Below are 57671 nucleotides of genomic sequence, written 5' to 3'. Positions count from 1 at the left end.
TTAAAACCGAGCCATTCATTGTTGTCGCCCGCTTTTTTGAGAAGCTCCGTCATTGTCTCCAGTTTTGCGTCCGTATTATCTGCAAATGCCAGAGCCAAAGCTTCCATTAATGCCGGTTTTTTCGGAGAACCGTATTCCAGCTCACCGTGGTGGGACAGAATGCAGTGTTTTAATTCCGATGCCGTCTTTTCCGGGAATCCGGCGATGGTGCGGATTCTCTCACCCACCATCTCGGTACCGATTATGATGTGGCCCAGGAGCTGGCCGTCATCCGTGTAATCATTCTCAGGAAATGCAGACAGTTCTTTTGTCTTGCCGATATCGTGGAACAGCGCCGCCGTCAGAAGCAGATCTCGGTTGATCATCGGATAGGTTCCCGAATAGTAATCACACAGCTTCATCACGCTCAGCGTATGCTCCAGCAGTCCGCCTACAAAACCGTGGTGAACGCTCTTGGCCGCCGAGTGGAAGCAGAATTGTTTCACAAAATCCTTGTCATCGATAAAATAGCTGCCTGCCAGCTGTTTCAGCCACGGATTCTTCATGGACAGGATGAGTGCGGTAAGATCCCGGTACATCTCTTTAATATCTTTGGAGCTGACCGGCAGATAATTGCTCTCTATGTACTCTCCCTCATCGGCCTTCCGGATTCTCTTCACATTCAACTGGTTGGAACCCTGGAATACGGTTACATCCCCGTCGATAAACACGTACTGCATCACTTCAAAGTTGCCGATTCCCGGGGAACTCAGATCCCAGATCTTGGAGTCAATAGTCCCTGTCTTATCCTGAAGCGTCATGGACACATACTCTTTTCCATTCTTCGTCAGAAGGATCTGTTTTGTCTTACACAGATACACATCCGAGATGCGCATCCCCTCGCGGAACTGCTCGATATATTTCATACTTTTCCTCTCTCTCCTCGTTAACAGAGAGCCTGACAAGTCAGGCTCCCACATAGTACTCTTGTATTACCTTCTTCATTTACGCCAGCCTTCTATCGTCTATCTGGCTCTTATTTCCACTTCAAACGGATCCAGCTCCTTGTAGCCGTCCGGGCCTTTTCTCATGATTTTTACCTTGACCCTGGTGCCGCAATGGGCGTTTTCTATCTGCATCTGGAGTTCCTTGAATGTGGTTATCTCTTTCTCACCGAACAGCGTTATGATATCGCCGTTCTGAATTCCTGCATCATAGGCAGGTCCTCCGGCCACCGCTTCTACCACGTAGACACCCTGCGGAAAACCGTTCTCCACCATGGTTTCGTTGACCTCCTGGCCTCTGACACCGAAATAAGGCACCTGGAACCCGTTGGTCATCTTCTCAATTACCGGCTTATAGTCGGATATCCCGACGGCCGCCGTCATCTTCTGGCTCTCCTCCGTCTTATAATCCTCGGAAGTCCATCCGATGATCTCTCCCGCCGTATTGAGCAGAAATGTACCCATGTTGGAATTACTGCTGATATCGGCATATAAAATTCTGGTAATGCCGTCCGTCATCTGAACATTTCTTGCTATATAGGAAACAGTTCCATATGTCATGGAGTGTACCTGTCCCGACGGACCGCCTGCTCCAATCACCATATCGCCCGCTTTCACCGAGTAGGAATTACCCAGAACCAGCACCTTTACATCTTTTCTGAGCTCTTCTCCCAGTTCCCCGCTCTTCACGCTGATAACCGCCATGTCCAGAACTTCGTCAATCTGTTTTGCCTGTCCCGAAACCCTGGTTCCGTCAAAAAACGTCACGGAAATCGAATCTGCCTGTCTGACCGCATCCGCGCTGGTAAATATCATATACTCACCGCTTGTCCTGGCAATTACCGCACCGGCATATTCACCGGTACTCTCAACCGGATTGCCGAAGAGATCGGTCTGCTGTTTCCCCGAGCTGATTTTTACAATTCCTTTATCCGCCTGAACCGCCACATCGCGAAGGGAACTGTAAAAGGAATTCAGGTTCTCCGGTGTAAAGCTGTAGCGGGTAAGCGCTTCTTCAATCGCCATCCGAAGCTCTTCCTCTTCGACCTTCAGGGGAACCGTCTCCTCCTCGGCCGTACTGACGGCTGTTGCCTCCGGATCATCCTTGGTAAATACAATTGATGTGCTTTCTTCCGTCTCTTCTTTGCCCAGATAACGGTCCGCCAAAGGTTTGGCCAGCACAAAACTGACAGCCGAGATCACGCCAAACAGCACCGCAAGGCACATAAGTATGAGGATGCGCTTTGCAATCTGTTTTTTAGACAACGGCTGTTTCACAATCTTTTCCCTCATAAATTCCCGGTTAACGGGATTTTTTTTCTCAGGTCCTTCCGTATCCGGCATATTTTTTCTCCTTTGAACAACATAACACTATTATACTTTTCTTCGTGGCGTTATGCAAGAAAATTTTCCCGGCTCAAAATATTACCATTTCAGAAAGCGTCTTTCCAAACACAAAGCGGCGCCGGACTCTCGTCCATACGCCGCTTTTATCTGATTCACTATGGTAATACTTTTTGCTGTCATTTCACTGAATATAGTATTAAATATCGTTTTGATAATAAGTAATGCAGTATTGGCTATTAATTTTCTGCCGCTCCTCCGGCTGCGCATAAGCCCTCGGCTTCCGCCGGCGCACCCTTCGCCTTATTCGGCTTTTCCGGGGCGACTCTCTTGATGCTGATACCCGTAATTGCATAGAAGATGGCAAACAGGAATCCCGTATAGTTCATGATGGCCCATGGCAGATAGTCAAGCGTTGCAACGCCCAGAGTGGCCGCCATGTATACAGCGCCGCCCGTCCATGGAACGAGCGCGGTGATTACGGTACCGGAATCTTCCAGCGTACGCGACAGGTTGCAGGAGGCAAGTCCCCGCTCCTTGTACACATCACCGAATAACTCGGCGGATACGATAATTGTCAGGTAGGAAACTCCTCCGATCAAGCTTGTAAGCAGGCTGGCCGCTACGGTACTGCAGATAATGCCTGAATCCGTTTTGACTTTGGTCTGGAGCTTCTGAAGCAGTACGTCGAGGCAGCCAGCACAGGAGATAATTCCTCCGAAAATATAGGCGCAGTATGTAATTAATACCATCTCCATCATACTGCTGATGCCGCCCCTGTTGACCAGCTTCAATACTCCCGGTATAATCGCCTCGGCATCAAAACCTGCCTTGTTAACCATAGTAACCTTAAAACCTGTAGCACAGGAATTGAAGACATCTACAAAGGAGAATCCCTGGATTCCCATTGCCAGGATACAGGCCACAACACTGGATATGAACATAACGGGCGCAGTCGGGTACTTCATGGCGCTGCCTATCAGGACGATGGCTAACGGCAGAAGCAGCAGGATGTGCCAGTTATAAATCTGGCTGAACTGAGACATCATCGTGGTGACGAGTTCGGAGTTTACGGCTCCGCCGGGGCTGTTAAAGCCCGCAATCAGGTACACAACAAGGCCCAGAAGGCTGGCTGGAAGCGTCGTCCACAGCATGTGTCTGATATGGTCGTAAATATTTGTATTTGTTACGGTGGATGCAAGAACCGTCGTATCCGACAGAGGGCTCAGCTTATCGCCGAAATAGGCTCCGGCAACAGCGGCTCCGGCCGTAATCGGCAGCGACATGTTAAGCGTTGCGGCAATACTCATAACAACGACACCCATGGTGCCCGCCGCTCCGTAAGACGTTCCCGACATTACGGCTACAATCGCCGTAGCTAAAAAGGCCGTGACATATAAGAACTTGGTGTTGATAATCTGGATTCCGTAATAAATCATCATCGGCAGGGTACCGGAAATCATCCAGGAGCCGATCAGCATTCCAACCGCCATCAGAATCATGATGGCTCCGGTGGAACGTCCTACTTTTTCAGAAATCGCTTCCTGCATATCCTCCCAGGTACAGCCGAGATAGAGAGCCACAAGGCCTGCGGCAGCGCCCGACATCAAAAGCACCATGGTCAGAGGCAGCTTAAGGACCGAGAAACCGACGCCGATAATAAACAGCATCAGAACAATGGGTAAAAGAGCAACAAACAGACTTGGCTGACGTTTTTCACGTGGTTTCGGTTTATCTTTTTTCATAGACGTTTCCCCTCTTTCAGATTTTAAACCCATTTTTTCCAGTCAAATTTATCGGGTTTATTGACGGCAGGCGTAAATGTCATAATATCATCACAGCAGGCCAGCGGTATGGTGTGGCTGATGGCCCCGAATTTACATTCCAGCGCGCACACGCCGCAGTGGCTGCACTCGTCGGGATATGCTATAAAAGGGGCATTCTTTTTATCATCCCAGCCAATCACATCGTTTGGACATTGATTATAGCATGCCTTACATTTTTTGCAATTGTCGTGAATAATTCTAACGCTCATAAATTATGCCTCCTTTAATTCCGGAATTTCGCTTGTGCTGAGCTCCATCTCATTGTTCTCACCTTTTTCCACAACCACCCACTTCTCCCACTTCGGATCGGTGTCCGGATAGTCGGCGCGGTAGTGCACATAATTGGCCAGATGGCGGAACCTCGTTTCCTTTCGGTAAAGAGAGGCCCTGATATGCATTTCCGCATAATCGATAATGCTTTTGACTTCACAGCAGCGCATCAGCTCATGAGGATTTGACGCCGTCATTTTGTCCGTAAAATTATTCTTGAGATCCAGGAGTTTTTCCAGTGCATACTCCATCATTTTTTCGTCCTTAAAGTATCCCACGTATTCCGTGATCAGCCCTCTTGCGGCCAGTTCCAGCTCCTTCGGATCAATGCCTTCCTCCCTGCCGAGCGGAGCCAGGATGGTATTTTCAAGTTCTTTCAGATACTCGGTGGAAACCTCCGGTTCTCCGGCCGTTTCCGCAAAAATGGATGCCTGTTCACCGGCGATATCACCGGTTACGCTGGCTCCTACAATCGCTCTCGCAAATGCCGTCGTCGCACCGGCTGCATACAGGCCAGGAACCGAGGTTTTCAGTGTTTCATCTACTAACGGGCCTCCCATGATACAGCAGGGATCCAGTTTCATCGGTATCAGATCTTTTCTCAAATCCAGTTTTCTCTGTTTAAACCATTGTTTTGTGATTGGGTATTCGTTGGACATCTCCCTCTCGTGCATCTTTATGACGTCCTCGGGAAGGTCCCGCAGATCCCAGTACAGCGGGCCGCGGCCCTCAATCAGTTCTTTCTGCATCAAGAAGCAGCGCATGACGCTCTCTTCCGGTGTATTCAGAATGACGTCGCCGTTGCGGTTTACGAGCTTTGCCATCTTGTCAAAGGGCTTCACCCCCACGATTCCGCCTCCGGCCCTCACCAGCACATAGTCCCAGTAAAGGAATTCCATGTTGACCATCTTGGCTCCCGCCCTGTAAGCCATTGCCTCGGCGTCGCCGGTGTTGGTCGGTGAAAAGTATGTATTATAGGGGCCGTCCGGGGCAATGTACTGCCTTGTCGTCTCCCCGGTTGAAAGTATCGTCGCTTTTGCAAGGAATGCCGTGAGTTCTCCGGTCCTTGTGTTCATTCCGATTGCTCCGACCACCCGGCCGTCTTTTTTCAGGAGTTCCACTCCCATTGTTCTCTCAAAAACCTGGGCATTTGTCTTTTCGACCGCCTGCCCCAGTTTTACCTTTGTATCCACGCCTCTGTATGAAACGCAGCAGTAATGGCGCTCCGGTATTCTCCAGATAAAATAGCTTCCGTCATCTTCCCTGACGGGAATGCCGAATTCTTCCATATCCTGTACGCGCTCATAAGCATGAACATCTACCGCCAGCGTAACGTTTGGATCCACCAGTTCTTTTTTGGATGTGGAAGCGTATTTTCTGGCTTCTTCATAGCTGATAGAATCCGGATGTACGCCGATGGACACATGATCCATGCCCGGTCCCACACTGCCTCCCCGCCGGAGTGTGGCTTTGTCAAGAATTGCTACGCTTTTTCCCATTTTCGCCGCTCTGATTGCAGCGAAACAGCCTGCGATTCCCCCGCCGATGACAAGTATGTCAGTTTTAACTACCTGCATAACCTTACCTCCCTGATTTACTTGTGTTATCAATTCACTTTCATTCATATCAAGCATGCTTTCGTCAGTAATCTGACTCTTTTCCGGACATTCAAACCAGCATTTTCAGGCGCCAATCTATTTACTAATGCTGACTTATTCTGTGCTTTAATTATCTAACACTGCGCCTTAGAAATCCAACAGTTATAAAGAGTCGGAGCCACAAATAAAATTTGTATCACTTCCGCCCTTTTCCCTCCTCCGGCGCCGCTTTTCCCAGAGTCCGGTAAGATAGGGAGTCAAAAGACATGACAGCGTCATTGCCAGGGCAAGCTGGGCCACTGCCGCCTCTGCATAGGGGGCATGGACCGGCAGCGCTTCCCCGACAATGGCCGGAATCGCCACGGCAGTCCCTCCTATGGTACAAGACGACAGCGCCGCGTATCCCGGCCGCCCCGCAAGCAGCCTGTCGGCAGCGAGCTGGGGAACCATTGTCACGACAGTGTAAATAAGCAGAATCAGAAGTCCGGCTCCCACCGACTCAAACGCTCTGAAGAGGTTTACAGAAGCTCCGAAACAAAAGCCGATAAAGGGCAGCATAATAGCAGTCCCTCCGGCCGTCAGTTCCGCTATTTTATTATCCAGATTTGCCAGCACAATTCCAAGTAGAAAGGGCACCAGAAGCGTAATGATTTCCCTGATGTCAAAGCCCCCACCGCTCAGCCCCAGCACCGCAATGGGCAGGACCGGCATGGAAATCAGACACAGAAGGCCAAATACGGAGGCGTCGATATCATCACCGTATTTCTTCACAAGGGCAAGGTAAACGGCCGGATTATTGTTGGATACGGCCGTGACCAGGGCCAGTGTGGAGATTCCGAGGAAACCTTCCGGACCAAAGTATTTCATCATAAAAAGACCTGCTGCAAAGGCCACCAGGATTTTGACTCCGACTAAAATGCCGCCTCTTCTAAGCGCCGTTCCCAGACTGGAAAGCTTGAGCTGGCTTCCTGAAAAAAACAAGAGAATGCCAATAATTGCCAGCGTCCCGTCCTTAAAAAGCGCCGTAGTCACTCCCCCTATTTCAAGCGCCCGCGGGAACAGCGTATTCACAAGCGCCGTGGCAAACATTGGTATCACCACCATCCCTCCCGGGAATCTTTCCATACGATCCAGTATTCTCATTTTTTTCTGCCTTTCCGCCCCCTCCTTTGAACCGGGAGTGCCGATTTTTTTACCGTGCTGCATCTGGTTCCATCATAATCTGTGGATTCTTATATGTAAAATCCATAGATTGAGTGCCTATCACAAGTAAAATTTGTTACTCCCGGCTTCAAAGTCCCTTTTCAGAGGTAATCAATATACGGCAATTCGGGAAAAAGGAGGTGCCGTATCTGAGAAAGGAAAGGGAGAGTGCAGCCGGATTCTACCGCCTGCACTCTCCCCTCATGGATTGGCAAACAAATTCTGCGCAGCATGCATTTAATGTTTGGAACTCTTACCATTCCCGGACTCTTACCATTCAACCTGCTCAGGAAACGCATCGTGCCGCATAATCCCCCACATCTTGTCTTTATAAGCAGGCGTGTAAAAATTTCCATAGTAATGAGAAATCCCATTTGCTTTGCCTCAATCACCAGATCCCGCAGTGTTTTTCCGTGATCCTGCCACAAAAGGTGATGTTGTTCACGGAACAGTGCCTGCATGACAAGTTACACTTGTCCGTCACAATTACCGTACCGAGAATCGGTAACTTTTTGCGGAAAACTACCGTCTTTACCGCAAAACCTGCTAAATAAAAAAAGAGCCCGGTTTCATTTGGCCCTCCATAAACCTGCCCGGCGGCCTTCTCCCGGCTGTCGGGCAGGTACCGGCATCCGCCTACAGACGCCGGTGTGAATTATTGTTGACAAAATCGATAAATACCTTGGCGCTGTGATCCAGTTTTTTCCCCTTCTTATAGACAATTCCGTACTGCCATACAAAATTGTCATCGGCAATGGGTACTCTGACACAACTGTTTTTATCCATGTCCTCGGCAATGTGGTCCATACATATAAATACATACGTATCCATCTTTACCATGCTCAGCAGAATGCTGATTTCCCCCGATTCCACTGCAAAGTCGGGAACCAGCCCGTGCAGGCGGTACCAGTCCAGGATTTTATAATAAATCTGATAGTATTTATTTAGTGAAACCAGCTTCTCCTCCTTCAGATCTTCCACCCCCAGCGCCTTCAGTGAGGCAAGCGGGCTGTTCCTGTTGATTACCGCACAGAGCTTTTCTTCCCTCAGGGGAAGATACTCTACCTCCGATTCATCATGGGGCCGCGGACAGAAGGCCAGATCAACCGAGCCGTTTAAGACGTTATCGACGCAGGTCGTATCCGGACTTTCAACAGCCCTGAAATCAAAATTGGGATAAGCATAACGGAACCGCAGCAGCATGTCCGGGGAACTCGCCTGCAAAACTCCCGGGGCCAGGCCGATCACCAGATGCCCCCTCTCATTGTTAAAACGCCGGTTGAGTTCCAGTGTCATCTCGTCGAAACTCTGAACCAGAGGGGTGCAAAGTTCCTTCAGCACCTTTCCCTCTTTTGTCAAAATGACGCCCTTGGAGGTGCGTTTAAACAGCATCTTGCCCAACTCTTCCTCCAGGATATTCATGGAGGTGCTGAGCGCCTGCTGTGAAAGAAACATGTTTTCCGCCGTTCTGGTAAAACTGCCTGTCTCGCACAAATCTAAGAAACGTTTCAGTTGCTTGATATCCATATACTCCCCCACCCCTTGCCGCCCCATATGCAGCCTGTCGTATTATCTTGTATTTTACTACTCCTGCGACATCTGAGTCAAGGCGAATACGGCGATACTACCATTATGGTATCAATGCCAAACGGCCGTGTTTTCTCCTCTTTCATAAAAATCGGCATAAATTTTCATCAAACGACACGTTTTTCCCCTATCTTAAGAAAAAGGACGGAATTAAGGGGTGGCACAACAGAAACTGGATATGATATAATGTGTGCGTAGCAGACATTATATCCCGGACCGAATGGCAGCCAACCTGTGACGGCTGTCATTATTTCAGCTCAGCAAATATTGAACCCCTAACTTAATTTTTTTATACAAGGTGAATTAAAATGAATCAAAAAGCACTTAAAACTTTAGAATACAATAAAATTATCAGCCAGCTTGAGGAATATGCATCGACCGAGATGGGTAAGACCTTCTGCCGTGAGCTGATTCCGTCATGCAGCCTGGAAGAGATACGTCAGAACCAGACTGAGACTACGGATGCGGTATCCCGCGTCCGCATGAAGGGCGGCCTTTCCTTCGGAGGCGTAAGGGACGTGCGCGGCTCTTTAAAACGTCTGGAGATCGGAAGCTCCTTAAACATCATCGAGCTGCTCGCCATAAGCTCCCTTCTGACCGTGACCGCCAGGGCCAAGGCCTACGGGCGTCACGAGGAATCGGATCTTACGGATGATTCCCTGGATGAGATGTTCCGGACTCTGGAACCGTTAACCCCGGTCAATGCGGAGATCAAACGCTGTATCGTCTCTGAGGATGAAGTCAGTGACGAGGCCAGCCCGGGACTTTCCAAAGTCCGTAAATCCATGAAGATTATTGCAGGCCGCGTCCACACACAGTTAAACTCTATCCTGAATTCCAGCAGAGCTTACCTTCAGGAGGCCGTAATCACAATGCGTGACGGCCGTTACTGCCTTCCGGTTAAATCCGAATATAAGAATCAGGTTGCCGGCATGGTGCACGACCAGTCCTCCACCGGTTCCACAATCTTCATTGAGCCGATGGCCATAGTGAAACTGAACAACGAACTGCGCGAACTGGAAATACAGGAAAAACGCGAGATTGAATTTGTACTGGCCGCCCTCTCAAGCGAACTGGTTCCCTATACCGAAACAATCGCCGTTAACCTGGAAATCCTGGCAAAACTGGACTTTATTTTTGCCAAAGCCGCCCTGTCCAGGCATTTTAACTGTACAGAACCTAAGTTTAATAACAGGAGGTACCTCAATATCAAGGACGGACGCCATCCGCTGCTGGATCCGAAGCAGGTTGTGCCCATCAATATTTATTTGGGAGACCAGTTCGATCTTCTGATCGTAACCGGTCCCAACACCGGCGGTAAAACCGTTTCCTTAAAGACAGTTGGCCTTTTCACCCTGATGGGACAGGCAGGCCTCCACATACCGGCGTTCGACGGTTCGGAACTGGCCGTTTTCGACGAAGTGTTTGCCGACATCGGCGACGAGCAGAGCATTGAGCAGAGTCTCAGTACCTTCTCCGCCCATATGACCAATATCGTCTCGATCCTGGAGCAGGCGGATTCCAATTCCCTCTGTCTCTTCGATGAGCTGGGAGCCGGAACCGATCCGACGGAGGGAGCCGCACTGGCCATTGCCGTGTTAAATTTCCTTCACAATATGACATGCCGGACTATGGCAACCACCCATTACAGTGAGCTCAAAGTCTTTGCACTGACCACCCCCGGCGTTGAAAACGCCTGCTGTGAGTTCAGCCTTGAAACGCTCCGCCCAACCTACAGACTTCTGATCGGTATCCCCGGCAAGAGCAACGCATTTGCGATCTCCAAAAAGCTGGGACTTCCCGATTACATTATAGAAGATGCAAAAAAGCATATTGAGAAGGAGGATGAGTCCTTCGAAGACCTGCTGGCCGATTTGGAGGACAACCGTGTCACGATCGAAAAAGAGCGTGCGGAAATCGCCTCTTATAAAGAACAGGTGGCAACTTTGAAGAAACGCCTGGAACAGAAAGAAGAACGTTTTTCAGAGCAGAAGGAAAAGATGCTTGCAAAGGCCCGTGAGGAGGCTCAGGCTATTCTCCAGGATGCCAAAGATACGGCGGATCAGACAATCCGCAGCATCAATAAGCTGTCCAGGGAATCCGGCGTAAGCAAGGAACTGGAGGCGGAACGCACCAAGCTGAGAAGTAAACTGAACGACGTGGATAAGAAACTTGCAATAAAACCCGCAGCTCCGAAAAAAGCGGTTTCCCCGAAGTCACTCAGGCTCGGAGACACTGTGAGGGTTCTCTCAATGAACCTCAAGGGTACGGTAAGCTCCCTTCCAAACGCAAAGGGTGATCTCTATGTCCAGATGGGAATCCTCCGATCCATGGTCAACATCAGGGATCTGGAGATGGTGGACGACAATTCCATCAGCGGCCCCGGAATCCCACAGGGCGGCCCGCGCAGCTCCGGAAGCAAAAATGGTGGCAGCGGCAGCAGCAAAATCAAGATGTCTAAATCCTATTCCGTTTCTCCTGAGATTAATCTGATCGGGATGACCGTCGACGAGGCGGTGCCGGCGCTTGACAAATACCTGGATGACGCCTATCTGGCCCATCTTCCGCAGGTCAGGGTCGTACACGGACGCGGCACCGGCGCACTGAAAGCAGGCGTCCACAGACATCTGAAGAATTTAAAATATGTTAAAGATTACCGCCTTGGTGAATTCGGTGAAGGCGATACCGGTGTTACTATCGTTACATTTAAGTAGGGGGTACAGAAATGGCAGAAAAACAGCGGATCCTCATCGTAGATGATGATTACAACATCGCAGAATTAATTTCACTTTATCTGACAAAAGAATGTTTTGAGACAAGAATTGTCGGAGACGGGGAGGAAGCGCTGAAGCTTTTCCCGGTCTTTGAACCTAACCTGGTACTTTTAGACCTGATGCTTCCCGGAATCGACGGGTATCAGGTCTGCCGGGAGCTTCGGGCCTCCTCGCAGGTCCCTATCATCATGCTGTCCGCTAAAGGCGAGATTTTTGACAAGGTGCTCGGTTTAGAACTGGGTGCGGATGATTACATGATTAAACCCTTTGACTCCAAAGAACTGGTTGCAAGAGTAAAGGCCGTCCTCCGCCGTTACCAGGCTGCTCCGCCTGCGGCGGCTCCACAGCCCACGGACCAACATGGCGATTTCGTCGAATACCCGGATTTAATTGTAAACCTGACCAATTACTCCGTCATTTACAACGGGCATTCCATCGAGATGCCTCCGAAAGAACTGGAGCTTTTATACTTCCTGGCCTCTTCCCCCAATCAGGTTTTCACGAGGGAACAGCTTCTGGATCACATATGGGGGTATGAATATATCGGAGATACCAGAACGGTTGACGTACATATTAAACGTCTGCGCGAGAAGATCAAGGATCATGACAAATGGGCTTTGACGACGGTATGGGGCATTGGGTATAAGTTTGAAGTGAAGCGGTGAGGGATTTAGTTGAGATGCGGGGACGCCTCTGTGAGATGGCGGACGGGGGAGTGGGTTGGATGGATGAGTCTTCAGTCCCGGTTTGTAGGTTGTGGTGAGGGGGAATCCGGAGAAAGACTTTCCTGCGGGGACTCGCTTTCGCTTGTGAAGCGCGCAGCGGATGCTAAGCTCGAAAGGACCTCGCTAAGCACCGGCGGGCTTCAAGGTCTCCCTCCGGAAAGTTTTTCTCCTCCTTCCCCCGGCAGGTTGTCGATGGGACTGAAGACTCAGCGAAGGGTGTTGCCCCGTCCGCCGGCTTCAGGGGCTGATTGTCTCTTTCGTCAAGTAAGGGGGAGGTATTGTCGCGGCCACTATGTAGTCGTGAATCTTTTACCTTATGAAGGTATTTCGGGCTGGATTCAGAGAAAAATCCAAAGCTAAATTTAATGATGAATCAAATAATTCAATGGTTATTCAGGGATAGGTCAGGCGCCAAAGCTCAGATTCATCAATTGAATACCATACAGAAAATCACTTGACAATATAGGGTGGCATTCTCCTGAAATTCGAGGAAATGTAGTGGCAGCGACAATACCTCCCCCCTTTGAAGGAATAAGAACAAATCAGCGGCCGCAGGCCGGGATTCGGGATGGCGATAACCTTCGCGTCTTCAGTCCCGGCCATAACTTTCCTGTGGGGAATCCGGGAGAAAAAGATTCCGGAGGGAACCTGGGAGTACGTCGGCACTTACCGAGGTTTTTTCGAGGTTAGTGTCCGCTACGTACTCCAAAGAGCGAAAGCGTTTCCCGCAGGAACTTTTTCTGCCCGGATTCCCCACCCGCGACAACCTGCAGCCCGGGACTGAAGACTCATCCCCTCCCTCTCACCATCCCGCCCCCCGACCGTCCCGGCGGCGTTCTCATTCCTCAATTAACCCCTTATTTCTTCCGTTTAAAAAATCTCTTATTTTCCTTCATTCCTTCTTCCCCTTGGTCCTTCTCTTTTCTGCCTGCATATTTTTTCACCGCCATCCAGATGACAAAGAACACGGCCAGGCAAAGTACGATAGCGGGGCTGGTGGAAATCAGCCATACGAGAAGGTCGGTAAGGGCCTTTCCTACGCTCTCCAGATTTTCCAGGAAACCTCTCCTGATCCGCTGGCCTACCGTCTCCTCCTTGGTCGGTGTAAATAAGCTGACTTCATCGACATACAGATTTACGGTACTGTAGGAAACCTGGTTTGCCATAAGGCGGAGCTGGGACTCATAGGACTCCAACTGGTAGCGTATCTCGGAAAGTCTGGATTCCAGCGTGATGATGGCCTCCGTGGTATCGGCTTTCTCAAGAAGTTCCCACAGGCGTTCCTGCTCCACTTCCAACGTTTTTTTCCTGCTCTCGACGTCGGCATAGCTCAGGGTGACGTCTTCCACAGATTCCTGTTTCCCGGTCACATTTCCGTTCTCCTCCACCTCGGTGATAAAGGCCGGGAGATTGTCGGCCGGAATGCGCGCCGTAATCTGTGCGCTTCTCTGGTTCCGATCGCTGCCATAGCGGATGCTGCTGCCCGAGATATTAGAATTTTCTATGTATCCGCCCAGTTCCGTTACTTTTTTAGTGATACTTTCCATCAGTGAGTCAAATTGTGTAGATTCCAGGCTCATGGACACGGTGCGTATCAATTTCCTCTGTGTGTCCACCGGCTGAATCCCGCCGGATGAGGTGACCGTGTCCGTCTCTTCCGATGAATCCGGTCTGTATTCATCCTTCATCGCCTGGGCCGCCTCGGTTGCCTGTGGAATCTCGTGATACAGCATGGCCTCCTGTGCATTACCGGCAGCGCTTGTTTTCGCACTCGAACTGCCGCACGCCGTGAGCAGAAAACCAATACCGAGAAGCAGAAGTATGCTCCGTATTGTGTTCCTGTTTTTCATAATATCTCCTCCCTCTTCTGCAACACTTATCCTTCGTTCAGGTAATTCTGAAGCAAATCAATCAGTTTTCCAATATGGATGCCGTCCACAAACCGGTATCTGAATTCTTCGATTTCATTGGCGCACCTGGAAACCGCATATACAAGCGCCAGCGTGAGTGAATCGCGATTTTCCCTCACCTTCTGCAAAAAATCCGTGATATCCAGCTCAAGTGTCACGCAAAATGCCGGTTCCACGTTGTTTCTGAATACCTGACAGTGCATTGCCCGCTTCCAGTTCTTCTCATCTATGAGCTGATAACCACCATTTGGCATACTCATTTTCTCCATTCGGGCTGTTATATTCCGTTAGCGTCCGGCTAAGCGGATACGCAGCCATAAAATCATCCACCATCTTTTCATTTCTGCTGATTATCATCGTGCAGGCGCTGTCCCAGGCCGTCACTTCCACCTCTGCCAGGGGATGCTGCATGGTAACCGGGTTCTTCCAGAAACCGGGATATCCGTCGGCATACGGCAGGGGAAATTTTAGAATCTCATCAAGGTGAACCGTTCTTTTAAACCCCGACAGCACGGCCCATACCCACTGCATCTGTCTGTTTTGCATGACAAACTCCGTCAGCTCTTCTCCCGTCATCCAGCAGTAATTACTTCCGGCCATTCCTCCGCACTTTTCCTTGGGCAGCGGAAGTGTCTCATAGTCCGTAATCAGCCAGTTGTACAGGACCGGCGCGCCGTCCAGCGCCCGAAAAACATCCGCCATGTTGGTGTACCAGCTTTCGCCCTTTTCAAGAATTGCATCCTTCATGAGTTACCTCTCAATACAATCTTATCCTATCAAAATTATCCTGTCTAAATGTACATCGTGCCGTTTCCCACCTCTGATTTACAGTTCCATACCGTTCAGAAGTTCTTTCAGCGCTTTGAGTTCCCCGGCCGTCAGGGTGACTCCCTTTCCCATCTTCTCGTGGTTTTCCGACCATGCCCTGATATCGTAGACCGGCTCCCTGCTGTTCCAGCTTATCAGGTTCAGCTCCTTGGTCCAGCCGTTATTGGGCTTGCAAAGGCTGCCGCATTCCTTATATATTTCGTACTTGAGTTCCATATTTCCTTCCTCCGGATACCAGAGCGTGTTTGAAAATTGCTTTCCGTCAGCTGTGCGTCACATTTTCAAACACGCTCTGGTCTGATATTTACTAAAATTTTAACATGCGGGATATTCTTTTACAACGGACTTAATAGAAACGTCAGAAAAATACAGGCTTTGGAAAGAATTGACAGGATCGTGCCGCTTTTGGTTTCGAAGCTGCTGCTTTACCGGAACGGTTTGACTTTTCCCTCCCTTTATAGCACAATAAAGCAATATAAAATGTCAATTTCCATGAGAGGAGGAATATTTTGAAAATCGACCGATTATCGGGCCTGCTTTCCATTCTGGCAAATACGGAGCAGATTACGGTCCAGGAACTTGCCGACCGTTTCGAGGTTTCCAGACGGACCATTTTCCGCGATCTGGATGCCTTAAGCCGCGCCGGAATCCCCATCACCTCCTGCCCCGGATTTGGAGGGGGCGTATCGGTTATAGAGGGCTACAAGTTAAATAACCAGATGCTCTCAGACGGTGATAAGGAAAAGATATTTACCGCCCTGAGCGGCCTGAAAAGCCTGGGCGGTGATGACTCAGTCACAAGCCTGATCGCAAAACTGGTGCCTGAAAATGAGACGGACTTCTTCTCCCGGAGCAATTACGTAATCGACTTTTCCTCCTGGTTCAGTGACAGCATCACGCACGAAAAAGCGCTGAAATTACACCGGGCGATCTGCGATAAACGCTGCGTGAGTTTAGAATACATCTCCAGGAGAGCACGTTCTGTGAGAATGGTGGAACCCTGTAAGCTGGTTTTTAAGCAGTCCCACTGGTATCTCTATGCATTCTGTCAGGAAAAAGAAGAATTCCGCCTCTTCAGGCTGAGCCGGATTGTCTGCTTTGATATACTGGAACAGCAGTTCCGCCCCCGGCCTGTAAAGAACATTGAATTCATCTCATATTATGGGGAAGAACTCTTTTCGCCGCATGAACAGGAGGACTTTGAGGAAGTCGTCCTGGAATATGAGCCGGAGGACGCATTCGAACTGACGGACAAGATGGATGCCTCCTTTTTTAAGAGGAATAAGGATGACGGCGAAAGTCCCTGTGAAATTCGTTTTTACACTTCCGACCTTCACCGGACGGCAGTCTTTATCCTTGGATTTATACACAAGGTCAGGGTCGTCTCGCCTCCCGAACTGATTGGTGAAATAAGGCAGTTACAGAAATAAATCGGCTCCGGTGGCTAAAATACGGAAAACTTTCCTGTATAACAACGAAAAGCACGCTTCGCGAACTTTTCATTGCCACTCAACAAAAAAGGTGACACACTGATGTCACCTTTTTTGTTATACAATCATACCACCTTGCAAAAGCAGGGAACTACACACAGAAAAATGAAAAACGAGGTGGCTTGGAATGAAAAAAGAAGTGTTGGTATTTATATTTGACAGTTACGCCGATTGGGAACCCGCTTATATCTGCCCGGAGTTAAATAACCCCGAAACAGACTATGTGGTAAAAACGCTCGGTCTTGACAGTGAGCCGAAGCGTTCCATGGGCGGGTTCCGTACTCTTCCCGATTATACGGTAGATAATTTCCCGAAGGATTTCAGTTTCCTGCTTTTGACCGGCGGCCTTGCCTGGATGGAACGAAAGAATGATGCCGTCCTGCCCGTTGTAGACTATGCGGTCCGAAACCATATTCCGGTCGGGGCTATCTGCAACGCTACAAATTTCATGGCACAAAACGGATTTTTAGATCACGTCCGCCATACGGGAAATACTGTGGAATTTATGAAATCTCAGGCCCCGAATTACTCCGGTGAAAAGCTCTATCTTGAAAAACAGGCTGTCTCCGATTCCGGCATCATCACGGCCAACGGCTCCGCGGCCCTGGAATTTTCCAGGGAGATACTTCTGACATTAAAAGCAAAGACGGAAGACGGCGCCCGGGAATGGTACGGAATGCATAAATATGGTTTTTACCAGGATTAACACTGTCCGTCCTGCCGCGAATCCTTCCGTATCTGCCTGATGACGAATCCCAGCGTATAGACGGCCATAAAACCGGAAACCGCAGGCGCTATGGAACCGATCAGCAGCAAATTATCGGGATAATGTGTATATACAATCCAGATGAGGGGCATTCTTAAAAGCAGCGCGCCGAAGCAGCAGCTAATCATTGTAAATACGGTCTTCCCCCTGCCGTTCATATACCCGTTCAGGCAGAACACAAAGGAAACAGCCAGGTAGTCATAACTGCAGGCCCTGAAAAACGGGATTCCGGCCCGGACAATCTCGGGATCCGTATTAAATACGCCGATCATCGTCTGCGGTGAAACCTGGGCCCAGACAAAAAACAGGCAGGATGCAAAAAAAGCAAAGCCGATTCCCGCTGCCAGTGATTTTTTAGCCCTGTAAAGTTTCCCCGCGCCGTAATTCTGAGCGGTGATAACGGCCAGGGCGCTGGCAATGGAGGTTGCCGGAAGCATGGCGAACACATCGTATTTTCCCGCAATTCCCACCGCGGCGGCCGTATTGACTCCCAGCCGGTTGGTCACCGAGGTCAGGTAGAGAAATGAGAGTCTGACCATACTCTCCTGGAACGAAATCGGAATCCCGACACAGGCCAGTTCTTTGACCCTGTCTTTATAAATCCGCATATTGCTGAACGTAAACGTAAACAGGAATTTCTTTTTATTCAGGTAAATAATTGAGACAATCATGCTGACGGACTGCGACAGGACCGTTGCCAGCGCCGTTCCCGACACCCCCATATCCAGGTATTTTACAAATGTAAAATCGCCGATGATATTGAGTACGCAGGAGAGGGCCACAAAATACATCGGCCGCCTGGAATCGCCGTATCCACGGAGGATTGCGCTGATTGCATTGTATCCGCAGATAAAAAAAATTCCACAAAAACAGATCGTGACATACTGCTTTGCCAGGTAAAGCGATTCGGCCGGTGTCTTTAAGAGGGCCAGGATCGGGTCGGTAAAATACAGCATAACGCCCGTGAGGACAATGGCGACGATTGCAAAAACAGACAGTGTTGTTCCGATCGTCCTCCTCGTCTGCTCCTCATCCTGCATCCCCGTATATTTTCCCACCAGAATAGTGCCTCCCATTGTAAGGCCCGAAACCAGGTTGGTGATAATCTGAGTCACCTGGGTTCCGGTGGAAACGGCCGCAACGCTCTCCGGAGAACAGTACCATCCCACCACCATCAAATCCACAGCGCCATACAGCGCCTGTATCAGGCTCGCTATCAAAAACGGGATTGAAAATGTCAAAAGCGCCCGGAAAATATTGCCTTCCGTTAAAAGGTTTTCCTGTTTCATAATTTCTAACTCCTTTATCGTTACTGTTCACTTCATGCCCGGCAGCGCGCTTCCTGATGTGCAAAAACGGCAGGAAGACGCCTTTCTGTACTGTATAACTCGGGATTTTCAATAAAAGCATGTGAAAAATGCTTTGTAGAAGGGATTCCACTGAATTTTCCTATGATATAAAATAAACCCTCCAGCAAGTGGAGGGTCAACCCATTTCTTTTATGATTTTTCTTTCATAGACAAGCTATTGGACAGCGGCAGTTACCTCCGCGAGGGAATTCACTGACCGTGAGGGCGCAGCGTCATGGCCGCCCCTCTTTTTCCACCGGGATCTGAAGTTCCGTCACATACTGCTCCGTATCATCAGTAAATCCGGCGTCTATCAGTGTCACTTCCACGGAATCCCCGAGCAGAGAATATCCTCTTTCTTCCATGCAGGCGAGTAATTTCTCATAATATCCGGCCGCTCCCTTATGCGTGCCCGTAAAACGTACCGTCAGATAAGTTCCCTCCGGCAGATACTGCTCTGCACCGCTGCAGGTATCCCCATCCTCCAGAACCACAAAGATGCCGGAAAAATGTTCAAAGCTCCGTTTCAGTAGATTTTCCCTTGAAATGGCAACCCCCACCTTCCCCAGGAAAATCGCCGGTTCCGGCAGCCTTGCCCGCTCCAGTTCCCTGATCGGGTACTCCAAATCATCCCCCAGGGCAATCTCCTTCCGCAGGAATGCAATCCGCCGCTTTTTGCAGTAAATTTCCCTGATTTTCCCTGTTGGTGCACTGAGGGCATCCTCCAGGGAATTCAGTCTCCGCTCCAGCTTCTGTTCAATCCGCATCAGGGCTTCGATCTTTCGCCTTGTATCCTGTTTCTGTTCCTCCATCATCATCTGGAGGCTCTTCACCTCTCTCTTTTCAAAAAACAGGGCTATTTTTTTAAGCGGCATGTCCAGGGCACGCAGATATTTGATCGCATTCATGCGCTCAAACTGCCGGCTCGAATAATAGCGGTAGCCCGAATCCGGATCCGTCGTCTCCGGCCGCAGAATGCCGATATCATCGTAATACCGGAGCGTACGGATATTCACATCAAACAGCCTCGCCATCTCCCCGATTGTAAAAAGCTCCTTCATCTGCGCCTCCTTCTTCCCGCCCTGAACCGGGACTTCCGTCTGTTCCGTATTATATTTTGTGCATGGCAGAGCGGTAACCATAATGCTCCTGTTTCAATACAAATCATTACTCATTATTTTACTATACAGGAACCTCCCCTTCAAGTATATTCTGCTGTCGAAAGGAGCCGTCGAAAACCTTTTTCTTACTGGTTTATTTCATTTTTATTAATCTTTTATTTTATATTGACTTTAATAATATTAAAGTATATACTAAATTTAATTAAACATTCCAGCATCTCAGTGGTAAAATTTAATGCGTAAATTTAATAAGCAGTATACGTAAGGAGTGAATGCCTATGTCAATTGAAATCATACCCGACTGGATGGCAAACCTGGATGACGAGGACGTCACTTTTATCAAAAAGTTTATCCTGGCCTCCGGTTCCCTGAAAGAAATTGCCGGCCAGTACCATGTCACCTATCCCACAGTCCGGCTGAGGCTGGACAAAATAATTCAGAAGATCCTGATCAGCGAAGACACTGCGAATGAGCCGTATATCGCCCTGATTAAGCGGCTTGCGCTGAATGAAAAGCTGGATTTTGACACCGCCAAACTTCTGATATCCGAATATAAGAAAATCAAAAAGGAGGAACCTTAGATGGCAATGGCAAACTCTTTCATCCTTGTTATTCTAATCTTTTTTGGAGGCTCCCTGTGGCTTCAGTTTTATCTGTCGGGCAAACCCAGCAGGTGGCCGGGACTCATCCTGCCCCTGATCTGCTTCCTGTTCTCCCTGCAGGCGCTGCTTGGCATCGCAGCTTACAGCTCCGTGCGCACCTCCGTCACGACCATCACGGAGAACGGCACCTCCGTCACCCAGGAAGATGTCGTCGTACCGCCCGAGAAGAAGGATTCGCGCCAGATAGCTGCAACCGCAATCTCCGTATTTATCGGCAACAATATCCCCACCGTGGTTCTCCTCGGCATCTATATCACCCGGCGCAGCCGGAAAAAGAAGAACCTGGAACTGGAAAAAATGAATATTCAGGATTTGGAATAAAAGGCAGGAAAAAAGGACCTCCCCCCGGACAAGACACAATCCGAAAGGAAGTCCTTTTTTGCTGCCGTATGCATTCAACCCTGTAAGAAATAACGCAACCGGCATAAATCTATAAAAAGATGAAGGACCTGCTTTTAAATAGTTTCCCGGCTTTTCTTCTGTGTTGCCAGGCTGACCGCCACATAGGCTGCTGCCGACGGAAGTATCGGGAAAATCGATGCAAACGGCATCTGGACTCCCATTTTATTTATAATGACACAGGCGATTCCGATTAGGAAACTTGCAACCGCTCCCTGTGTCGTTCCCTTCTTCCAGAGTATCCCGCCCAGAATCATGACAAGACCTCCGGCCGTCATAAATGTATACGCCATGGACAGCAGGGAAATAATGCTGGAGAACTGCAGGGACAGTACAAGGGCCAAGAGTCCGACAATCACGGTGGACCAGGTTGTCATTCTCGCCAGCGTCTTCTCACTGGCCTGCGGATTGATATGTTTATAGTAAATATCGCTGACAATATTGGCCGTGATTGTGACAAGACCGCCGTCACAGGTGGACATGACCGCCGCGCAGATCGATGCAATTAAGAGCCCGGCAAGCACGGGCGGCATTGCCTCAAACAGCACCTGGAAAATAATCGTGCCGTTTGCTGCGTCCGGCCACATTGCTTTTCCGTACATTCCAATCAGGACGGGAAGGATAACAAAAGGAATAATCATAAGGGCCGCGATGATTGGCGCCCTCACCGCAGTTTTCTCGCTTTTACACGATACGGTACGCTGGAAGGCCGCGGATGAAACAAGGCCGTATAGAGCCGTCGGCCCCAGCATCATAATGAACGTGTCCATGCTGAACGGAATCAACTTAAAACTTTCCGCAGGCAGGTTCTGGGCCATTAACTGAAATCCGCCTTTGCTGCCGATGAAAATAACGGTGACAATGACTGTAATGAAGATAACCGTACTCTGGATCACATCCGTCATCATAACGCCCCAAAGTCCCGACATCGAAGAATAGATAATGACAATCAGAGTTGTGATGACCGCTCCCGCCACCGGATTGATGCCGATATATTCAAAAAGGCGCTTTCCTGCCATAATCTGTCCCGCCATGACCGCCGTATTGGCCGCTCCGTTTAAGATGGCCATCATAATGGCCGTTACCTTGTCCCCGTATCTCTGCTCCAGCATATCCGAAAGTGTGACACAGTTCCCTCTGTACACACGTCTCGACATAACGGCCGCAAACAGGATGTAGGATAATGCGGCACCTACTCCAAACCACATTCCTCCGATTCCGTATACGGCGCCATATTCCGCTCCGCCGACCACGATACCGTTGCCAATATGGGAACCAATATAGGATCCCGTTACCAAAAGAAGCGTCCCCTGTTTTCCGGCCGTCATAAAATCGTTCATGTTTCCGCCGTATTTTCTGCCTGCAAGTCCGATCGCGATCATCACCGCCATGTAAATCCCCAGAATTACTAACACTATGCCTAAACTGCTCATACGTTTCCCCCTTCTCCCCTTGCATTTCCAGGCATCCTCTGCCCGCCCTCTATGTTATAAAATTCCAATTGCCGCTGCCTGGTGCTTAAGCTCTTCCCTGAATGCCGGATGGGCAATGTGAATTAACTCCCCGGCCCGTTCTTTTACCGATTTGCCGCTTAAAACCGCAACGCCATATTCCGATACCACATACTCTACCATTGTCCGGCTCAGGGATACGGGCGTTCCCGGCTCGAAATACGGCACTATCTTGGAGTACTTTCCATTTTTCGTGACGGATTCTATGACCACAATGGATTTTCCGTCGGGACAGCTTACTGCTCCCGCGGCAAAATCGCCGATTCCTCCCATTCCGGAGTGCTGACGTCCTTTTAAATATTCCGCATTGGCCTGTCCTAGAAGATCGACCTGAACCGCATTGTTAATGGCCGTCATCTTATTATTTTTTGCAATAATGCCTGGAGTCAGGACATGGTTGCAGCAGTCCAGGCGGATTTCCAGATTGTCCTGCACATAGTCGAACAGCTCCCTGGAGCCAACCACCTGGGTACAGATGGAAACGCCCGGGTTCAGGGTCTTTTTCCGGTTGGTCACAAGGCCTTTTTTAGTCAGGTTCATCAGAAGATCCCCATATATTTCCGTATGGATTCCCAGATCTCTTACACCGTCCAGATACATCATGGCGGAGGAATTGAGGCGTCCGATTCCCACCTCCAGAGTGGCTTCATTTTCCACCAGTTCCGACAGGCTGGCGCCGATGGCCTTATATTTTTCCCTGTTTTCATCGGAATCGTCTATCTGTCCGATGTTGAGCGGATAGCCCTCCCCTTCCACAAGATAATCAAATTCTGAAATATGCATCACATTATCACCGTGGACAAACGGAAGTTTCTCATTCAGCTCCGCAATGGAAAGCGGCACCGCCCGGCATACATCGGCCATCATATCGGCCGAATTACCGAAAGAGACGTAACCGTCCTTATTCGGGGCCGACACGCAGGTGATAGCCACACGGCACTCAAAATCTTTCAGCGCCACCTTGGAAAATCCCGAAAAACCGCAGGGTATAAACTGCATTTTTCCTTCGTTGATATAGTCCCGGTTCACCGAATCCATAAAGCTGGTATAGACGTTCAGCCCGTTTCCCATATTCTCCAGAAGGTGGGGGAAGTCCTCCTCCGGGGCATAATAATTTGCCCCGGTCAGATCGCTTCTTTTACCCAGCTCGGTGAGAATTCCCACCGGTTCCCTGGCTCCGCAGCAGAAGCTGTCCCCATCCTGTATCATGGCTGCCGCCTCGTGGGCGGAAATCACTTTATCAGCATATTGTTCTCTCCATAATCGTTCCATTCTGCCGGCCTCCATCATTATTTGTTGTACTGTTTCTTGAGAGCCGAGGCAAGTCCGCCCTCCGCAATATCGTTCCTGAAATCGTCTACCTGCGTCGTCTGCATATGGACTCTGCCCAGATTGAACAGTTCGGAAACAAAATCGATCGTGTTCCGGAAACCCTGGAGCTCATAACATTTATTCAGGGAGTATTTAATAATCTTTGTGCTCTCCGGCGGTATCTGTGCAATTCTCTCCGCAACCGCCATGACCGTCTCTTCCAGTTTTTCACCCGGAACAACCTGGTTCACCACGTTCATGTCCCGCATCTCGCCAGCTGTAAAGAATTTGCTCAGGTAGAAGAATTCCCTTACTTTGTTAAACGGCATTTTCCAGACTTCCATCGGGAATTCGGGCACATATCCCAGAAGGATCTCCGGGTTGCCGAATGTGGCGTCCTCGGTGGCAATCACCATGTCACTGAGCATGGCAAGGGTAATTCCTCCGCCGATGCAGTATCCCCTGATCGCGGCCACAATTGGTTTTGGGAAATGCCACATTCTCATGAAAAACTCAATCTCTTCCGATGTGTCTTTCCTTCTCTCCACAACCCCGGTGATGTTGTGCTCCATTGCCTCCTTTAAATCAAATCCTGCCGTAAAGGCTTTTTCTCCTGCTCCCGTCAGGATGACAACACGGATCTCATCGTCCTCCGCCGCCATTTTAAGTGACTCGTCGATTCCGTGGATGACGGCGCTGTTTAACGCATTTCTCTTCTCCGGTCTGTTGATGATAATTTTGGCGATTGCTCCCTGTTTTTCATATAATAATTCGTTCATATTGAACCATCCTTTCCTTTAACTTTCTTCTTTGAGTTTTCAATCAGTTTGCTTTTATCTTATTAATCTCACGGATCAGTTCCGGAATTACCTCCAGCAGATCTCCCACGATTCCATAATCGGCCACTCCGAATATGGGAGCGTCCGGGTCCTTATTGATTGCCACGATCGTCTCCGCTCCCGACATTCCGGCCAGGTGCTGGATGGCACCTGAAATACCGCAGGCGATGTAGAGCTTCGGCGCCACCGTTTTACCGGTCTGCCCCACCTGGTGTGCATGTGGAATCCAGTCCGCATCCACGCAGGCTCTCGATGAACCGACCGCTCCTCCGAGCGCCTCGGCCAGCTCCCTGATGTAGGAGAAATTTTCCGCTTTTCCGATTCCGCGGCCGCCGGACACGATGATGTCCGCTTCCTCCAGATTGACGGACTGGACCACCTCCTTTATGCGCTCCACGATCTCGGTGCGGATGTGTTCCGGACTTATGTCAACTTTTTCCCTGATGATTCTTTGTTCTGCATGACTGCCAACCTGTACATCTTTTGCATTACCTGTTTCCTTTACCGGCTTCTTAAATACCCCCGGCCTCACGGTTCCCATCTGGGGCCTGTGGTCCGGACAGAGAATCGTAGCCATCAGGTTTCCGCCGAATGCCGGTCTTGTCCACTCCACATTTCCCGTCTCCGCATCGATATCCAGCGCCGTACAGTCGGCCGTAAGCCCTGTTTTCAGCCGGCATGCCAGCCTCGGCCCCAGATCCCTTCCGTTGTTTGTCGCTCCCATCAGAATGACCAGGGGCCTGTACTTTTCCACAAGCTGTGTCATACAATCTGCAAACACGTCGGTTCTGTAGTTCCGGTATATCTCACCCTCTACCAGGAGCACTTCGTCCGCGCCGTAGGCTGCGGCCTGCGCGGCCGTCTCTTCCGCCTCATATGCCGGTATCACCGCCACCAGCTTCTGTCCCGTCTTATCGGCCAGCATCCGGCCCGGCGTCAGCAATTCATAGCCCACCGGCTTTGCCTTTCCTTCCTCGGTCTCAATAAATACCCAGATATTCTTATAATCCTGTCTCTGTTCCACTTAAATCCCCTCCCGCATGTCACACCAATTTTTTCCCGTCCAGAAATCCTGCCAGGCCGGCTGCAAACTCCTGGGCGGTCTTTCCTTCCTCTTTAATTCCCTGTTTTGTCCTGACCGGTGTAAATGTTTTCTTTACTTTTGTCGGGGAGCCCTTCAGGCCGCATCGTCCGGTGTCGATCCCCAGCATTTCGGCCGTGAGTACCGGAATCTCCGCCCTCGACGCCCTCATTTTACCTTTAATCGACGGGAGCCTTGTATCACCGGAAATCTTGGTTACCGTCACAACCGCCGGCAGTTTCGCCCTTATCACATCGTATCCGTCATCATTCTCCCTCTTCACCAGCACCGCGTCCTCCGCAAGTTCCACGTCGGAGGCATATGTAATCTGCGGGATATCGAGGTGTTCCGCCATCTCCGGCCCGACCTGGGCAGTGTCGCCGTCAATCGCCTGTTTTCCGCAGAGCACCAGGTCAATTCCCCCAACCTCCTTATCCAGCCATGAGACAGCCTCCGACAGCACAAAGCTGGTTGCCAGGGTGTCCGAACCTCCGAATGCCCTGTCGCTGATGAGCCATGCCCGATCCGCCCCTATGGACAGGCATTCCCTGAGCGCCGCCCTGGCCTGATCCGGTCCCATGGAAATGACGAGGACCTCCGCCCCGTACCGCTCCTTCAGACGGATTGCCGTCTCCAGGGCATATGCGTCATACGGATTTACGATGCTGGGAACCCCGGCGCGTATCAGTGTGTTTGTCACAGGATCAATCTTAATTTCCGTTGTGTCGGGAACCTGTTTTACACATACAATAATCTTCATATTCTTTTTTCACCGTCCTTTAATTTTCTATGTATTCATTGTATCAGAGCGAATTTTCTAAAAATAGCAGTTTAAATTTTTACTATCTTGCAACTGAAAGTTGCATCTGAAATTAAAGTGATCTATAATTGAGATACTATCGGAAACCGTTATCCGGCGGGATTTCCGGCCGTTTTTGAACAGGTGAGTTTATACAGACAGGCAGGTGATTAGATGGAAATACGACAGCTGCGTTATTTTGTGCAGGTATGTGAAAGCGGCAGTCTGCTGAGGGCATCCGAGATACTTTTTATCTCCCATCAGGCCCTCAGTAAATCGCTGTCTTTGCTGGAGAAAGAACTGGGCGCAGCCCTGTTTTACCGTACTCCAAAAGGCATGATTCCCACCCAGTTCGGACAGGAGTTGCTGGAGAGCAGCCGCCCGATACTCGAAGAATGGGAACGTCTGAATCTGAAACTGGAGGAATCAGCGAACCATTATAAAGGCAAGATACGCCTCGGTCTGTCCGGAGGCCTCATTTACTTTGGTTCGGACAAGATCTGGGAATATTTCAAAGAGCTGCATCCCCACACGGAAATCGAGTCATTTGAGCACGGTTACATCGAGGGTCTGAGGCTCCTGAAAGCCGGGACACTGGATGCCGTCATTATTTCAGACTATGAAAACTCGGACGGCTATATCACCTACAGTCTGCCGTCCACCAGACGCCTTGTGATTGTGGAAAAAAACAATCCGCTGGCCTCAAAAGAAGAACTGGAATTTAAAGATTTGAAGAATCAGAAATTTATCCTGTGCATCAACGATTTTGCCTATAATAAATTCCTGCGCCTCTGCCAGGCGGAGGGCTTTACCCCCGATGTACGCCGCACCAGTGATACGGTTTACATGTACAAGCTGTGCAGCGAGGACGGACTCTGCGGGCTCTGCATTGACTCCAATGCGTCGAATCTCGTTCCGAAATATCCGGAACTGAGAACCATCCCGTTTAAAGACAACGCATTTCCCTATCCGCTCACACTGGTGGTAAGAAATAATTATCCCAAGCCAACACTGATCAAAGAACTGGTGGACTTCCTCACCTATTCCCTGAACAGCGTCTTATATTAACTTTACAGGACGGAGGAAATCAATGACTCACACACTTTATTACAAGTTTATACTGGGATATCTGCTGTTCGGTTTTCTGGGCTTTGTCACAATTGCGACGGTCTCATCCGACATGACATATGATCATCTGATTGGCCAGAATGCGGAAGCCCTCTATGACGAGGCGACTATGATTGCGGACAACTGCAGCAAAGTCTATGAGGGGAAACACCTGGATCTGGACGCTACCTACCCCCAGCTGGATGCGGTAGCCACTTATCTGAAGGCACGGGTATGGATCCTGGATCACAGCGGCGTCATCACCGCCGACAGCAGCCGCAAAGCGATCGGAACCACGATAGAGGGCTTTGATCCCACCGCACAGGGAAACCGGCTCTATTCCATCGGCCAATATTACGGGATGTTCGACAGCGACGTCCTGTCTGTCCTGGCTCCCGTTACGGGAAATATGAATACTTACGGATATGTGGCGGTCCACCTCCCCATCAGCGTGGTAAAGGCGGAGCAGAACGGTTTTCTGAACATTGTATACATTACATCCGCCATCATCTTCTGCCTCTCGCTGATCATTTTGCTTGTATTTACGAAAATTGTGTATTTTCCTTTGAAAAAGATCACCTATGCGGCCAACCAGTATGCCGACGGAAACCTGTCGCACAATATCAGGGTCACCAGCCAGGACGAGATCGGCTATCTGGCCAGTACGTTGAACTATATGTCGAATGAGTTAAACGACATGGAGGAATACCAGAGAAAATTCATCGCCAACGTCTCACATGACTTCCGCTCTCCCCTCACCTCCATCAAGGGATACCTGGAAGCTATCCTGGACGGGACCATTCCTCCGGAGCTCTACAAAAAATACCTGGGTATCATCATCTCGGAGACGGAGCGCCTGAACAAACTGACCCAGGGAATGCTGACACTCAACTCCCTGGACAGCAAAGGATATTTAAGCCGCACCAACTTTGACATCAACAGGACCGTCAAAGACACGGCTGCCACCTTCGAGGGCACATGCAGCGCAAAAGGTATCACCTTTGACCTGACCTTCTCGGATTCCATCCAGATGGTCTACGCAGACCTGGGCAAAATCCAGCAGGTTCTCTATAACCTGATCGACAATGCCATCAAATTCAGCCATGAAGACTCTGTCATCTATATCCAGACCTCCGTGCGCTATGAAAAAGTATTCGTATCCGTCAAGGACACTGGCGTAGGCATCCCGAAAGACAATGTCAAAAAAATCTGGGAGCGCTTCTACAAAAGCGACGCCTCCCGCGGTAAAGACAAAAAAGGAACCGGCCTGGGCCTCGCCATAGTTAAGGAAATCATCCAGTCCCACGGGGAAAATATTGACGTAGTCAGCACCGAAGGCGTAGGCACTGAATTTATTTTCAGCCTTCCTAAAGCCACTACTCTGTAATCAGATGAGAAATTGTACGCTCCACGGGCGGGCTTCTTCAACTACGAAAAGCACGCTTCGCGAACTTTTCGTTGCCACTCAACAGAAAAAGCGGCCGGAAATTATGCATTAATACTCATAATTTCCGGCCGCTTTTTGATTTTGGGTTGCCGCCTGGACTTATTTCTGCCCTGTTTATTTCTGCCGGGCTTATTTCTGCTCCACCTATCACTGCCTGGCCGTCCTGCGGCCGGGTATTCTCCTCCCTATAAAGCCAGTTTATAGATGTTCACCACATCCTCCGCCGAAATTGCAAATGCAAAACCGGTTTTATGGCCTTCCAGCGGATAATCAATCCTGGCCGCCATCCTGCGGAGTGTGGCCTCGGACGTATCGCCGTCCACAAATTCCCGGATCGTCCGCGGCATGCCGATAGACTGGAACCATTCCGAAAGGGCGTCGATTCCGGCCAGAGCGGTGCGCTCCGGGCAGTCAAAATCATACTCTATGCCAAACAGCTCCACCGCCAGCTTGGCGAAAAGACTCACATTCCGTTTATACACATAGCGCATCCACACCGGCGTAATAATCGCCAGGCCCAGGCCGTGGGGGACGTTCCACTCCGTGCTCATCTCATGTTCCATCAGATGGCAGGCCCAGTCTCCCACCAGACCAATCCTGAGCAGTCCGCTGATGGCAAAAGGCGCTGTCGCGGCCAGTGCGCTGCGTGCCGCATAATTGTCCGGTTCCCGAACGGCGATCGGCGCATTTTTAAGCACCGTCTTCATCCCTGCAATCAGGAACTGGTGGTTCATGTACACATCGGGCGTCGCCGTGCAGAAATTTTCCACCAGATGGGACATGATGTCCGAGGCGCCGGACGCGGTCTGCATCGGCGGAACGCTGTAGGTCAATTCCGGGTTCAGGATACAGAATGCCGGGCGCACTAACGGGTTATCGTCAATGGAGAGTTTTAACTGTGTCTTCTCATTCGTTACCACCGAGGCACAGCTGCACTCGCTTCCCGTTCCCGAGAAGGTGGAAATAACGCCCAGGGTCAACACCTTTTCCGGTGTTACCACCATCCGGTACATATCCCACACATCCCCGTCATAAGGCACGCCGCAGGCGATCCCTTTGGCGCTGTCGATGACGGAGCCGCCGCCTACGGCCAGAACGCAGTCACACTTTTCCTTCCGGCACAGTTCAATTCCCTCATATACCTTGGAAAGTCTGGGGTTGGGAACAACGCCGCCCAGCTCTGCAAATTCCATACCGGCTTCCGTCAGATACTGTTTTACTTTTTCAATCAGCGGCTGTACAAACGGCTCGCCCGAATGGTGAATCAGAGCCTTAGTCCCTCCGAAACTTTTAAGCAGTTCGCCGCATCTTGCCTCCGTGCCGCGGCCAAAAATCATATCTGGAATATTCTTAAGTTCAAAATTGATCATCGCAGTGTCCTCCTTTCAGCCGGACTAAACAGACTGCTTGAGGATAGTAAAGAAATCTTCCTCACGCATCGGGTGCAGATCTCCCGCCACATCAGTTCCATAGTAAAAAATTCGTTTGCACACCTTGTGCAGAATCTCATCCGTCATCTGTTCTTCCTTCACTCCCAGCTCGCGCAGATTTTTGGGAAGTCCCAGTTTATTATGGAAGAAATCGGCCAGCGCCTCAATTCCCGCCAGCGCCGTCTGCTCCGGTTCGTCCGCATTATAAGGAATGTTAAATACATTCGTCGCGAATTTTAAGAACAGCTCCATGTGTTCTTTATAGATATATCTCATCCAGTGCGGTGTGATGATTGCCAGCCCTGCGCCGTGTGGAATATCCCACTCGCCGCTCATCTCATGTTCCAGGGCATGGCAGTTCCAGTCACCGTGACGGCCGAATTTCATATAGCCGTTTATCGCATAGCCGCTCAGGAGCATCAGCGCCCCTCTGGCCTCATAATTCCTCGGATCCTCAAGGCAGACAGGACCGAACTTGATTGCCGTCTTCAGTCCGCTGATACAGAAATAATCGGAAAAATCGTTGTCCGGATCCGCTGAGAAGAAGTTTTCGCAGATGTGGGACACGATATCCGCCGTCCCCGAAGCCGTCTGGAACCGGGGCGCCGTAAAGGTAAGAGTCGGATCCAGGATGGCAAATTTCGGCCGGATCATGATGTTGTCGTTGTTATCCTCTACACCGCGTTTTAACTGTTCATCTTCCTTGGTGATTACCGTTCCTGTAGTGCATTCGCTTCCGGTGGCCGCAAAGGTGGAAATCACGCCGACCGGCAGACATGCTTTATGGACTGCTTTCATCGTAAAAAAGTCCCAGACATCTCCATCATACGGCACGCCGAGGGCGATAGCCTTGGAGCTGTCAATCACCGAACCGCCGCCTATAGCCAGGACAAAATCCACTTTTTCCCTCCGACACAGCTCGATTCCTTCATAAACCTTATCCAGCCTGGGATTTGGCACACCCCCGCCCAAATCCACATATTCCAGCCCGGCTGCATCCAGATAGCCTTTTACCGCCTCGATTAACGGCTGTACAAAAGGTTCACTTACATGGTGGATCAGCACGCGGGATCCGCCGTTTTCCTTAATTAGAGCGCCCGCCTTGGCTATCTCACCTTTTCCGTAGATAAGATCCGTATTACCACGCAATACCAGATTAATCATATTCTTCTCTCCTTTTTAATCTATTAACTGTTTCTGTGTCATCATGCTGACTACGGCAAAGGCAATCAGAGACGGGATAAATACTGTAATGGTGGAATAAGGCAGTGCAAATATGCCCAAAAGTTCCAGCAGCTCAAACCCTACTCCAACCACAGAACTGGCAACCGCGCCCGACGGCGTACCTTTTTTCCAGAGGATGCCTCCAAGAAACGGAATCAGGCAGGCCGCACAGAGGAACATATAGGTATTGGAAAGCACGCTTACAATCGAGCCAAAGCTGAGCGCAATCACAATTCCGATCACCGTTACCCCGATATTTAATCCCAGCGTCATCTTCGACAGCTTTTCAGGGGTGGCGTCACGGTCGATATATCCCTTGTAAATGTCATTTAGGAGCACGGCTGAAAATGCAATCAGAGCGCTGTCGATTGTGGACATTACCGCCGCGACAACCGCCGTCACAATCAGAGCGGCCGCAACAGGCGGCAGGATATTCATAACCACGGAAAAGAACGCGTCGTTGCCTGTGGCTCCAAACTTGACCGCCCCGTACATACCCACGAATGTGGGAGCAATGCTCAGAGGAATGATTACGACGGCAGCCAGCAAATGGGCAATTTTAGAGGTCGCGGCGCTCTTTGCGGAGTTGACCCTCTGGAACGTGCACTGATCCGTAAAAATACTGAGCGCAACCGGGATAATGAGCAGCATCATCGTTGCGGCGTCATATCCTCCGGTAAACCTGGTAAACGTCTCCGGCACCGCGCCGGAGGCCACGGCCTCCCTGATCAGATCCATCGCACCAATTGACATCAGTACGGCCACGCTGACAATCAGACCGGCGGCAATGACCAGTGTCTGGACAACCGATGTGGCAAATGCTCCCCACAGGCCTGAAATCTGTGAATAGAGCAGAACAACGACTGCGATTACGATGACACCGGCGGTTCCGTTCAGTCCCAGGGCGATGAACAGAGCCTTGCCCGCCATGAGCTGAGCCCCAAGGATTCCCAGGTAGGAAAGAACGGTGGCCACGTTGTAAACTTGTGCCGGAATCTCACTCTTATAACGTTTGCGAAGATAATCAGCCAGCGTCAGATACCCTCCACGGTACATAAAGTTGCTGATGCAGAACGCCAAAACCACATAGGAAAGCGCACAGCCGAAACCGTAGGCAGCCCCGCTGAACCCGACGGCGGCTCCCTCCCCGGCGCCTCCGACGACCAGGCCGTTTCCGATATGCGCCCCGATGGCTCCGCCCATGATGAGCAGAATTCCGCCCGAACGCCCCATGTTAAGATAGGAATCAAAATTGCTCGCATGTTTTTTCCCCATCCAGCTGATGACAATCATGCTGATAAAATAAATAGCCATAACAATTATAATCGTAGTAATCAAAGTACTCCTCCTCTCCCGGAAACCGATTTCTGCCCGGCGGTTTTCAACCGCTTTTTCGGCAGCAATCAGCATTCCCAACCCTCATTTAACCTATTTTTGCGTACAAAAATCCCACCGCCCACCGCCTGTTACGGCGGCAGCGGCTTTCCGGTTCCCCAACCGGTGGATGGTTTATATTTTTACTGTTATGAATTGTGCAGGATCCATGCTGTGATTGATGTGGAAACTATGAATGGTGTGGATGGTGTACCTACAGATACCGTAAATACTGGATACTATAAATACGCATACTGTAAATACAAATGCTATATGTAAAGGATACTGTAATTACGGAATCAGTGAAATACGTTTCAAATCAAAGTACTCTTCCATGCTCCAGCGCGACTGGTCACATCCGAGTCCCGACTGTTTGATTCCAATGTGAGGTGTGTGCGGGCCTCCGCCTGCCCCGTTAATATAAACGTCGCCCGATTCCAGGACTTCGAACGCTTTGGCAATATCCCGGGCGTCATGGCCGTAGAAATAAGATGCCAGTCCATATTCGGTGTCAACCGCCTTTGCCAGGGCGTCATCCAGCTCTTTGAACGGCTGTACGCTGATAATCGGACCGAAAATTTCCTCTTTGCAAACTCTCATCTCCTCGCGGACATCGCGTAAAAGAGCCGGTGTAATATAGTTGCCGTCCTGCTTCTCCTCCGGAACCGTGCCTCCGCATACCAGTGTGGCGCCTCCGGCTACCGCCTCGTCGATCAGCTCCAGCATGCGGTCTCTTGCACTGCGGCTGATCATCGGCCCCATCACATAACCTTCGTCGTGCTTGCAGCCCAGTTTTACCTCTTTCAGGCCCTCTTCCACTTTTTTGAGGAACTCTTCGTAAATATCCTCATGTACATAAATGCGGTTATAGTTGGTACAGATTTGCCCCGCATTTGAAACCTTCATACCGATTGTATTCGCCACAACGTAGTCCACGTCGCTGTCCGGCATAACAATGACAGGGGCGTTTCCTCCCAGTTCCAGTGAAAAACGTTTGATGGAAGTAGACGATGCCTCGGCCATGGCGCGGCGGCCTGTTTCACAGGAGCCAATCAGAGTAATCATTCTCGGGATTCTGCTCGTATTTAATACCCTGGCAACCGTGCTCGGCGGGCCGCTTACAAAGTTGATTACACCGGCCGGAAGGCCTATTTTCTCACAGATGCTTCCGATATAGAGTGTAGACAGCGGTGTGTCGCTGGCCGGTTTGACAATCAGGGGATCTCCCGCCACCATGGCCGGACCAATCTTTAACGCCATCATCGCAACAGGGTAATTCCAGGCAATGTGAGCCACGACAACCCCCATGGGACGGCGCTCTATGGCATGATACAGTTCACCGTAGGATTTATTCGGGGAATAAACGGTGGTTCCGTCCATCCTCTTTCCTTCCTCGGCATAATACTGGATAAATTCATCAAACATAACGAGATCATCCATGGCCGTCGCATACGGTTTACCCGATTCCACCGACAGAATCTCGGCAATTGCTTCCTTCTCGTCCATGATTGCGCTGTTCAGTTTCAAAAGCCACTCAACCCTGGTCCCCACCGGAGTTTTCGCCCACGGTTTAAATGCCGCCTGGGCCGCCTCAAGCGCTTCTTCACACTGCTTTTCAGATGCGGTTGCCAGTTCTGTGATAACCGTGTTGTCGGACGGATCGAGTATCCTGACAATTTCGCCCTGACCGTCGACCAGTTTTCCATTAATATACTGTTTGTACATCCTTGTCCATCTCCTTTATATTCATTTTATTTGTGTTCTTTTGGTTGTTCACATTATTATATCATAAACTTCTGTCTGCAAATATACGTGGTTTCATGCCTTTACTTTGCATCTTTTATATAATGCCCTGTTTTTTCAACCGTTCCATCTCGCCTTCCGTCATCTGAAGCACATTCCGGTAAATTTCCTCCGTGTGCTCCCCGACCTCCGGCGCGGGCCTGTACTCCAGCTCGGGATGGCCGCTCAATTTGAATGGAAATCCCATATAGGCAACTTCCCCAACACCGTGCACTTCCTGCCTGATAATATAGCCGTTCTCATTCAGATGCGGGTCCCGCAGAAGCCGCCCTGGTGTTGCGCAGATTCCGCAGGGAATATCGGCGCTTATAAATTCTTTTTCCAGCTCCCCGCATGTTTTTCCATCCGCCCACGCCTGGATTTCTTCCATCAGCAGATCCATATCCGTCACCCGGAGTTCAATATTATCAAGATACTTCGGATTCCCGAGAATGCGGTTATCGGGAATCAGTTTGAGAAGCCGCCTGAAAAGCGGATCCGTTCCCGCGTGAAAATTAATCCATCCGTCCTCTGCCTTCAGATATCCGTAAGGCGAACTGTCGTCGCCGCTTATGGCCGCCTCATCTCCGTTGACGCTGGCATCCGCTATGGCGGTTGTCCGGATCATGGAGGAACCGGCCACCATGGACACATCCAGGAACTGGCCTTCTCCTGTTTTGCCCCGCTCGTACAAAGCCAAAACGGTTCCAAAAGCAGCATATATAGCCGCCATGTAATCATGAATAGGACCTTTACTGCGCTCCACACGTCCCTTTTCTATCCTTGTCACTCCTGATACGGAGGAAATAATTCCGTCAAATGCCGTCCTGCGGCTCATCGGCCCGCTCTGGCCGAAGCCCGTCACGGAAACCATAATAATACGCGGATTGATTTTCTTTATCTCTTCATAGCCCAGGCCCATCTTTTCCATGACCCCGACGCGGAAATTTTCTATTACAACGTCCGATTTCTCAATGAGTTTCTTGGCCACCTCAATCCCCTGCGGGGTGCGCAGATCCGCGGTGACGCTTTTCTTGTTTCTGTTGTATGCCGGAAAGAACAGGCTGACTCCATCCTTCCACGGCCCGACCGTCCTGGTGGCCTCGCCGGAACCCGGTTTCTCAACCTTAATTACCTCCGCCCCCATATCCGCCAGCAGTGCGCCGCAGTACGGCCCTGCAATATAACGTGTTAAATCCACAATGCGGATTCCCTCTAAAATGCCTGTCACAAGTTTTCCCCCTCTCCGGTTACATTCCGTCCCTCCGTGGTTTACTTAAGCAGATGGCCTGAGATAACGGCTCTCTGTATCTGGTTCGTACCCTCAAAAATCATAAATATCTTGGCGTCTCGCATCAGTTTTTCCACCTCGTACTCCCTGGAATAACCGTATCCCGAGAAAATCTGCACTGCGTCCAGCGCATTCTGCATGGCCGCTTCTGAAGCAAACGTCTTTGCAATTGCATCCATTTTGCCATCCACCGCTCCGCTGTCAATCATGGCCGCACACTGGTAAACAAGACTTCTGGCCGCCTGGTTCCTGATTTCCATGTCAGCCAGCATAAACTGGATTGCCTGTAAATTGGCTATCGGCTTTCCGAATGTGATTCTGGTTTTTGCATACTCCACACTCAAATCGATAGCCCTTTGGCTGAGTCCCACGGCCATGGCCGCGCATTCAAGCCTCGTCCGATCCAGTGTCTGCATGGCCAGTTTAAATCCTTTTCCCTCTTCTCCCAGAAGATGATCCTCCGGCACATGAACCTCCTCGAGTATCACATCGGCCGTTGTGGAAAGGCGGATTCCCATTTTGTCCTCATGCTTTCCAACCGAAAGGCCTTCTCTGTCCCGCTCCACCAAAAACGCGGAAATTCCTCTTGTCCCCATATCGGGCGACGTCTTTGCAAATACAACGTAAAAATCGGCATGCGGCGCATTGGTTATAAAACACTTACGACCTGTGATAATGTATTCTCCATCCTTTTTAACCGCCTTTGTTCTGATCGCTCCCGCATCGGAACCGGCATCCGGCTCTGTCAGACAGAAGGAACCCATTCCTCCGTTTATCAGCGCATCAGCCGCAAGCTGTTTCTGTTCTCTGGTTCCTGCAAGGAGAATCGGCTTCATCGCCAGTGTGCTGGCCTGGACCGCTACGGAAAATCCGGCGTCAGCCCTGGCAAATTCCTCGGCTACCAGGATATTGGCCGTCGTCTCAAGCCCTGCTCCTCCCAGCTCTTCCGGAATACAGAGTGACGTATAGCCTAACTCCGCCGCTTCCCTGTAAACTTCAAGCGGCGTCTCCCCCTTCAAATCATACTCTTTTGATACCGGCCTGATTTTCATCTCTGCAAATTCCATGGCCATCTTCTGAATTTCCCTGTTCTCCTCTGATAAAATGTGTGGCATCTCTTTCCTCCCGCTTCTCTCATTTCACTTTTCCGGCTGCTGCCCACTTCGTGCACAGTCCCCCGCTCTGTCCGTCGTGCCTATCAGACACAAGAGCAGTCCATATAGTGATATTAGTATTTAATTCACGTATCGTCTTATTTTCTAATGATTTCATTCTAACAGATGCAATTATCTAAAAATAGCAGTTTACATTTTTACCCAGTTGCAACTGTCGGTTGCATATTGTCAATAAGAATACCAAATGTATTCCTGAACAAGCGGGGCCGCTGTCCCATAAGAGGTTGCATAACCCGGCCGGGAGTGTTATCCTTTTTCTATCGGCAGAAAAATTGGCGGGAAAATTGTATGAATATGGCTGGTTATGTCACGGGGAAATGTGTTTTAAAGAACAGGAGGACAGATATGGAGATTTTATCCGGTGAATTATATATAGAAGAAATAAAAGAGCTGATTCGGGAATATACCACTTCCCTCAGCAGGGATTTGACTTTCCAGAACCTGGACGAGGAGTTGAATGATATCAAAGCCAAGTACACGGATCACGACGGGAAGCTGCTGGCGGCTTTTGAGGACGGCAAAGCCATCGGCTGTATCGCGCTTCGCAGGTTTGATGAGAACCGCTGCGAAATGAAGCGTCTTTTTGTCAAACCGGAGTACCGCGGCCGCCGCGCCGGACAAGCCCTGGTGGAGGAAATTATTAAAACCGCACGGGATATGGGTTATCACTCCATGCTCCTGGATACCGTCGCGCCGCTCCAGAACGCCGTAAAACTATATCATATGTATGGGTTCCGGGAAATTGCGGCCTACTATGAAAATCCCATGCCAGATGCCATTTTCATGGAACTGGAATTGTAAAACAACTTAGAATCATCATAGAATCCGATAAAGAAGGCAGCCGCCGGACAGGAAATGAATCCTTTCCGTCGGCTGCCTTCTTTATCTTACCGATATTATTTATCTTCAATTGCCATAATCTGATCGACTCTGCGCTGATGCCTTCCGCCTTCAAATTCCGTATTCAGCCATACTTCGGTAATCATCTTTGCCAGCTCACTGCCTACTACACGGGCTCCGAAGCAAAGTACATTGGCATTATTATGTAACCTGGACATTTTTGCAGTATACGGTTCGCTGCAGACACAGGCGCGCACGCCTTTTACTTTATTGGCAGCCAGGGAAATACCGAGTCCCGTACCACAGATGGCGATTCCCAGATCAGCCTCCCCATCAACCACTGCGCGTCCGACTTTCTCACCATAGACCGGGTAATCACAGCTCTCCGTCGAATTCGTTCCCAAATCCAGAACTTCATAGCCCTTTTCCATTAAAAATTCTTTGATAATCTCTTTCAGCTCTACGGCTGAGTGATCGTTTCCGATTGCAATTTTCATAATTGTACTCTCCCTTTGCCTCGTGTAAAGAAGCTCTCCTCTTTCTGTGCGGCTCTGATGCCGCATGCTGATAATAACCATTTCCCATTGTAGTAGAGAAAAAGGGGCTTGTCAATATGGTTGGGGGGACATGCGTATTGGTATTGCAGAGCTTCTACCTAAAAAGGGGGATTTAATTGAGGAAGGAGAACGCCGCCGGGACGGTCGGGGGGGGGGGGGGGGGGGGGGAGTGGGGGATGGGGGATCAGTCCCGGTCCCGGTTTGAAGGTTGTCGCGGGTGGGAATCCGGGCAGAAAAAGTTCCTACGGGAATCGCTTGCGCTCTTTGGAGTACATAACGGACACTAACCTCGTGAAATACCTCGGTAAGTGCCGATGAACTCCCAGGTTCCCTCCGGAATCTTTTTCTCCCTTCTTCCCCACAGGAAGGTTATGAACCGTGACTGAAGACGCGTAGGTTTTCGCCATCCCGTGCCCCGGCCTGCGGCCGCTGATCTGTTCTTATTTCTTCAAAGGGGGAGGTATTGTCGCTGCCACTACGTTTCCTCTAATTCCAGGAGAATTCCTCCTGTATGGTATTCAATTGATGAGTCTGAACTTTAGCGCCTGACCTATTCTTAAATAACCTTTGAATTTTTTAGAGCAATCGAAAAATTTATCTTTATATTTATCTCCGAATCCAACCCGAAACAACTTCAAAAAGTAAATCGTTCACGACTACATAGTGGCCGCGACAATACCTCTCCCACACTTGACGGAAGAGACAGTCAGCCCCTGAAGCCGGCGGGCGGGGCAACACCTTCCCTGAGTCTTCAGTCCCGTCGACAAACTGCCCGGGGAAGGAAGGAGAAAAGATTCCGAAGGGGACATTGGAGCCCGCCGGTGCTTAGCGAGGTCCTTTCGAGCTTAGCATCCGCTGTGCGCTCCACAAGCGGAAGCGGGTCCCCGTAGGAATCTTTTCTCCTGGATTCCCCCTCACCACACCCTATAAACTGGGACTGAAGACTCATATACACCCTCCCACTCCCCCGTCCGCCGTCTTACAGAGGCGTCCTCGCATCTCAACTAAATCCCCTTATTCCACGCGGACTGCGGACGCTTCGAGTTTTCCATCGTTCAAGTCAATCTGGATGATGTCTCCCGCTCTTACGCCGTCCGACAGAATCAATCTGGCGGCCAGTGTCTCCACGTTCTTCTGCAGATATCTCTTAAGAGGCCTTGCGCCATAAACGGGATCGTAACCGTTTTCCACGATAAATTCCTTTGCACGGTCGGTCAGTGCAATGGAAAGTTCCTTGTCGGCCAGACGTTTGTTGACATCCTCGACCAACAGGTTGATGATACCGCCTATATTGCTCCTGGTGAGAGGTTTAAACAGAATAATCTCATCCAGACGGTTCAAAAACTCCGGACGGAAATGGGCGCGTAAATCGTGCATAACCGCTGATTCGGCATCCGGCAGGATCATGCCGCTGTCGTCGATTCCTTCCAGCAGATACTGGGAACCGATATTGGAGGTCATAATCAGGATTGTATTCTTAAAGTCCACCGTCTTACCCGTGGAGTCTGTAATCCGTCCGTCGTCCAGCACCTGGAGCAGTACGTTGAATACGTCCGGATGGGCCTTCTCGACCTCATCAAACAGAACAACACAATAAGGTTTTCTGCGGACGGCTTCCGTAAGCTGGCCTCCCTCGTCGTATCCTACATATCCTGGCGGCGCTCCGATCAGACGTGATACGGAATGCTTCTCCATGTATTCACTCATATCGATACGGACCATGTTATTCTCGTCGTCGAACAGACTTTCCGCCAGCGCTTTGGCAAGCTCTGTCTTTCCGACGCCGGTAGGTCCGAGGAACAGGAAGGAGCCAATCGGTTTGGACGGGTCTTTAATTCCCGCTTTGGAGCGGATCACCGCCTCCGTCACCTTGGTCACGGCCTCATCCTGGCCAATCACACGTTTGTGGAGAATCTCATCCATATGGAGCGTCTTGCTCCTCTCACTCTCCGTCAGTTTGGCAACCGGGATTCCGGTCCACTTCGAGATGATCCTGGCAATCTCCTCATCAGTTACACTCTCGTGTACCAGGCTCATTTCCTCGTTCTTTACACGCTCCTCTTCCTGCTCCAGCTGTTTTGTAAGCTCCGGCAGTTTGCCGTACTGGAGTTCCGCGGCGCGGTTTAAATCGTATGCCTGTTTTGCCGCCTGTATCTCACTGTTGATATGCTCGATCTCCTCGCGCAGTTTGGACAATTTATCTACGGATGACTTCTCGTTCTCCCACTGTGCCTTCTGAGCGGTAAATTCGTCTTTTAACTCCGCCAATTCTTTCTGCAGATCTTCCAGACGGTCTTTACTGAGCCGGTCAGTCTCTTTCTTTAAAGCGGCCTCCTCGATCTCAAGCTGCATAATACGTCTCGACAGTTCATCCAGCTCCGCCGGCATGGAATCCATCTCCGTTTTAATCATCGCACAGGCTTCATCCACCAGGTCAATCGCCTTATCCGGCAGAAACCGGTCGGAAATATAGCGGTCGGACAGAATGGCGGCCGATACAAGAGCCGAGTCGGTAATCTTTACGCCGTGGTAAACCTCATATCTTTCTTTCAGTCCCCTCAGGATAGAAATCGTATCCTCAACGGTAGGCTCATCCACGCGCACCGGCTGGAAACGGCGCTCCAGGGCGGCATCTTTTTCTATATACTTTCTGTACTCATCTAATGTGGTCGCTCCGATACAGTGGAGCTCTCCTCTGGCCAGCATCGGTTTCAGCATATTTCCGGCGTCCATGGAACCTTCCGTCTTACCGGCTCCGACAATTGTGTGAAGCTCATCAATGAACAGGATAATCTGTCCTTCACTCTTTTTCACCTCGTCCAGCACTGCTTTCAGACGTTCCTCAAATTCACCGCGGTACTTGGCTCCGGCCATCAGGGCGCCCATATCCAGGGCGAAAAGCCTCTTATCCTTCAGTCCTTCCGGCACATCTCCCCTGACGATACGCTGTGCCAGGCCCTCGACTACGGCTGTCTTACCAACGCCGGGCTCACCAATCAGCACCGGGTTGTTCTTTGTCTTTCTGGAAAGAATCATGACTACGTTACGTATCTCACTGTCACGGCCGATCACCGGATCCAGCTTCTGATCCCTGGCCCGTTCCACGAGGTCATAGCCGTATTTATTCAGCGTGTCATAGGTTGCCTCCGGATTGTCACTGACCACCCTCTGGTTCCCTCTCACGGTAGAAAGCGCCTGCAGGAAATTCTCCCTTGTAATTCCGTAAAGCCGGAACAGATCTTTCACCGCACGGTTCGGCTGCTTCAGCATGGCAAGGAAAAGGTGCTCCACGGAAACATACTCGTCTCCCATGGCCTTTGCCTCATCCTCGGCATTCACCAGAACCTTGTTGGCATCATTAGAAAAATAAACCTGCCCGCCCGAAACCTTCGGGAGCTTTCCGATATTCTGTATCACTTCATTGACAAGCTGTTCAACGGAGATTCCCATCTTCGTCACCAGTTTGGAAATCAGGCTGTCATCTATCGTCAGCAGACTCAATAACAGATGTTCCTGATCGATCTGCTGGTTTCCATATTCATAAGCTAATTTCTCTGTATTTTGCACTGCTTCCAGAGATTTTTGTGTAAATTTATTGATATTCATAATTGCTGCCTCCTCTCGCAAAATTATGATTGTTTCAGTGTTCTAGTAGTAATATAACAGATGTTATTAGCACTGTCAATAGGAGAGTGCTAATTTTATGTGAATTTTATTGAAGGGATGGGCGTATTGTCGCGGCCACTACATTCATGATTACCAACATATGTTTATTTTTATACACAAAAAGTTGATTCGTACCTTCTATGAAACATAAGGCTGCGAATCAACTTATTTTTTTCCATCCTATTAGACTGATTTAAAAACTTACAGTGTACTTCAGCACAATACCCCTATACAATTTTCTAAAATATCCGCCCCGAAACAACTTAAAACATTCCCTCATATAAAATCCAGGCATACGCGGCAGCCGCGGCATTATCCATCCTCTTTAAACAAAGAGAACAATCAGCGGCCGCAGGTCCTGGTTTGGGATGACGATACATTGCGCGTCTTCAGTCCTGAACATAACCTGCCGGGATTCCCTACCCGCGACTAAGCTTAAGCCGGAACTGATGACTCACCACTTCCCTCTCTCCATCCCAAACCCCAGCCATCCGGCTGCCTTCTCATTTTTCACTCCCAAACCCCTTATAGGATTCCAACAGCTTCTCCACAAGCTGTCCGCGCCCCATTGAAAGTAATTCAGATTTATCCGCCTTATGCCAGTCAATCGACGCCGTCTTTTTCTCAAGTCCGCTGAATCTTGTATCTGCAAGCTTTAAATATTCATCCTCACTTATCTCTTTATCATCTGCGTCTGTGTAGGTGACGCTCACCGCCTGCCCGTCAAACACAGTTCCCCTGCATCCCAGTCCCATCTCATCGACCTTTCCTCCCGTCATAAACAGTGCGCGCTTGTAGGTATAACTCATATCCGCACCGCCTCTGATCGTATCGTCGAATATGTAGTAATAGAGATTCTTCTGGGCATCGTAATATACCGGCACGGAATCGGTGATAATGTCAGCCTGGGAGTCTCCCTCCGGCATGCTGGGTTCGAACACATTAAGGCCGTCAAAATTCTTATTTACTTCGTAGTAATAACTGTATGTGTATATCCCCGTTCCCTGGCAGCTGGATATAATCAGTTCCAGTCTTCCGTTATGGTCCAGATCCGTCACGGCGTAGAAATAGAGGACGCCCTCGTCTGCCATTGTATCCGCCCACTGCGCGGCATTGTCCGCCATGAGCTGCACCTGCTGCGCGGCATCACCGGCTTTGGCCTCGGTCTCGGCCTTCTGGTACGCCTGGTATTCGGCGATTCCTTCCATTACAAGCTGGATGGTGTCGGAATAGTCGTTTTTCATCAGATATTCCGTTAAAAGCCCCTGCTCCAGGGAGAATTCTCTTCCTGTTCCCGCCTGAGTATAGAGCCTGACTTCATGATATCTTTGTTCGGGCTGGCTCTGCCGGGCGTATTCATTGATTATAATGATATCTTTCTTCCCGTCTCCGTTATAATCTTTAAAGGACACCGCTGCAACTTTGATAAAATGCTGTTCTATACGCCTGTTATCTTCCGTTATTCCCGGCAAATCAAAAGCCGTTTCTCCGTTCCTCATCAGTTTAAAGCTGACATCTCCGTCTTTGCTCTCTTTCGGCATAAATGCCGCAAATGTCACATTGCCCCAGCCATCCAGAGTCACGTCGAATGTCTGCTCCTCTATCTGAGGCCCATACTGTTCCTCTGCATTACCGCCCGCCTGTGTGTTCTCACCCTCATCGTCTCCATTGTCAATCGAAACCAGCCCGCCGGTTTCTACCTGTCCGGCCTTTTCCTCCGATGCTTTTTTTGCACAGCCGGACATAATTCCCATGAGAGCTGCCAGACCTACTATTATCAACTTTCTTTTCATGCTGTTTCTCCGCTTTCCCGTCCCGTGCAATACAGAAATCTCCTGAGAAGCACTGACTTTGTTGTTTGAATCCGAGTACAGCTATACTATAGTTCATTGCAATATTCATTTCAACTTAAGAATTATTACACTTCATTTAAGCAGAAGACGCTGACTTCTATTCTTCCGGCAAGGCGCAGACAATTTTGTGCTTTAAATAGATTCTTCCAGATAAGAACTCACAATGGAAGTAGTATCCGTGATCCGGCTCCACCTCCTTAATCCCGTTAAATCCCCACATAAAGTTGAGGCGCCAGTATCTTCCACGGAACTCGCCGTCGGTAATTACCTTGTAACCGCCCTCCTTCTGTCCGGAGATCAGCTTTGTGATTTCTTCATTCTTCTTTTGCATCCTTCATTATGTGTGCTTCATTGTGCATCCTTCATTATGTCGCTGCTCTTTTCCATTAAATAATCGCACAAACAGCCAATCTGAAGAGACATTGTCACGGCTCCCGGATCCAGATGGCCGGTTCCTTTCGAGAGCATATAGCTGGCCCGGCCTTTTCTGGCCTCCATCTGCCTCGTACTCTCCGCCCCTTCTTCGGCCGCTTTTTTGGCGCGTTCCAGCACGGTCCGGTCGTCCTCTCCCGCCTCCAAGGCAAGCCGGAACGCTTCCGCAGCCGGATACAATGCGTCGATCATGGTCTTAAATCCCGGTTCCGCTTTTCCACGGCTCATCATATCCTTCACCATGGCGGTAAGAACCAGACAGAGTCCCTCCATGTCCAGCATTTCTCTTCCTGCCACGGCCCTGGCTGCAGCCAGGTAGGCACCCCCATAAAGGATGCCGGAGCTTCCTCCGATCCGGCTCATCATGATCATGCCGATCCGTTTTAACGTCTCACAGACAGGCAGCGCCCTGAGCTCTTCCCCGGCTTCTGTCAGCGCTTCAAACCCCATATTGAGATTCACCCAGTGATCCCCGTCTCCGGTCGCCGCATCCAGTTCTGTAACATAGTCCCTGTTTTCGCTTATCTTTACGGCCGCCCGGTTCAGGTAAGCCGTATAGTCCTCCGATGTTATAATCATTTACCTGTCCTCCCGCCTCAGCATTTGAAAGCCGGTGTATCGGCCGGCGCTTCCAGTAATTCTTTCAGTTCCTCATCCAGCTTTAAAAGTGTGACCGAACAGCCCGCCATCTCCAGGGAAGTCATATAATTACCCACGATAGTCCTGACCACTTTAATTCCTCTTTCTTTGAGAAGTTCCGACAGTTCATGATTCATAATGTAAAGCTCCATCAGAGGCGTTCCTCCCAGCCCGTTTACCAGCATGGCGGTTTCACTTCCGATAAAATCGAAATCCTCCAGAATATGGTCCAGCAGCTTTTTAGCCGTTTCCGCGGCCGATGTAAGCTCCTCCCGGCAAATCCCCGGTTCTCCGTGTATTCCCATACCGATTTCCACCTCAGTCCCGCCCAGGACAAAGCCCGGTTTTCCAACTCCCGGCAGAATGCAGGGCGAGATTGCCATTCCCATTGAACGAAGGCCGCCAATTACCTTCTCAGCAATACACTTTACCTCTTCAAGTATCTTTCCCGACTCAGCGGCCGCCCCGGCAATTTTATGTACCAGCACGGTTCCGGCGATCCCTCTGCGGCCCGCAGAATAAGTGCTGTCTGGAACTGCGACGTCGTCCTTCACCACCACGCTTTCCACACGGATCCCTTCCATCTGCGCAAGCTCCGCCGCCATCTGGAAATTCATGATATCACCGGAATAATTTTTGATAATCAGTAGGACTCCGGCTCCTGCGTCAGCCGCCCGGATTCCCGAAAGGATCCGATCCGGGCTGGGCGATGCAAACACGTTGCCTGCCACCGCCGCATCCAGCATGCCTTTACCCACATATCCTGCGTGGGCAGGTTCATGGCCGCTGCCGCCTCCACTGACCAGACCGACCTTGCCGGGCGTTTTATCCCTCCGGCTTATCACCTCAATGCCTTCACCCGCATAGACAATTCCCGGCTCCGCCGCCGCAAGTCCCTGCAGCATTTCCGTAACAACACGGTTTGGATCATTAATCAACTTTTTCATCTGTTACAGCACCCCCATTCTTTTTCTGCATAATATCCAGAATCACCTGCTCCGTCCGGATCATGCCCGGGGACGCTATAAGGCCTATATTCTGCATCGTCTTCTCAGGACTCACATCCGCCACGCCGTGTTCCGGCGAAACAGAGCTTCCGCTAAGCGCCAGCTCCATTGACGTCACGGCCGTATCCACCGCTGCCAGTACCTTCATGCAGCAGGCATGATTTCCCCCGGTGCAGATCATGCCTACAATGGATGCCGCCATATTGTTTAAGGTAGCCACGATCGCTTCATAACCGCCTCCCCGCATGAATGTCATCGCGCAGGCCATCCCCGTTCCGGCCGCAATGCCGCAGCCGCAGAAAGCAGACAGTTTTCCGGAATACTCCTTCATATACATTGTGACAAGATAGCTAAGTGCGGTGGCCCGGAGCAGAAGTTCTTCCGGCTGCTTCTCCACCCTGTACATTGCATACAGGGGCATCGTGCAGATAATTCCGTGGTTCCCGCTTCCCGTGATACTCATCGCAGGCTTATTAAGGCCGAGGACCCGCGCCTCCGAAGCCGCCCCCGCAAAATAACGGGCAGTTGCCCTCAAGTTATCCGACACCTCTTTATCCCCGTTAAATGCAAGCAGGCTTTTTGTTAGGGTACACGCCCGGGAACGGAGCGCCTCCCCGGCAAGCTCCGTATTTACCCGGTATGCCTCTCTGATAAAATAGAGCTCCTCCAACGGGACTTCCTTCGCAAACAGGAAAAAATCCCTCATTGTATAGCGGGTGATCGGATTTCTGCCGGTAACCGAATCACTGCCAGTAGCCGGGCCGGATGGCCCGGCCTCCCACGCCCTCTCCGTTTTATCCAGAATCACCCGCCCATTTTTTACCAAACGGCAGATGTTGGTGTGGCTGTCACGGATCTCCACCTCACAACAGTCGTGCTCCGTCTTTACACAGGCGTATATGTACAGCTCGGAGCTGATCGAAGAGACCTCCACCTTGACACGCCCCTCGTCTATAAAGCGACGGGCCTCTTCCACCCCTCCGTCGGATATGCCCTCCAATACGAGAAGTCCTTTTTCCTTATCACCGGCCACACAGCCCAGGGCGGCGGCATATAAATTTCCGATTTTATCCGTGCCCGGAATCCCGCATGTAAACGCATTTTTATAAATACCGGAATTTTCCTTCACCAGCAGACGTTCCACCGGTTCCTCCGTCAGCGCCCTCGCAGCCGCGCAGGCCAGGGCAATGGCGGCCGGTTCCGTCACGCCGAGGGCCGGCTTCATATCCTTTTGAATCAGTTCCAGCAACATTTCATTCATATCCGCCGCACCTCCATGGATTTATCGGTTCCCGTTTTATTTCTCCTTTTTAAAACACATCGTGCACTTACCGCAGCCCGATGCTATGGTTGCTTTTAAATCCATCGACATCCCCAGGCTCTCCGCTGTGCCGCGGTCCATCTCCATACAGATATCACAGATGTCTGCCAGGAATTTTTCATCCTGATCCAGGTTCTGCCAGGCGTTCACCAGAGGACAGTAGCCCAAATCCACCTCAAATTCCTCGTCCGTCAGTTTCACGATCTCGCCTTCGTTGACCTTCTCCACCCCATAGGTCATAAACTCATCTGCAAAATCCTTCAGATTATCGATTCCGGCAAATCTGTTTTTCCCCAGAAATACACCTGCTTCATGCATTGCGTCGCGTGCGAAATCCAGTGGAAGGCCCTGTTCCAGCCCCTCCTTTACCAGAAAATAATACCATCTTCCACGGTTTTCATAGGCATCCCGTACCGCGTTTACCTCATAGTCACCCACATATTTTTTCGGTACATTTTTAATCATCTTACTCTCCCCCTACTTTTTCACAAAATGCAGCTCACAGACATCGTCTCCCGTTCCAATCGCTCGTTCCAGCTTAAATCCGATGTGGTCATATAAGTCAAATACACCCCGGTCCACATCCATCGCGCAGTCGCAGATTAAGCCGATTTCCTTTTCATCCTTGGTAAGCTTTGTCCAGGCGCCGCACATCGGGCAGTAATGAAAATGCACCACCGCTTCCTCATCTGTCATGGAAATCAGCTCTGCATGGAACTGTTTTATCGTCTGATCGTTCATGAACGCACCCATGAACTGGGAAATGCTGTCCGTATCAGGATAATTTTTACGGTAGAGATTGCCCAATTTGCGGATCGCGCCGCGGGCATAGGCCTCCTCGTTCAGTCCGTACCGTCCTGCCGCCTTTACCATCTGGTAATACCACATACCTCTGGTCTCATTCGCCTTCCTGATTTCCTTTGACAGCGTGTCGTTGATTTTTGCATTGTTGTTAATCATCTCAAACCTCCGTTCTATTTTATGTTAACCTGTATAACCCAACAGGCGAGGGATTGTGAGTACCAGATCCGGACAGTAGGTGCATATTAAAAGACACACTACCAGCACGCCGATCCACGGCCAGATTCCTTTTACCATCCGGTCCACCGGTACCTTGGTGGCCATTGCCGTCGTATACAAACATGTTCCCACCGGCGGTGTCAGAACACCGATCGTCAGGTTGAAACACATCAGCAGACCAAAGTGGACAAAATCGTATCCGTATGCCTGCATAATCGGCAGGAAGACGGGTACCAGAATCAAAACCGCCGGGGATGCATCCATAAACATTCCAACGAACAGCAGGAAAATCTGGATAATAAGCAGCGCAACCATACCGTTGTCCGTCAGGGAAAGCATAAAGTTACAGATGATCGTAGGAATCTGCTCTATCGCCAAAGCCCATCCCATTACGCCCACCATTGCCGCAATAATCAGAATGGCGCCGCTCATCACGGCAGACCTGATGATCATCGGAATTAAGGCTTTGAGTTTTATCTTTTTATAGACAAAGATTCCTACCAGCGTTACCACCATAATAATCAGCGACGCCGATTCGGTTGCCGTCGCAACTCCCGCCGCAATGCTGACAAAGGTTAGAAACGGCGCAATAATGGAAAAAGCGGCCGATTTCAGCTTATCCCACACATGCCTCCATCCCTGCCAGTCGTGGATTACCCATTTACGCTTCGGGTTCCGGGACAGAAGAAAGATTACCAGCGCCAGAGCCAGACCAACCATAATGCCGGGTACCACGCCTGCCTCAAACAGATAGGCGATCGGCGTGCCGCTGGATACGCCGTAAATAACATACAGCAGTCCCGGAGGGATCAGGGGTCCCACCACCGATACGGAGGCGATAAAGCAGGCTGCAAAATCATCTTCATAACCGTCTTTGCGCATTTCCGGATAAATGGTCGAAGACAGCAGGGCCGCTTCCGCATTCGCCATACCCAGAATTCCCCCCAGAAGAAGTCCCACGATCGTACAGACATAGGCAATGCCGCCCTTCACCCGGCCGACCAGCGCCCGGCAGAAATCCATCAGCCTCGTTACATCCCCGGAAAGCCCCATCAGCTCACCGGCCAGGATAAACATCGGAATTGCCATCAGATTGTAGGAATTAGCCGACGAAAATAATTTCTGCGCCACCGCAGGAAAATAGTTCGGCCCCATGGTAATCAGCCCGGCCGCGCCAACCAGTCCCAGCACATATGCAATCGGAACTCCCAGCAGCAGGGTGACTACAAACATAATTATCATTATCATACCGTCACTCCTCTTCAGTGTCCCGCCCATCCCCGTTCGGTTATACGCAGCCGCACAGGAACAGCACAGAACGCTAATCTAAACGTACATATTCATTTCCATCGCTTCTGGGAATAAAAATATGCAGAAATCCCATCACTTCCGAAAAAAGCAGCAGCCACATCGTCACCGGCAGAATCCATCAGATGAGACGCATCGGAATCTGCATGGCGGAGCTGACCTGGTTCTGAATAATATTCGAAAAATACATTTTTGTCCCGTAAAATCCAATCCAGCCGACTAGGCCTGCGGAAAAAATCCGGGCAAGAATCCGGGCGGCCGTCCGGAAAGGCCCCTTAAACAGGGAAACAAATAGTTCGACTTTCGCCAGATGCCCCGTGTTGGATGCCACATAAGTCCCCAGAAACGTTACGTACACAAGCAGAAAAGTGGCCATCTCATCACTCCATGCCAGAGGACGGTTCAAAAAATACCGCATCACCACGGAGACAAAGATCAGGCAGACCTGGAGTGTCAGGATTACACAAAGAAAATATTTGACTGCCCAAATCAGACGGTCATTAAAACGGTCCAGCATATAAATTACTTTTTTTGCCATACTATCTCCTTTTCAGTTGCTATTCGCAGCCCCGCCAGGGAACGCGGTTCTGCGGACAACAACACGCTTCGCGGACAGGCGGGAGAAGCGCCGCCCTGTCCTGCCGGCCTTCCCCTGCTTAATTCTGAGGGATTCCCAGGTCTTCACGCACTTTCAGGACATAGTCATAAATTGCCTTGCTGTCCTCATTTTCACAGTACTTGTCGATGACCGGCTGGCATGCCGCCACGGCCGCTTTGTGATCAATGACGGAGACCTGAAGTCCCTTTTCCTCAAATGTCTCGTACGCATTTTTCTGTGCCGTTTCGAAGGTATCATAGCAGGCCTGACGTCCCTTTTCGACCGCCTCCGTTATCCAGCCCTTTTCCTCCTCGGACAGGCCGTCCCAGGTCATTCCGCTGCACACAAACAGAGGGGAGGCCGTCGCATGGCCGGATTTTACCACGTATTTTGCCGTTTCGTACGTTCCCGAAGTAATCGTGGAGCAGGCCGTATCTTCAAATCCGTCCACCACCCCCGTCTGCATGGCATTGTAAACCTCGCTGTAACCCAGCGGCGTTGCCACAAAACCCATCGCAGTATACATGTCCAGATGCATCTGCGCCGTCATGGAACGCAGCTTGATACTCGGCGCGTCAGCCAGGCTCTTCAGCTCCTTTTTCAGGAAGAAATCGCGGGAGGCGTTATACAGGAAACCGACCGGTTTAACGGAAGTCTCCGCATACACCTTGTCGAGATAACCTTTCGCAAAATCCGAGCTGACTACGGTGTTCTGCAGTTCCGTGTTCACTACGCCGGTATCGTCCACCCACATATAGGGCAGGTCAAATGCCTCCAGCACATGTGTGAAGTTGGATAAGGAGGCCGCATTGAATACCGCACAGTCGATCGTCCCCATCTGCATGCTCTCGAACACCGAGACCTCATCCCCAAGCTGGCCGCCCGCATAAACATCCAGCTGCAGTTTTCCTCCGGAAACTTCATCCAGATACGCGTTCATGGCAATCAAAGCCTGAGTGTAACCATGGGTTTCATCCCAGGATGTCGGCATACTGGTTTTTAAAAGCTTTACATCCTGATTTGGCTTTTCACTCCCGCCGCTTTCCGCCTGGCTCTCCGTCTTTGTTTCCGCAGCCGTCTCACTCTCCGCCGTCTTCCCTTTCCCGCAGCCCGCCAGTGAAGTAACAGCCAGCACCCCCGCAACCGTTAATGCTACAAATTTTTTCATCTTTCTTCCTCCTTTTTATTTGAAACAGGCATCTTCTCGGCTCCATATCATAGATCCCCTTCAATGGAGAATGCCGCCTCCTTCATGTGATATGACGTATGATGTCTTATGTTAAAAAAAATTACACTGGAATCGTGGAGTTTCGTTAATTCCAGTGTAACATGACGTCATACCTCTGTCAATATTAAAATTCGCCCTTTTCCGTCTTTTTTCAGCATCGCTGACCTGTCTTTTCTCTCATCGTTTTCATATGCTCTCTGCCTATCTCCCGGGCCCTGGACGCGTCGCCTGCCTGAAGGGCATGAAATAAATCGATATGAAGATTCTGGGTGGCGGTAAGTTCAAAGGAACGGCGATAAATATTCGTTGTATAATTCAGGGCAATTGCCTTTTTAATCGTGGGCAGCATCCTCTCGATCACAATATTCCCGGTCATACGGTATACGAGCGAGTGAAATTCTATCTCACTGTCCGCCAGACGGTCGATCATGCGCGGATTGTTTTCATCCATTTTAAGCTCATAAATTACCTCATTCATCTTTCTGAGGATCACTTCCATCTCACTGAGCTGTCTTTTAGTCGCCCGTTCGGCGGCCAGATAATACACCTCCGGCTCAATCACGCTTCTCATCTCACAGAGATCCGGGATCAGCTTCTCCTCCGGAATGAACTCAAACCCATAGGGATCGTCCGCCAGCCCGGGAATGGCAGCCACATAGGTTCCTTTTCCGCGCTCGATATAAAGAATATTCTTGGATATCAAAATCTTCACCGCTTCCCTGATCGTAGTGCGGCTCACGTTTAAAGAATCCATTAACTCATTCTCATTAGGAAGCTTGGACCCCAATGCAAATTCGCCCGTCATAATCTTTGCTTTTATCTTATCCGCAATATTCTGAGAAAGTGTAAAACCTCTTTCCATAATCTGTACCATCCTTTATTTCCCTGCAGGAGCGCCGGCCGTTTCAGCCGTGTCCCGTTCTATCTATTATATATGCTTTTTCCTGTATTTGGCAATCACTTTTCCTGTAACTGACCTCCTTCCGTGGCAGGTTAGGTATAAAAGGGGATTTAATTTAGGAATGAGAACGCCGCCGGGACGGTCGGGGGGGGATGGTGAGGGGAGGTTGTGAGTCTTCAGTCCCGGTTTGCAGGTTGTCGCGGGTGGGAATCCGGGCAGAAAAAGTTCCTCCGGGAAACGCTTGCGCTCTTTGGAGTACATAACGGACACTAACCTCGTGAAAAACCTCGGTAAGTGCCGATGAACTCCCAGGTTCCCTGCGGAATCTTTTTCTCCCGGATTCCCCGGGAAGGTTATGGACCGGGACTGAAGACGCGAAGGTTTTCGCCATCCCGAACCCCGGCCTGCGGCCGCTGAATTGTTCTTATTCCTTCAAAGGGGGGAGGTATTGTCGCTGCCACTACGTTTCCTCGAATTCCAGGAGAATGCCCCCTGTATGGTATTCAATTGATGAATCAGAGCTGTAGCGCATGACCTATCCTTAAATAACTATTGAATTTTTTGATTCATCATTAAGTTTCGCTTTGGATTTTTCTTTGAATCCAGCCCAAAATACCTTCATAAGGAAAAGATTCACGACTACCTAGTGGCCGCGACAATACCTTCCCCCACTTGACGAAAGAGACAATCAGCCCCTGAAGCCGGCGGACGGGGCAATCACCTTCGCTGAGTCTTCAGTCCCGTCGACAACCTGCCCGGGGGAAGGAAGGAGAAAACTTTCCGAAGGGTGACCTTGGAGCCCGCCGGTGCTTAGCGAGGTCCTTTCGAGCTTAGCATCCGCTGTGCGCTTCACAAGCGGGAGCGAGTCCCCGTAGGAATTTTTTCTCCTGGATTCCCCTCACCACAACCTCCAAACCGGGACTGAAGACTCATTCATCCACCACACTCCCCCGTCCGCCGTCTTACAGAGGCGTCCTCGCATCTCAATTAAATCCTCACATACAAAATACGGCTCCGGCCTCTCCCTTCATCGCTTGACATGCCCCCCCCTTCGTTGCTAAAATGACTTTATCTTAAAAGTCTATCCAAACTCATAACAAAAATCCGCATCAGGAGTCCAATTATGTTAGAATACGATTTAATCACCGCCTCCGAGGAGGAGGATCTCATCTGCGCCGCAGAATATACGGGGGAAGAAGTACGGTCCGGTACGTTCAAAGTTGATTTCCGGCAGACCTCCTTTACCTCCTGCCGCTTTTCGGACTGCGATTTCAGCGGCAGTTCCTTTTTACATACGTCTTTTACAAACTGTGATTTTTCCAACTGCTGCTTCAACAGCTGCTATTTCAATACCTGCATCATGAGCGACTGCAAGGGGGACGGCTGTGACTTCAGCCGCAGTTCCTTTCTCTCCGTGCGTCTGGACAAAGGCTCCTACTGCTACGGGAATTTTTCCAATACGCTCTGGAAAGACTCTGCGCTCTCCTTCGCAAAGCTCAACATGGCCTTCTTCTCGGACAGCAAGCTGAAAAAGACAACCTTTGAGCAGGTCAACCTCACCCGCGCCGAATTTTTCCACACACCGCTAAAAGGCGTCGATCTCTCCGGCTCCCTCATCGAAGGAATCACGGTATCGGAAACCTTCAGTGAACTGCGCGGTCTTAAGATCGACGCCTCCCAGGCGCTTGATATCGCTTTACTGGTGGGAATTAAAATCTAGCCGTTTCACCGGTCAACCGGATCTTTTTACCTCACGGCATATCGGCGGTCTGCTCCCTTAAAAGGCTGCAGGCCAGAATTCCTCCGTAATCTCCCGCCTCCACTTTAATTGTGTAGACACCGCAGCCGAGTACGGTCTTCAATTCTCCTTTTTTTCCAGGCCCCTGCCCGCTTTCTTCCCCGGCCGGGCCATCCGGACAGGCAATGTCCAGCTCTGCCGCCACCCGGCCGTTTTTTGTGATGCTGACATTGGCGGTTCCGCTCTTTTTAATATACTCAACCAGCACGGTTCCCTCCCCTCCCAGAGGTATGGTAAAATTTTTCTCTATGACCGCGCTTGCATTTCCGTCTTCCAGCCGGACCAGCACTTTCCCCTCTCTGCCGGCAAGTCCCAGCCTCTCAGCAAGTCCCGTTCTTACCGCAAAGCCGGATATCCGGTTACCCCCGCAGGACAGGACGGCTGCCGCCAATAAAAACAGGATAATGCCGGACATAAATCGTTTTTTCTTCATATATTTCTCCTAAACTGTGTCCCTTCACCGCTCCTGCCGGTATTTCCAGCAGTTTTACGGCGTCTTCCAACGCTCCGCCTCCGATGCGTCCCGGTCTGCTTCAGCTAACAATCTTCATATAAACTCTGGACGTCCACACATATACCACGCAGTACGCCGCGGCAAACACCCCGAAGGTACCGGCCGTACACCGGATAAACAGTCCCACATCGGTCAGGTTCATGAGCGCCAGCAGCCTTGCTATCATCGGAAACGCAAACGCAATATGGAGGGCCGCTGCCGCCAGCGGCAGAAAGAACATTAACAGGAGCTGCGAGCGGATGGAACGGCGTATCTCCGCTTTTGACAGTCCCACCTTCTGCATGATTTCGAACCGGGCGCGGTCGTCGTACCCTTCCGTGACCTGCTTGTAATAGATAATCAGGACGGTCGCCATGATAAAGATTGCCCCCAGGAAAATCCCCAGAAATAAAAGGCCCGCGTGGAGTGAAAAATAAAATCTCCACTCTTCCGCCGCCGACTCTCCCCGCACTCCCGCAGACAGCCCCTGCAATTTTTCCATCATTTTTTTGTAGACACGGACCTGGGTTTCCTCATCGGCGTTAAGATCGAATGCGCACTGATAGCGTATCCCGCGCTCCGCACTCCCAAACATCTCCATATCCATTCCGAGCAGCAGTCTCATTTCCCCGATATCCGGCACAATGATATAGTAGGCGCCGTAACGTCCAAAGGACTCATCCTGCTCCCATACTTTCAATTCTCCGGCCGGTACCGTACGGTATGTTTTACCGTATATTGAAAAGGTGTCTTTTTCATAGGGCTGCTCACCCTCAAAGACCACAATTTCTCCCGGATTCAGTTTAAGACTGCTCCCCATATTTCTGTTATAGTCGTCTTCCGTAATGACACATACGGTTTTAACTTTCCTTATCTCCGAACTCCGGCCTGCGTCGATTGCCCGCAGCACGCCCTTTTCCTCCTCGGCAGCAGTAAATACAAAATTCTTAAACCGGAACGCATTTTCCTCCGTCAGTCCCTCCTCCTGAAGGATACCGCCGGTGATCTGGTCTATCTTTTCCATCTTATCATCATCGATATCACCGGCCGTCAGAATGATGTCCCTGACAAAACGGTTTTTTAATACCCCCTGAAGTCCGCTGTACAAAGACACGGTGGATGAGAGCATGACGATTACCGATGTCGACAGGATACAGATGCCGGCAAGTCCGGCCGCATTCTGTTTCATTCTGTATATCAAACCCGATACGGAAATAAAATGATCCGTCCTGTAATAAAAATTCTTATTCTTTTTCAGCGCTTTCAGCAGTGCGATGCTGCCCGCGATAAACAGACAGTATGTGCCGATAATGACACAGAGCACGGCGGCAAAGAAACCCAGGATCAGAAAAATGGGATTTTTCGTGGCAATGGCAATGTAGTATGCGATTCCCAGAAATATCACTCCGATTACTGCGGTTACCCACCTTGTTTTCGGCTCCCTCTCTCCTTCCTGACCACCGTGCAGCAGCTCAACAGGACTTGCCACATGCACCCTCGCCATATTGACGGCCAGAATTACGAGAAACAGACAGCCATAAAGTACTGCCGCAGTGACAGCAGCCCTGCCGGAAAAATGAAAGCCCCACTGTACATCGGCCGCCACCATCCTGAGCAGAAGCAGATAAACACCCTTTGACAGCAGGAAACCGCCTCCGATTCCACCCGCCAGACTTACAAAAGCGATCAATACCGTCTCGTAAAACATGATTCTGCCAATGTGCTTTTTCTCCATCCCCAGGATGTTAAAAAGCCCGATTTCCCTTTTTCTCCTTCTGATCAGGAAACTGTTTGTATAGAAGAGGAAACCTCCCGTAAAGAATCCGATGATAATGCAGCCGAGCAGCAAAATCCCCCGCATATTGCTGCCGCCGTATATTCTGTCCAGTTCCGTATTGAGTGATAGTGTCAAAAGGATCTGAAACACCATGACCGAACCTGCGCAGGTCAGAATATAGGGCACATAGGTCCTGGCATTTTTTCTGATATTCTGCATTGCCAGCTTCATATAAAATAACCCGCTCATTTTCTCTCACCGCCTGTCGAAATTACCGTCAGCGTATCCGCTATATTCTGGTACAGCTCCTCATTTGTTTTTCTTCCCCTGTATAGCTGGTGGAATACCTCTCCGTCCTTAATAAACAGGACACGCCCCGCATGGCTGGCCGCCTTCACACTGTGTGTAACCATCAAAATGGTCTGCCCTTCGTCGTTCACCCTGTTAAATATCCTCAAAAGACCATCGGCCGCCCTGGAATCCAGGGCGCCGGTCGGCTCATCAGCCAGGAGGAGCCGGGGTCTTGTAATCATTGCCCGGGCGGCGGCTGTTCTCTGCTTCTGACCTCCCGAAATTTCATAGGGGAATTTATCCAGTATCTCACCGATCCCGAGCTTTGCAGCCAGCGGTTCCAGCCTGAGTTCCATCTCCTTATGAGGTGTTCCCGCAAGCACCAGAGGCAGAAAAATATTATCCCTTACCGAAAATGTGTCAAGCAGGTTAAAATCCTGAAACACGAAACCCAGATTATCCCTTCTGAACGCGGCCATATCCCTTTCCCGGATACCTGCCATATCCCTGCCCTCCAGAAGCACCTTCCCCTCCGTGGGTCTGTCGAGGGATGCCAGAATATTCAGCAAAGTCGTTTTCCCCGAGCCCGACTCACCCATTATGGCAACATACTCCCCCTGTTCCACCGTAAAATTCACGTCCGAGAGCGCCTGCACCCTGTTCCCGCCGAACCTTGTTGTATATACCTTCTTTAAATGCTGTACTTCCAAAACTGTCATTCGATTGTTCCTCCTTA

49 protein-coding genes and 1 pseudogene (1 of these 50 running past the window's edge) are annotated in these 57671 nt (G+C 50.3%); 10 read left to right on the top strand and 40 right to left on the bottom strand.

Annotation, left to right across the window (positions count from 1 at the left end; translation table 11 throughout):
• The 7 genes from V3C10_02975 to V3C10_02945 form a co-directional block, all read right to left on the bottom strand.
• Nucleotides 1-905: the 5' portion of an HD domain-containing protein gene (locus V3C10_02975; protein WVP62801.1), read on the bottom strand. The gene continues 55 nt to the left of window position 1, outside the view; 905 of the gene's 960 nt are visible here — the first part of the coding sequence; it begins with the start codon at nt 903-905; the stop codon falls past the left edge of the window.
• Between the two features lie 99 nt (nt 906-1004).
• Nucleotides 1005-2327 carry a trypsin-like peptidase domain-containing protein gene (locus tag V3C10_02970; GenBank protein WVP62800.1) on the bottom strand — a complete coding sequence of 441 codons (1323 nt, stop codon included), beginning with the start codon at nt 2325-2327 and terminating at the stop codon, nt 1005-1007.
• Between the two features lie 239 nt (nt 2328-2566).
• Nucleotides 2567-4072, bottom strand: coding sequence for a Na+/H+ antiporter NhaC (gene nhaC / locus V3C10_02965; GenBank protein ID WVP62799.1), 1506 nt, complete (start codon nt 4070-4072; stop codon nt 2567-2569).
• Between the two features lie 23 nt (nt 4073-4095).
• Entirely contained in the window at nt 4096-4362 is a 267-nt protein-coding gene (locus tag V3C10_02960; protein ID WVP62798.1) for a ferredoxin family protein, read from the bottom strand.
• Between the two features lie 3 nt (nt 4363-4365).
• Nucleotides 4366-6000, bottom strand: a complete 1635-nt coding sequence (locus V3C10_02955; GenBank protein WVP62797.1) for an FAD-dependent oxidoreductase — start codon at nt 5998-6000, stop codon at nt 4366-4368.
• Between the two features lie 183 nt (nt 6001-6183).
• A complete protein-coding gene (locus V3C10_02950) occupies nt 6184-7164 on the bottom strand; it encodes a 2-keto-3-deoxygluconate permease (protein WVP62796.1) in 981 nt (326 codons plus the stop codon).
• Nucleotides 7165-7860: 696 nt separating this feature from the next.
• Complete coding sequence (locus V3C10_02945; protein WVP62795.1) at nt 7861-8751, bottom strand: LysR family transcriptional regulator; 891 nt, start codon at nt 8749-8751, stop codon at nt 7861-7863.
• A gap of 368 nt (nt 8752-9119) precedes the next feature.
• Here V3C10_02945 and V3C10_02940 point away from each other — a divergent pair, with 368 nt between their 5' ends.
• Nucleotides 9120-11525 carry an endonuclease MutS2 gene (locus tag V3C10_02940; protein WVP62794.1) on the top strand — a complete coding sequence of 802 codons (2406 nt, stop codon included), beginning with the start codon at nt 9120-9122 and terminating at the stop codon, nt 11523-11525.
• Between the two features lie 11 nt (nt 11526-11536).
• Nucleotides 11537-12250: a response regulator transcription factor gene (locus tag V3C10_02935; GenBank protein ID WVP62793.1), complete on the top strand. Its 714-nt coding sequence runs from the start codon at nt 11537-11539 to the stop codon at nt 12248-12250.
• A 917-nt stretch (nt 12251-13167) separates the two neighbouring features.
• Here the strand turns inward: V3C10_02935 and V3C10_02930 are convergent.
• From V3C10_02930 to V3C10_02915, 4 genes and pseudogenes are all read right to left on the bottom strand, one after another.
• Entirely contained in the window at nt 13168-14160 is a 993-nt protein-coding gene (locus V3C10_02930) for a DUF4349 domain-containing protein (protein WVP62792.1), read from the bottom strand.
• A gap of 32 nt (nt 14161-14192) precedes the next feature.
• Nucleotides 14193-14474, bottom strand: a pseudogene (locus V3C10_02925) (CatA-like O-acetyltransferase).
• Nucleotides 14443-14967 (bottom strand): hypothetical protein, encoded by a 525-nt coding sequence (locus V3C10_02920; protein ID WVP62791.1) that lies wholly within the window; start codon nt 14965-14967, stop codon nt 14443-14445. Before V3C10_02920 ends, V3C10_02925 begins: the two are co-directional and overlap by 32 nt.
• A 78-nt stretch (nt 14968-15045) precedes the next feature.
• A complete protein-coding gene (locus V3C10_02915) occupies nt 15046-15264 on the bottom strand; it encodes a PC4/YdbC family ssDNA-binding protein (GenBank protein ID WVP62790.1) in 219 nt (72 codons plus the stop codon).
• 293 nt (nt 15265-15557) lie between these two features.
• On the opposite strand from V3C10_02915, the gene V3C10_02910 reads away from it, so the two are divergent.
• Together V3C10_02910 and V3C10_02905 are read left to right on the top strand one after the other, a co-directional pair.
• On the top strand, nt 15558-16478 hold the full coding sequence (locus V3C10_02910; protein ID WVP62789.1) for a YafY family protein: 921 nt from the start codon (nt 15558-15560) through the stop codon (nt 16476-16478).
• Between the two features lie 187 nt (nt 16479-16665).
• Nucleotides 16666-17244: a type 1 glutamine amidotransferase family protein gene (locus V3C10_02905; protein ID WVP62788.1), complete on the top strand. Its 579-nt coding sequence runs from the start codon at nt 16666-16668 to the stop codon at nt 17242-17244.
• Here the strand turns inward: V3C10_02905 and V3C10_02900 are convergent.
• On the bottom strand, nt 17241-18593 hold the full coding sequence (locus tag V3C10_02900; GenBank protein ID WVP62787.1) for an MATE family efflux transporter: 1353 nt from the start codon (nt 18591-18593) through the stop codon (nt 17241-17243). The genes V3C10_02905 and V3C10_02900 overlap by 4 nt on opposite strands.
• Before the next feature lie 293 nt (nt 18594-18886).
• Nucleotides 18887-19714, bottom strand: a complete 828-nt coding sequence (locus tag V3C10_02895) for a MerR family transcriptional regulator (GenBank protein ID WVP62786.1) — start codon at nt 19712-19714, stop codon at nt 18887-18889.
• A gap of 338 nt (nt 19715-20052) precedes the next feature.
• Between V3C10_02895 and V3C10_02890 the strand changes: the two genes are divergently transcribed.
• Both V3C10_02890 and V3C10_02885 read left to right on the top strand, forming a co-directional pair.
• Nucleotides 20053-20355, top strand: coding sequence for a DUF2089 family protein (locus tag V3C10_02890; protein WVP62785.1), 303 nt, complete (start codon nt 20053-20055; stop codon nt 20353-20355).
• Nucleotides 20356-20757 carry a hypothetical protein gene (locus tag V3C10_02885; protein ID WVP62784.1) on the top strand — a complete coding sequence of 134 codons (402 nt, stop codon included), beginning with the start codon at nt 20356-20358 and terminating at the stop codon, nt 20755-20757.
• 134 nt (nt 20758-20891) lie between these two features.
• On the opposite strand, the gene V3C10_02880 is transcribed toward V3C10_02885, so the two are convergent.
• From V3C10_02880 to V3C10_02860, 5 genes are read right to left on the bottom strand one after another with little or no spacing between them, the layout of a single operon-like run.
• Nucleotides 20892-22268 (bottom strand): sodium:solute symporter family protein, encoded by a 1377-nt coding sequence (locus V3C10_02880; protein WVP62783.1) that lies wholly within the window; start codon nt 22266-22268, stop codon nt 20892-20894.
• A gap of 54 nt (nt 22269-22322) precedes the next feature.
• Nucleotides 22323-23618 carry an acetyl-CoA hydrolase/transferase C-terminal domain-containing protein gene (locus tag V3C10_02875; protein WVP62782.1) on the bottom strand — a complete coding sequence of 432 codons (1296 nt, stop codon included), beginning with the start codon at nt 23616-23618 and terminating at the stop codon, nt 22323-22325.
• Between the two features lie 17 nt (nt 23619-23635).
• The gene (locus tag V3C10_02870; protein WVP62781.1) at nt 23636-24436 is read right to left on the bottom strand and encodes an enoyl-CoA hydratase/isomerase family protein; all 801 of its coding nucleotides are present in this window, start codon (nt 24434-24436) and stop codon (nt 23636-23638) included.
• A 43-nt stretch (nt 24437-24479) separates the two neighbouring features.
• Nucleotides 24480-25520 carry an electron transfer flavoprotein subunit alpha/FixB family protein gene (locus V3C10_02865; protein WVP62780.1) on the bottom strand — a complete coding sequence of 347 codons (1041 nt, stop codon included), beginning with the start codon at nt 25518-25520 and terminating at the stop codon, nt 24480-24482.
• A gap of 19 nt (nt 25521-25539) precedes the next feature.
• Nucleotides 25540-26337: an electron transfer flavoprotein subunit beta/FixA family protein gene (locus V3C10_02860; GenBank protein ID WVP62779.1), complete on the bottom strand. Its 798-nt coding sequence runs from the start codon at nt 26335-26337 to the stop codon at nt 25540-25542.
• 213 nt (nt 26338-26550) lie between these two features.
• On the opposite strand from V3C10_02860, the gene V3C10_02855 reads away from it, so the two are divergent.
• Complete coding sequence (locus tag V3C10_02855; GenBank protein ID WVP62778.1) at nt 26551-27444, top strand: LysR family transcriptional regulator; 894 nt, start codon at nt 26551-26553, stop codon at nt 27442-27444.
• Between the two features lie 22 nt (nt 27445-27466).
• Complete coding sequence (locus V3C10_02850) at nt 27467-28870, top strand: HAMP domain-containing sensor histidine kinase (GenBank protein ID WVP62777.1); 1404 nt, start codon at nt 27467-27469, stop codon at nt 28868-28870.
• Between the two features lie 245 nt (nt 28871-29115).
• Here the strand turns inward: V3C10_02850 and V3C10_02845 are convergent, their stop codons facing one another.
• The 6 genes from V3C10_02845 to V3C10_02820 all read right to left on the bottom strand — a co-directional run bounded on the left by V3C10_02845 (nt 29116) and on the right by V3C10_02820 (nt 37146).
• Nucleotides 29116-30300 carry an iron-containing alcohol dehydrogenase gene (locus tag V3C10_02845; protein ID WVP62776.1) on the bottom strand — a complete coding sequence of 395 codons (1185 nt, stop codon included), beginning with the start codon at nt 30298-30300 and terminating at the stop codon, nt 29116-29118.
• 24 nt (nt 30301-30324) lie between these two features.
• On the bottom strand, nt 30325-31524 hold the full coding sequence (locus tag V3C10_02840; GenBank protein WVP62775.1) for an iron-containing alcohol dehydrogenase: 1200 nt from the start codon (nt 31522-31524) through the stop codon (nt 30325-30327).
• A gap of 15 nt (nt 31525-31539) precedes the next feature.
• Nucleotides 31540-32922: a sodium:solute symporter family protein gene (locus V3C10_02835; protein ID WVP62774.1), complete on the bottom strand. Its 1383-nt coding sequence runs from the start codon at nt 32920-32922 to the stop codon at nt 31540-31542.
• Between the two features lie 327 nt (nt 32923-33249).
• Nucleotides 33250-34683 carry an aldehyde dehydrogenase family protein gene (locus V3C10_02830; GenBank protein ID WVP62773.1) on the bottom strand — a complete coding sequence of 478 codons (1434 nt, stop codon included), beginning with the start codon at nt 34681-34683 and terminating at the stop codon, nt 33250-33252.
• 115 nt (nt 34684-34798) lie between these two features.
• Nucleotides 34799-35971, bottom strand: a complete 1173-nt coding sequence (locus V3C10_02825) for a CoA transferase (GenBank protein WVP62772.1) — start codon at nt 35969-35971, stop codon at nt 34799-34801.
• Nucleotides 35972-36012: 41 nt separating this feature from the next.
• Complete coding sequence (locus V3C10_02820; protein WVP62771.1) at nt 36013-37146, bottom strand: acyl-CoA dehydrogenase family protein; 1134 nt, start codon at nt 37144-37146, stop codon at nt 36013-36015.
• Between the two features lie 405 nt (nt 37147-37551).
• On the opposite strand from V3C10_02820, the gene V3C10_02815 reads away from it, so the two are divergent.
• The gene (locus V3C10_02815) at nt 37552-38007 is read left to right on the top strand and encodes a GNAT family N-acetyltransferase (GenBank protein ID WVP62770.1); all 456 of its coding nucleotides are present in this window, start codon (nt 37552-37554) and stop codon (nt 38005-38007) included.
• A 95-nt stretch (nt 38008-38102) separates the two neighbouring features.
• Here V3C10_02815 and rpiB read toward each other — a convergent pair whose 3' ends face one another.
• The 13 genes from rpiB to V3C10_02750 all read right to left on the bottom strand — a co-directional run bounded on the left by rpiB (nt 38103) and on the right by V3C10_02750 (nt 52537).
• Nucleotides 38103-38543 carry a ribose 5-phosphate isomerase B gene (gene rpiB / locus V3C10_02810; protein ID WVP62769.1) on the bottom strand — a complete coding sequence of 147 codons (441 nt, stop codon included), beginning with the start codon at nt 38541-38543 and terminating at the stop codon, nt 38103-38105.
• Between the two features lie 1074 nt (nt 38544-39617).
• Nucleotides 39618-42209: an ATP-dependent chaperone ClpB gene (clpB, locus tag V3C10_02805; GenBank protein ID WVP62768.1), complete on the bottom strand. Its 2592-nt coding sequence runs from the start codon at nt 42207-42209 to the stop codon at nt 39618-39620.
• Nucleotides 42210-42772: 563 nt separating this feature from the next.
• Nucleotides 42773-44062, bottom strand: coding sequence for a hypothetical protein (locus V3C10_02800; GenBank protein ID WVP62767.1), 1290 nt, complete (start codon nt 44060-44062; stop codon nt 42773-42775).
• Between the two features lie 157 nt (nt 44063-44219).
• Entirely contained in the window at nt 44220-44453 is a 234-nt protein-coding gene (locus V3C10_02795) for a hypothetical protein (GenBank protein ID WVP62766.1), read from the bottom strand.
• A gap of 17 nt (nt 44454-44470) precedes the next feature.
• Entirely contained in the window at nt 44471-45133 is a 663-nt protein-coding gene (gene dhaL / locus V3C10_02790) for a dihydroxyacetone kinase subunit DhaL (protein WVP62765.1), read from the bottom strand.
• A gap of 17 nt (nt 45134-45150) precedes the next feature.
• A complete protein-coding gene (dhaK, locus tag V3C10_02785; GenBank protein WVP62764.1) occupies nt 45151-46140 on the bottom strand; it encodes a dihydroxyacetone kinase subunit DhaK in 990 nt (329 codons plus the stop codon).
• Nucleotides 46124-47461 (bottom strand): L-serine ammonia-lyase, iron-sulfur-dependent, subunit alpha, encoded by a 1338-nt coding sequence (locus V3C10_02780; protein ID WVP62763.1) that lies wholly within the window; start codon nt 47459-47461, stop codon nt 46124-46126. Before V3C10_02780 ends, dhaK begins: the two co-directional genes overlap by 17 nt.
• A gap of 36 nt (nt 47462-47497) precedes the next feature.
• Nucleotides 47498-47986 (bottom strand): L-2-amino-thiazoline-4-carboxylic acid hydrolase, encoded by a 489-nt coding sequence (locus V3C10_02775; GenBank protein ID WVP62762.1) that lies wholly within the window; start codon nt 47984-47986, stop codon nt 47498-47500.
• Between the two features lie 12 nt (nt 47987-47998).
• The gene (locus V3C10_02770; GenBank protein ID WVP62761.1) at nt 47999-48481 is read right to left on the bottom strand and encodes an L-2-amino-thiazoline-4-carboxylic acid hydrolase; all 483 of its coding nucleotides are present in this window, start codon (nt 48479-48481) and stop codon (nt 47999-48001) included.
• 24 nt (nt 48482-48505) lie between these two features.
• The gene (locus V3C10_02765) at nt 48506-49789 is read right to left on the bottom strand and encodes a TRAP transporter large permease (GenBank protein WVP62760.1); all 1284 of its coding nucleotides are present in this window, start codon (nt 49787-49789) and stop codon (nt 48506-48508) included.
• A 181-nt stretch (nt 49790-49970) separates the two neighbouring features.
• A complete protein-coding gene (locus tag V3C10_02760) occupies nt 49971-50387 on the bottom strand; it encodes a TRAP transporter small permease (GenBank protein ID WVP62759.1) in 417 nt (138 codons plus the stop codon).
• Nucleotides 50388-50505: 118 nt separating this feature from the next.
• Nucleotides 50506-51615, bottom strand: coding sequence for a TRAP transporter substrate-binding protein (locus V3C10_02755; GenBank protein WVP62758.1), 1110 nt, complete (start codon nt 51613-51615; stop codon nt 50506-50508).
• Nucleotides 51616-51826: 211 nt separating this feature from the next.
• On the bottom strand, nt 51827-52537 hold the full coding sequence (locus tag V3C10_02750) for a FadR/GntR family transcriptional regulator (GenBank protein WVP62757.1): 711 nt from the start codon (nt 52535-52537) through the stop codon (nt 51827-51829).
• Nucleotides 52538-53699: 1162 nt separating this feature from the next.
• On the opposite strand from V3C10_02750, the gene V3C10_02745 reads away from it, so the two are divergent.
• Complete coding sequence (locus tag V3C10_02745) at nt 53700-54296, top strand: pentapeptide repeat-containing protein (protein WVP62756.1); 597 nt, start codon at nt 53700-53702, stop codon at nt 54294-54296.
• A 31-nt stretch (nt 54297-54327) separates the two neighbouring features.
• On the opposite strand, the gene V3C10_02740 is transcribed toward V3C10_02745, so the two are convergent.
• The 3 genes from V3C10_02740 to V3C10_02730 all read right to left on the bottom strand — a co-directional run bounded on the left by V3C10_02740 (nt 54328) and on the right by V3C10_02730 (nt 57654).
• Complete coding sequence (locus V3C10_02740) at nt 54328-54807, bottom strand: hypothetical protein (GenBank protein ID WVP62755.1); 480 nt, start codon at nt 54805-54807, stop codon at nt 54328-54330.
• Nucleotides 54808-54907: 100 nt separating this feature from the next.
• On the bottom strand, nt 54908-56893 hold the full coding sequence (locus tag V3C10_02735) for an ABC transporter permease (GenBank protein WVP62754.1): 1986 nt from the start codon (nt 56891-56893) through the stop codon (nt 54908-54910).
• Entirely contained in the window at nt 56890-57654 is a 765-nt protein-coding gene (locus V3C10_02730) for an ABC transporter ATP-binding protein (GenBank protein WVP62753.1), read from the bottom strand. Before V3C10_02730 ends, V3C10_02735 begins: the two co-directional genes overlap by 4 nt.
• Nucleotides 57655-57671: the final 17 nt, after the last annotated feature.

Origin of the sequence: [Clostridium] symbiosum (assembly GCA_036419695.1) — a bacterium.
GTDB classification, from domain to species: Bacteria; Bacillota; Clostridia; order Lachnospirales; family Lachnospiraceae; genus Otoolea; species Otoolea symbiosa_A.
The sequence above is the reverse complement of the archived record's forward strand: the minus strand, read 5'-3'. Positions and strand labels throughout refer to the sequence as shown.

What these genes read in the sequence shown, in the direction of transcription:
- V3C10_02950 (WVP62796.1), bottom strand. Translation starts at nt 7,164, where the DNA reads ATGAGAATACTGGATCGTATGGAAAGATTCCCGGGAGGGATGGTGGTG.
- V3C10_02955 (WVP62797.1), bottom strand. Translation starts at nt 6,000, where the DNA reads ATGCAGGTAGTTAAAACTGACATACTTGTCATCGGCGGGGGAATCGCA.
- V3C10_02920 (WVP62791.1), bottom strand. Translation starts at nt 14,967, where the DNA reads ATGAAGGATGCAATTCTTGAAAAGGGCGAAAGCTGGTACACCAACATG.
- V3C10_02760 (WVP62759.1), bottom strand. Translation starts at nt 50,387, where the DNA reads ATGGCAAAAAAAGTAATTTATATGCTGGACCGTTTTAATGACCGTCTG.
- rpiB (WVP62769.1), bottom strand. Translation starts at nt 38,543, where the DNA reads ATGAAAATTGCAATCGGAAACGATCACTCAGCCGTAGAGCTGAAAGAG.
- V3C10_02875 (WVP62782.1), bottom strand. Translation starts at nt 23,618, where the DNA reads ATGGAACGATTATGGAGAGAACAATATGCTGATAAAGTGATTTCCGCC.
- V3C10_02960 (WVP62798.1), bottom strand. Translation starts at nt 4,362, where the DNA reads ATGAGCGTTAGAATTATTCACGACAATTGCAAAAAATGTAAGGCATGC.
- V3C10_02800 (WVP62767.1), bottom strand. Translation starts at nt 44,062, where the DNA reads ATGAAAAGAAAGTTGATAATAGTAGGTCTGGCAGCTCTCATGGGAATT.
- V3C10_02850 (WVP62777.1), top strand. Translation starts at nt 27,467, where the DNA reads ATGACTCACACACTTTATTACAAGTTTATACTGGGATATCTGCTGTTC.
- V3C10_02890 (WVP62785.1), top strand. Translation starts at nt 20,053, where the DNA reads ATGTCAATTGAAATCATACCCGACTGGATGGCAAACCTGGATGACGAG.
- V3C10_02740 (WVP62755.1), bottom strand. Translation starts at nt 54,807, where the DNA reads ATGAAGAAAAAACGATTTATGTCCGGCATTATCCTGTTTTTATTGGCG.
- V3C10_02860 (WVP62779.1), bottom strand. Translation starts at nt 26,337, where the DNA reads ATGAAGATTATTGTATGTGTAAAACAGGTTCCCGACACAACGGAAATT.
- V3C10_02895 (WVP62786.1), bottom strand. Translation starts at nt 19,714, where the DNA reads ATGAAGGAGCTTTTTACAATCGGGGAGATGGCGAGGCTGTTTGATGTG.
- V3C10_02765 (WVP62760.1), bottom strand. Translation starts at nt 49,789, where the DNA reads ATGATAATGATAATTATGTTTGTAGTCACCCTGCTGCTGGGAGTTCCG.
- V3C10_02780 (WVP62763.1), bottom strand. Translation starts at nt 47,461, where the DNA reads ATGAATGAAATGTTGCTGGAACTGATTCAAAAGGATATGAAGCCGGCC.
- V3C10_02940 (WVP62794.1), top strand. Translation starts at nt 9,120, where the DNA reads ATGAATCAAAAAGCACTTAAAACTTTAGAATACAATAAAATTATCAGC.
- V3C10_02840 (WVP62775.1), bottom strand. Translation starts at nt 31,524, where the DNA reads ATGATTAATCTGGTATTGCGTGGTAATACGGATCTTATCTACGGAAAA.
- V3C10_02855 (WVP62778.1), top strand. Translation starts at nt 26,551, where the DNA reads ATGGAAATACGACAGCTGCGTTATTTTGTGCAGGTATGTGAAAGCGGC.
- V3C10_02915 (WVP62790.1), bottom strand. Translation starts at nt 15,264, where the DNA reads ATGGAACTCAAGTACGAAATATATAAGGAATGCGGCAGCCTTTGCAAG.
- V3C10_02905 (WVP62788.1), top strand. Translation starts at nt 16,666, where the DNA reads ATGAAAAAAGAAGTGTTGGTATTTATATTTGACAGTTACGCCGATTGG.
- V3C10_02830 (WVP62773.1), bottom strand. Translation starts at nt 34,683, where the DNA reads ATGTACAAACAGTATATTAATGGAAAACTGGTCGACGGTCAGGGCGAA.
- V3C10_02755 (WVP62758.1), bottom strand. Translation starts at nt 51,615, where the DNA reads ATGAAAAAATTTGTAGCATTAACGGTTGCGGGGGTGCTGGCTGTTACT.
- V3C10_02745 (WVP62756.1), top strand. Translation starts at nt 53,700, where the DNA reads ATGTTAGAATACGATTTAATCACCGCCTCCGAGGAGGAGGATCTCATC.
- V3C10_02930 (WVP62792.1), bottom strand. Translation starts at nt 14,160, where the DNA reads ATGAAAAACAGGAACACAATACGGAGCATACTTCTGCTTCTCGGTATT.
- V3C10_02770 (WVP62761.1), bottom strand. Translation starts at nt 48,481, where the DNA reads ATGATTAACAACAATGCAAAAATCAACGACACGCTGTCAAAGGAAATC.
- dhaL (WVP62765.1), bottom strand. Translation starts at nt 45,133, where the DNA reads ATGATTATAACATCGGAGGACTATACGGCTTACCTGAACCGGGCGGCC.
- V3C10_02900 (WVP62787.1), bottom strand. Translation starts at nt 18,593, where the DNA reads ATGAAACAGGAAAACCTTTTAACGGAAGGCAATATTTTCCGGGCGCTT.
- V3C10_02795 (WVP62766.1), bottom strand. Translation starts at nt 44,453, where the DNA reads ATGCAAAAGAAGAATGAAGAAATCACAAAGCTGATCTCCGGACAGAAG.
- V3C10_02885 (WVP62784.1), top strand. Translation starts at nt 20,356, where the DNA reads ATGGCAATGGCAAACTCTTTCATCCTTGTTATTCTAATCTTTTTTGGA.
- V3C10_02945 (WVP62795.1), bottom strand. Translation starts at nt 8,751, where the DNA reads ATGGATATCAAGCAACTGAAACGTTTCTTAGATTTGTGCGAGACAGGC.
- V3C10_02935 (WVP62793.1), top strand. Translation starts at nt 11,537, where the DNA reads ATGGCAGAAAAACAGCGGATCCTCATCGTAGATGATGATTACAACATC.
- V3C10_02820 (WVP62771.1), bottom strand. Translation starts at nt 37,146, where the DNA reads ATGCCACACATTTTATCAGAGGAGAACAGGGAAATTCAGAAGATGGCC.
- V3C10_02815 (WVP62770.1), top strand. Translation starts at nt 37,552, where the DNA reads ATGGAGATTTTATCCGGTGAATTATATATAGAAGAAATAAAAGAGCTG.
- V3C10_02880 (WVP62783.1), bottom strand. Translation starts at nt 22,268, where the DNA reads ATGAGCAGTTTAGGCATAGTGTTAGTAATTCTGGGGATTTACATGGCG.
- V3C10_02845 (WVP62776.1), bottom strand. Translation starts at nt 30,300, where the DNA reads ATGATCAATTTTGAACTTAAGAATATTCCAGATATGATTTTTGGCCGC.
- nhaC (WVP62799.1), bottom strand. Translation starts at nt 4,072, where the DNA reads ATGAAAAAAGATAAACCGAAACCACGTGAAAAACGTCAGCCAAGTCTG.
- V3C10_02730 (WVP62753.1), bottom strand. Translation starts at nt 57,654, where the DNA reads ATGACAGTTTTGGAAGTACAGCATTTAAAGAAGGTATATACAACAAGG.
- V3C10_02750 (WVP62757.1), bottom strand. Translation starts at nt 52,537, where the DNA reads ATGGAAAGAGGTTTTACACTTTCTCAGAATATTGCGGATAAGATAAAA.
- clpB (WVP62768.1), bottom strand. Translation starts at nt 42,209, where the DNA reads ATGAATATCAATAAATTTACACAAAAATCTCTGGAAGCAGTGCAAAAT.
- V3C10_02775 (WVP62762.1), bottom strand. Translation starts at nt 47,986, where the DNA reads ATGATTAAAAATGTACCGAAAAAATATGTGGGTGACTATGAGGTAAAC.
- dhaK (WVP62764.1), bottom strand. Translation starts at nt 46,140, where the DNA reads ATGAAAAAGTTGATTAATGATCCAAACCGTGTTGTTACGGAAATGCTG.
- V3C10_02870 (WVP62781.1), bottom strand. Translation starts at nt 24,436, where the DNA reads ATGAACGAATTATTATATGAAAAACAGGGAGCAATCGCCAAAATTATC.
- V3C10_02970 (WVP62800.1), bottom strand. Translation starts at nt 2,327, where the DNA reads ATGCCGGATACGGAAGGACCTGAGAAAAAAAATCCCGTTAACCGGGAA.
- V3C10_02735 (WVP62754.1), bottom strand. Translation starts at nt 56,893, where the DNA reads ATGAGCGGGTTATTTTATATGAAGCTGGCAATGCAGAATATCAGAAAA.